Genomic DNA, 57671 nt, shown 5'->3' with positions numbered 1-57671 from the left:
TCTCCTGCCATATTCTGTTATTTTCTCCCTTCCATTCTATCTCTATCATTTTTTCCATTTTTTTCAATTACTTTCTATTTTTATCATTTTTTACCTGAATTATCATTTTACTGATCTTTCAATGCTTTATCCTGGCTTTTCGATTAGCCGGGACTAAATTCCTTTTTTCTCTGCAAACCCTGACAAAAAATTCATTTGGAATAAACTCCTACATTATAATTACTATGAGACAGTCGGCGGGAATATGGTTATTTATAATACTGGGTCTGCTCTTCGGTCCGTTTGCAGATTTGGGGTCTGCGGATGCTGTTACCCCGGACAGTGAGGAAACAGACTTCCGGGAACTCAGGGCTTTTGACCTGCTCTGCAAATGTGAAACCGGACACATAGTCAATACGGTTTCTCTCTCTTCCGGGGGAAGTTATGTTGCAGTCGGGGGTTTCGATCATAATGTTTCTCTTTTTAATCCTGAAGGGAAAAAGCTTTGGAATTATACTACGGGAGATGTTGTTTATACCGTATCGATTTCTTCAGACGGAACTCGTGTAGCTGCAGGGAGCAACGATAACAGGGTATACTTTTTTACTCGGGATGGAAACCTGCTCTGGAATTACGAAACAGGAGGCAGTTTGAATAGTGTTGCGGTCTCTTATGACGGTTCGTATGTGGCAGCAGGCAGTGAGGACGGCAAGCTTTACTTCTTTAACAGGGAAGGCAAGCTTTTATGGGATTTTGATTCCGGGGCTCCAGTTCGGAGTGTAGTCATCTCCAGGGATGGTTCCTATATTGCAACCGGGAGTTCCAATCAGTATATTTACCTTTTTGGCAGTAAAGGAAATAAAATCTGGGAAAAAAAGACAGGCAGTGTAATCAATAGCGTATGCATGACCCCGCATGCTTATTATGTGGCTGCCGGCGGGTCCAATTATAATGTTTATCTACTTGACCGGAAAGGGGAATTTTCCTGGATGCATAATCCTGCTTACTGGATCAGCAGCGTTTCGCTAACAAGCGACGGTTCACACCTGGCAGCAGGAAGTTTTGACGATAGGGTCTACCTGTTTAACAGTACTGGTACGAAACTCTGGGACTACCAGGCAAAAGACGATATATACAGCGTTGTAATTTCGCCCGACGTTTCGTTCATTACAGCCGGAAGCTGGGATGATACGCTTTATGTCCTCGATATGGAAGGAAACGAATTCTGGAACACAAGTTGCGGAGGAAATATTAACTGCGTATCTGTTTCTCTCGATAGCTCGACTCTTGCCGCAGCGAGCGATGACGGAGCAGTATACCTTTTTGAGCGAAATTCCACGGTTTTTGCAAGGCTTTTCGGAGAAAGTTTCCTTTCCAGGGAAAAAATCAGGGAATCCGATCTTGAGAAGGTAGAAGCCGGAATGACGAAAAAAGAAGGAACCGCAACGACCGGGGGCATTGAAAGTGTAGTTGAGATTGCCTCGGCATCCTCAGGCAAAGATTCGGGTGGTATAAATAGTGACGGAGGCCCGGGTGCAGTCAACCTGAACTTTGAAAAGAATTCCTCAAAGCTTTCGGAGCTGCTTAATTTCTTTAAGTTTCCTATAATTCTTTTACTGGCAGTCTTAATAGTAGCAATCTACCTGAAAAACAAAACTTTCAAAAAACGGACTTCGGAGGAAGACTCAGGCGATTTTGAAAACCTTGATGACGAAGGACGCATGTCTGGGAATTAAGAAAAAAATCCGAAGCCTGAAATTTCAGCTCTGGAAGGTTACCCTTCCAGTTCTGTAAATTCAGTTCGGTATATCTAAATAATACAAATTGGGATTATATGATTTTTTAGCCGGTAACTTTCAGTTATAAAGCTGATTACTCTCTCAAGGATCTTAAATCTCTGAACCTCTTAAGGATCCGAGCCTTTTATCGTCTCCATAGCTTTCAGATTTCTTTGCTTGCAGCTTCGGATAAAACCCTTACGTGGAAGTCCGAATCAAGCTCATCAGCAAGCTTTTTACATTTCTCCAGGTCTATTTCGGACACTTCAACTACCGTAACTCTTGTACTTATTCCTGCCTTCCTCGCCTCTCTTATGAAATCAAGTATCGCACCATAAGCATTCCTGTGAATCGGCCGGCAGAGTTTGTTATATTTTTCTTCGGACTCGGCGTTCAGGCTTACGGAAATGGAATCTATTCCAGCGGATTTAAGTTCCGAGATCACATCTCTTCCGGGATTTATCAGGGCTGCCTGTCCATTGGTATCAAGCCTGATCCGGATACTCCGGCTTTTTAGCCAGCGGGTAACTGCAAGTACCACGTCGAGCCTGAGGGTGGGCTCCCCAAGGCCTGTGAATACGATTTCCCGGTATTTCGAAAGGTCCAGTTCCCCCAGGGCTCCGGTGACTTCTTCAGTTGTCGGTTCTCTTGATAGCCTCAGGTCATACCCGTAAACCCCGTCTGCAAAATTGCGGATGCAAAAAATGCAGTCTGCACTGCACCGGTTTGTAAGGTTAAGATAGAGATTTTTATGAGCTTCGTAGTAAATTGTGTCCATGAGACCAAAATTTCTTACATTCCTTATAACCATGACGTATTAATTCATTTGTTGTCCGGGAATTGAAAATAGCCTTATATATACGAATTCCTTATTACTTTACTCCTGCTTTTCGTTTATGACTTGCGTTTTCAAGCAGAAAGTTTATAGGTGATCATGTACTTCTAAGGTTCGATCTGCGGCATTTAGCTAGCAGTATCTTGTTTCAACTCATTTACTCTCCGCATTGAAGTATCTCAGGCTTTAATTTAAGAATCTGAATTTCAATGTTGACAGATATGTGTTAAAAACCTATGATTGATGAAAAATTGCGGTACTCGCAATTTCGAAGGAGAATCTTAAATGGCACAATTAGCTAAATTCGACGTTCCAGAAGAACTTACAAACAAAGCACTTGAAGCTCTGGAGCTTGCCAGAGACACTGGAAAGATTAAGAAAGGCACCAATGAAGCCACAAAAGCAATCGAGAGAGGCAATGCAAAGCTCGTCCTTATCGCAGAAGACATCGAGCCTGCCGAGATCGTTGCTCACATCGGTCCCCTTTCCGAAGAAAAGAAAGCACCTTACATTTTCATCAAGAACCAGAAGGAACTTGGTGCAGCCAGTGGGCTTGGTGTGTCCTGTGCAACCGTCGCAATCATAGATGCAGGAAAAGCAGCTGAAATGGTTCAGGACATTGCTCAGAAGCTTGAAGCTCTTAAATAATCCTGATAACATGAGGTGCTGATTATGGCTGACGAAAGCACAACCGGCGGCTTTGCTGCTGAGGTTATTGACGTTATCGGGAATACGGGTATGCATGGTGAAGCCAGCCAGATCCAGTGCAGGGTTCTGGAAGGCAGGGATAAGGGTCGTGTTATTACAAGAAATTGCGTGGGCCCTGTCCGTATTGGCGACATCCTGATGCTTCTTGAGACATCAAGAGAAGCTAAGAAATTGACCACCAGATAAGAAAGGTGAGATGGATGGAACAGAGGAAATGCTATTTTTGTGGAAAAATGCTGGAGCCCGGAACCGGTAAGCTCTACGTCAAGAAAGACGGCTCTACCTATTACATGCACTCTTCCAAGTGCATGAGCAACTTCAGTCTGGGTAGGCTTCCAAGGCGTACCGAGTGGACCGAGAAAGGCAGAATCCAGCTGAAGAAAGCATAAAGAATAGAGTTGCCAGTTTATTTGTTCGGATTATTAAGGTGTGCATATGGAACAGACATACGTTATGGTAAAACCTGACGGAGTCCAGCGCGGGCTGGTCGGAGAGGTAATTTCCAGAATCGAAAAGCGGGGTTTAAAAATCGTCGCTCTCAGGATGAACGTTATCAGTGAAGCCGCTGCGAAAGAACACTACGCTGAACATTCAGCGAGGCCTTTCTTCTCCGGTCTTGTCGAATTCATCACGTCGGGCCCTTCGGTTTCAATGGTAGTTGCAGGAAAAGATGCAATCAGGGTCATGAGAGCCATAAACGGGGCTACAAACCCTGTGGATGCGGCTCCCGGTACAATCCGTGGGGACTTCGCTCTGGATGTGGGCAGAAATGTAGTTCACGCATCCGACTCCCCGGACGCTGCAGCAAGGGAAATTGCAATTCACTTTAAGGACTCCGAAATCGGGAAATATTCCAGGATCGACGAAGTCTGTCTGTACGAATAAAGCAGGTACAAAGCCGCTTCGTGTTCCTGGAGCCTCTTCAGGGTGCGACTCAAGGCTTTTGTTTATCCGGTACCTGCAATATGGGTCCTTAGGGGAAACCCGGACCCTTCTGGACCTGCAGCGAGTAAGACGCGGGAATGAGAGAGGTTTTGCATATGGCCGACAAGAAAAATTTGAGGACTCCTATAGTCTGCGTGATGGGGCACGTTGACCACGGGAAAACGACTCTGCTTGACAAGATCAGGGGTACTGCAATTGTCAGTGGAGAAGCCGGTGCCATCACCCAGCATATCGGGGCAACTGAAGTCCCAATGGATGTGATTATCAACAAGCTCGGAGACCCAAGGCTTCGAGATCGGTTCATAGTGCCGGGACTGCTCTTTATTGATACTCCTGGACATCATGCCTTTACAACTTTAAGAAGCAGGGGAGGCGCCCTTGCTGACCTTGCAATTGTTGTCGTGGACATAAACGAAGGTTTTAAGCCCCAGACCTACGAAAGCCTGCAGATCTTAAAACGGTTTAAAACTCCTTTTGTTGTTGTTGCCAATAAGATCGACAGGATTGGCGGCTGGGTTTCACAAAAAGACCTTCCTTTTGCAGCGACTTTCAAAAAGCAGTCCGAGGAAGTCCAGGCCCGGCTTGAGACAAAGCTTTACGAGGTAATAGGTGAATTATACAACCAGGGCTTTGCAGCAGAAAGGTACGACAGGGTTACAAACTTCCAGAAGACCCTGGGTGTAGTGCCTGTAAGTGCCGTAACGGGCGAAGGGATTCCTGATGTCCTGATGGTACTTCTCGGCCTTGCCCAGAGATTCCTTGAAGCAAACCTGCAGTATAACGCTACAGTCCCTGGAGTCGGCACCGTGCTTGAGGTCAAGGAAGAAAAAGGTCTGGGTGCAACCCTTGACGTTATTCTCTATGACGGCACTTTGAAAAAGGGCGATACGGTTGTTATCGGAAGCCTGGGAGAACCAATCCAGACAAAGGTACGGGCTCTCTTGAAACCCAGGGAACTTTCTGAAATCCGCTACGAGAGCAAGTTCAAGCAGGTGAATAAGGTAACTGCTGCGGTCGGTGTAAAGATTTCGGCTCCTGGTCTCGAAGGTGCCCTTGCAGGCTCTCCCATAAGGGTTGCTACCGAAGAAACCCTTGATGAGATTGTAACCCAGGTAAAATCCGAGATCGATGAGGTCAGGATTGATACGGGTTCAGTAGGAATAATGATCAAAGCCGACACTCTCGGTTCCCTTGAAGCCCTTGTGCATGAGTTCCAGAAAGACGAGGTTCCTATCAGGAAAGCCGAAGTGGGAGATATCTCACACCGTGATGCTATTGAGGCTTCGACGGTTGAAGACCCGCTTTATTCCGTGCTCATAGGTTTCAGTGTCAAAGTTCACCCTGACGCCAGAGATTTCCTGCAGGAAAGTAATGTGAAGGTATTCACAAGTGATGTTATCTACCGCCTGGTCGAAGATTACCAGAAATATGTAAAAGAGCAGCGGGAACAGGCTGAGAAGAAGATTTTCGAAACGATAATCCGTCCCGGAAAATTCAAAGTCCTTCCGGGCTGTGTATTCCGGCAGAGCAAGCCCGCAGTTGTCGGCGTAAGGGTGCTTGGCGGAGTCGTGCGGACAAATGCCGATGTCATGCTTGAAAACGGAACCGTTATAGGCAAGATCAAGGGATTGCAGTCCGAAGGCGAGAATATTCCGTCGGCAGGGGCAGGCAAAGAAGTTGCAATGGCAATTGAAGGTGCAACCGTAGGCCGGCAGATAAAAGAAGAAGACGTGCTCTACATCAATGTGCCTGAGAGGCATGCCAAAGTTCTTGAGCACGAGATCTATGATTCCCTTTCAACCGATGAAAAGGAAACTCTTGACATTTTCCTTTCCCTGAAAAGGAGAGATAATCCTTTCTGGGCAAAATAACGCTTATAAGTGCAGAAATTATTCAGGCTGCACATAAGGTTCAGGTAAAAATTCAGGAAAATCCGGTTAAAATTTCGGATAGAAAGGCAAAGGAATTATTAAAAAATAAATCTGATATTGGAGGATTTCACATGGCTAGTTTCAAAGTTGTAGTTTCTGACCCAAAGGAAGGGCGTGCTTACCAGGTCGATGTAAAAGACCCTGAGACAAACGCATTAATTGGAAAATCAATAGGCGATGTTGTTGATGGTGCTGTTTTCGGCCTTACCGGATACAAAGTCAAGATCACAGGTGGCTGTGACGGCAGCGGTTTCGTTATGAAACCCGACCTCCCAGGCCCCAGAAGACAGAGAATCCTGCTTGCAGTCGGCGTGGGCTACACCCCCAAGCTTCCCGGACAGCGCAGGAGAAAGATGATGCGCGGCAAAGAAATTGCCCATGACATCGTCCAGATCAATGCAAAAGTCGTTGAATACGGAAGCAAATCCATAAGAGCCCTTCTCGGCCTCGAAGCCGCAGCAGAAGCTCCAGCAGAGGCTCCAGCAGAGTGATTTTTCAAGTTCCGCCCACGGGCGGGCTTTAAAACACTCTTTACTTTATTTTTAGTCCTGGTTCTTTTTGATTTGACTTGCTTTGATAATGTTTTTGCTTATTCGATTTTGTTTTGACTTATTTCATTTGCTATTGCTTTTAGTGTTTTTTTACTTCTTGTTTCCTTCTCTCTCGTCTTTTTCCTACAAGTATATTCCCTATAACGAACCCAATTCCAATGAAAATTCCAGTACGTATTCCATTCATTAAATCATGAGACAGGTACCCTAATAATGTGCCTACAATAAGAGCGATAATGAAATACAAAAATCGTTCTTTCATTAGAGATGTTTCCATGTTCAGTGTCTCCTGACTTTACTTCTGCAAACTCCGCTATTTTTAGCATTTCGCTTCTTTCAAGGTTCAATTATTCAGGGTTTTATTTCTCCCGAATCTACTATTTTAGCACCTTTTGGGATCTTAAATTTAAATTCTGAGTCCGGGATCCCTGTGTTAACCTTAAGGTCGTAGATTTCGGTTCTTACTGTCAGGTTTCCAAGGCTGTCATACAGATCGTACTTAAGAGGCATCCAGGTTTCTTTATCTATCCAGATTTTCATTTCATATTGAGCAGCGTTTTCTTCGGTTTCTTTAGGAACAGCCTTCAGCAGGTAAATTTCTCTGCTGTCAATTTCCTCAAGACCCAGTAAAGAGATATTCGTATCATTAAGGGTAATCCCTATAAGAGTCAGATAGTCACTTTCAGTCGGTTCCGGGGTCTTGGGAAGCTTTGTTTTCATTACCGTGTTTGTATCAGGAGCGTATGTCCACCTGAATTCTCCATCTGAAAGTACAAGCGTCTCTTCCTCTTTTCCGGGTTCCTGTATAAAGTTCTTAATCATATGAGGTTTCTTATATATGGTTTTAAATTCGCTTTCTATGGCCTTTTCCCCGACGTAGTAAGTAGTGTGCATCGTATACGAATAATCTTGAATGCTTTCCTGTTTCTCCAGCATCCGGCTTGCAATATCTTCTGCACTCAGGTCTTTTTCCGTGCAGCCTGAGATAGACAGTGCTACAGTTATGAAAGCCAGAACAAGTATTGGTCTAAGTTCTTTCGTTGTTATCATGTTAGTCTCCTTCAATTGGTAATTTTTTTAACTACGTTGTAAAACTCATAGCTTGGAAACATTGATAATTCTTACATGTCTTTAAAAAATTGGGTTTAAAATATCATCCATAAACCAAGTAATATGAGCACAAATCCACTGATTTTTTTCAGGTATATTCTGTATGAACGAATTTGTTTAGACAGAGTATAACCTCCAATCAGGCCAACCCCAATAAAGGGAGTTAATACTCCGCCGCTAAAAGCAATCAATAGAGCCAGATCATTAACAGTTCCGTTTGTAACAGTCTTATTGAGCAACACAAGGAGCATGGGAGCGGTGCAGGGAACTTTTACAAACGAAAACAATATCCCTAGGAAGAAAACTCCACCTAGAGTACTCGCATATTTCCGGGCAGAATTCTGAAAATAATTATCCAGAACAACAGGCGATTTTAAAATCCCTAGAAGATTTAATCCAATAAGAATTAAAATAATACCTGTTATTAAAGAAAAACTTTCCAAACTTGGAATTGATTTTCTGAATGAGAGCAAACACAAGCCCAATACTAAGTAGGAACCCACGAGCCCTAATCCAAATACCATTGCGCGTACCATGCCGTTTTTCGCGCTGTTGCTTGTTCCTGCAGTAAAGCTTAAAAGAAATCCCAGTATGGCCATCAAGCAGGGTGAAAAACCTGCAAAAAGGCCGAGTGAATAAGCAAATGGCAAATTCAGGTCTGTGTTTATATATCCACTATCCTGTTTGTTTTCCTGTAGATTTTTTATGGAGTTATTTGTGTTTTTTTCCTCTTCCAAAAGGTATTCATTGATTGATTTTTTAATTCTCTCTTCAGCAATCTCTTCTTTAGAAATTTTTGTTTCGTTATTAATTACAATAGCCGGGACTTCAAGAAAACCATATTTATTCCATTGATTAAAACCATCAGCAGTACTAGTTTCAATTCTTGATATTACAACACTGCTATTTTTATATTGAGTATCTATTCGATCAATAATTGGATCAGTTATTGCACAATCGTGGCAACCTTTTTGATGGAAATATTGAACTGAAACAGGCTCCTCAGAGGTTGTTGGGATTAATAAAAAAAGTAAAAGGAGTATACTTAATCTGTGCATTATTTTGTTACCCTTCTTTAAAATTTACAAGTTCACTAATTATATGTGAATCTATTGGAGTTTCCTTATAACATTTTTCAAGCCCTATTTCCTCATATATCTCAGAAAGGTCTGTTTTAATAACTTTATCCACATCGTATTCCGATTTGACTAATACCCCACTGTTTAAATCAACCCAATTCTTACCTGATTCCTTTCCAGCTATTGTAGTATAAACAGTTCCATTAGATGTTTTTGTTACCATATTTAAAGTAAAATTTGAATCAGATTCAATACCAACACATTCAAAACTTCCTGCTCTGACTGATACATTTTTAAAACCGATACATGTATAATTATTTGTACCTAATAATTCATAGCTAGTTAACATTCCCGCTGTAGTAAGGTTATTTGCCCTTTTAAAAGGAATAGTCCATGATTCTCCCTGGTGGATCTGGTTTTCTGGATAAATTATCGTATTTGGTACCTCGGGTTGTATCTCTGGTAGTATTAAATCTTCAGAATTTAATTTTATTATTTCTCCTTGATCAGTCATTGTTTCAATATGGGACTTTTTGATTTTGTTCCCAGGGGTTGTTTCCATCGATATTTTCTTTACAGTAATACTAGTATTGTTAATATCTAAAATATTCATATCAACGTTTATCGGAGTTACCATTTTATTTGGCATTTCAACAGAAGATACAATATCGTGGCAAACACATCACCTTCATCAAAATTATATTTTAAATCGTAACTGTTTGGCTTACTTTCTATATAACCCAATCCAACAAGAGATATTGAAAGAAGTATCAAAATTATTAAAATTATTGTTTTCATTGAAACACCTCACAATTTTCATGAATGAACTCTTTTAGTAATAATAATATACACTATAATACAACCGATGAAAATCAGAAATATATTAATATAGATTCTTCCCCAGAAAAAAACTCCTAAAAAAATTCCGATAATAAAAGCACCCGAACTAGCTATCTTTAATGCACTTGTCATATTTTTCTTAAGTAATGAAAGAGCTAATAAAAATATGCCGAGTCCTATTAGTGTAAAAGGAATATAGTTAAATGACTCTACTATAGAACCCGCCAGGCTAATTCCCATGAGAATCAAAGAAATAAATAGAAGGAGGAAAGGGAGGTAAATCCTTCCCTTGTTATTTATATCTCCATCCATTCAATCACCAGTCAAGTCGATCGCAACACCACTGGTTTCCTAAATTGCAACAACATACAGTACACTGATATAAAGACGCTGTACACACCGACGCTAAGCATAGTATACACGTAGCGTTTATTACTGTGCAAGAAGCAGCGCATGCCCCACATCCGGCTATGCCAGCAGCACAAAGAGTACAATCCCATCCAGTACCTTCAATTATGGCAGTACCGTCGGTTACTGGATCGTATGCGAACATTATCGTTTTCTTTGTTACATTTACCTCTGCACTAGATGATTCGAACCCTATTACAACAACTTGTGTATTGCTCACAGAGCTATCTTCTGTTTTCATTGGTACAGTAAATGCTTCTGGATCTTTCTGTATGAGGCCTTCATCTTTCAACTGACTTTGAAGTTTTTTTACATGGCTATTTTTTAAAGCCATATCAACTACTTTGTCTTTTTCTTCTCCTGTTAATTTTATTGGATCTCCAGAGAGCGAGCTATTCCCACAATCCGTTCCAGCTGGGCATGCCAATGCAGGTGTAACTAGTACCATACCTACGACAAGCATTATCATGAAAAGCCCGCTGATTCTTTGAACTTTTTTATTTAATTCCAATCTATTTCACCTCTTACTTTTATTCAAGAGGCAAGAAGAAAACTTTAAAATGGTTTTAAAGTCATATACTTCATGCCTTCGGGTATGCAGAGTTCAGGATGGATCTCAAACTGTACTGAACCCTGCAGAACATTCTCACTTATTCAGTTTTAAACAATCCTTTATATGTTTTCCGACCTAAACCTCTTAACAATTAAACTATAGTTTTATGATAAATTGTTACAAAAAGAAATAGTATTCAGAAAAATGGCGTGATAGCATCTTTTATTAGAATAATTTGTCAAAAAAGAAAGATAATGGGGTATTATCTCATCCCCTAAGTCAGAATAAAATCGTAAAATTTTTCATATAATCTCTAAAAGCTTTTAGAGAATTCTCTTTCCTGGTTCTGTGAAGGGTTTGCAGTCATAAACTTCAGTAATTTTCATAACTACAAGGGCTTTTGCAGGGAACTTCTCTGATTTAGCTTTAACCATTTTATACATATCCTCGTAATCTTCCCCTTCAGTCTTTATCTCAATATCTCCTTTTATCTGATAGCAGGCTTTAATCTCGGGTCCCCAGACATAGATTGAGCCCCTGGGATTTTCATCAAGGTTTTTACGGGTCTTAAGGAAATAATTGTCTGCTATCCAGATTGTTTCTCCATCTTCCTGTAAAATGCACAGCCCTATTGGTATTACATTCGGTTCTCCGGATTTAGATGCAGTTGCGAACGGGAAAACTTTCATTTTCGCAAAGTCTTCCTTCATTTCATCAGTCAATTTTACCATTTATATACCCCTTATTGAATTGATTTTTACTAATATGGTTGCAATCTGTATATAACTTTCAAGGTATCTTAAATAAAAGAAGTAAGAGCACTTTTTGTCCGGATTTATATATTTATAATAAAATATGCCAGAAACTCAGGAAATAATATTAAAAAATAAATAATCTTTAATAAAGAGCTCAGAGCCCGAAATAAAATAGGAAACAGTCGGAAACCTGTCTGGTCTTAACAGTTAAACACTTTATCCAGGAAATACTGATGAATCCGCAAATCGTCGGTTAATTCCGGATGGAAAGCAAGCGCCAGCACGTTTCCCTGTTCTGCGGCAATAATCAGGTCATCAAGCCTTGAAAGCACGCGTACCCCAGGCCCGCAATTTACAATTCCGGGAGCCCTGATAAACACGCCGGTAAAAGGAGAACCAAGGATCTCAACTTCAAGCTCGGCTTCGAAAGAATCCCTCTGCCTTCCAAAAGCGTTCCTATTGACCTTCGTATCCATAATCCCGAGCAGTTCCTGGCTGGTTTTCTCAACCTGCTCGTCGCCTTCCTTTGCAATAACAATCAAACCTGCGCAGGTCCCGAGAATCGGAACGCCTCTTGCAGCCGCATCCTTAATCTCTTCTGCAATCCCCTCGCGGGCAAGCAGCCTGCAAAGCGTGGTACTCTCCCCGCCGGGAATCACAATCCCGCCGCACTCCGGCACAACACCCTTATGCTTTATAGCAACTACCTCTGCATCCGCCCCTCTTTCCTTAAGGGCTCTCCTCAAAGCATCAACATGCTCAGAAACCGCTCCTTGAATAGCGATTACACCTATCTTCATGAAAAACACCATTTTCCAGAAATAATTCGTTGTTTTTTGATCAAAAAATAAAAAATTGAAGTAATTTATTCTAACAGCCCGCAAGAAAAATCCGTTTTTAAAAATTAAATTCTCAACCGGCGTAACAGTTAATCACGCCGGACAGGGTTTGGGGATAAGATCCTCAAATCCAAAATTTCATTGTTTTTGATCAAACTTTTTCAGAAAAAGTTTGCGATAAAACCTTTTCAAAAAAGGTTTTCGCTCAAGCCTTTTTCCAAAAGGCTTGGTCACCAGCCGCGTTCCTGAAGGGCTTCTTCAACAGGGATCATGCTTGCGCTGATTCCTTTCATTCCGGCGCCCACGCCTTTTGAAATCTCAGCGAGTTTTGCAGGGTTGTCAAAGTTGTTTACGGCTTCAACAACGGCTCTTGCCATCTTCTCAGGATTTTCGGCTTTAAAGATGCCTGAGCCTACGAAAACTCCGTCTGCCCCGAGCCGCATCATGAGTGCTGCATCTGCGGGGGTCGCAACTCCGCCGGCTGCAAAGTTTACTACAGGCAGGCGCTGCATTTTTGAGGTTTCGACTACAAGCTCTATAGGGGCTTCGATGTCCCTGGAAACCATGATTAACTCTTCTTTAGTCTTTCCGGCAAGGGCGCGGATTTCGCCCTGGATCTGCTTCATGTGTTTTACTGCCTGGCTGACGTCTCCGGTTCCGGCTTCGCCTTTTGTCCGGATCATGGCTGCCCCTTCGTTAATTCTCCGGAGAGCTTCCCCGAGGTTTCGGGCTCCGCAGACAAAAGGCACGGTAAACTGCGTTTTGTCTATATGGAAGTAGGGGTCGGCAGGGGTCAGAACTTCAGATTCGTCCACCATGTCAACACCCAGGGCTTCAAGGATTTCGGCTTCGACGAAGTGTCCTATCCTGGCTTTTGCCATTACCGGGATTGTAACCGTATCAATGATCTGCTGGACAATCTCAGGGTCAGCCATACGCGCAACTCCGCCTGCTTTCCTGATATCCGCAGGGACAGCCTGGAGAGCCATAACAGCAACTGCTCCGGCTTCTTCTGCGATCCTGGCTTGCTCTGGAGTTGTAACATCCATGATCACACCCCCTTTCTGCATTCTTGCAAAGCCCCGCTTGATTAGTTCGGTCCCGTGTCTTAATTTTTCAAAGTCCATGAATGTCTTCCTCTCTGTTTTGATATGAGTATAAGCTTTATGCCGTGGGAAACCTTTCCACGGTGAAACGACCCTTGGGTCTTTTCTATTGATTGCAACCGACAGGTTGCGGTTTTTAGTTAGTTACTTCTCAGGTGAATTGTGAATACGCTCAATAGTTAAAAGCATTATTTAAGTTATTCCTTATGAACAGCTACAGAACAAATTAGATTATAATTACTTACAATTTTTTCTTTTTTTTGGAGTATATAAATTTCTTAGCTCTGTACAATTCATCCCCCTTATTTAGAAAATGCATTACAGAGCCTTACCGTAACTCTTTAGCTGGTTTTTAAGTCTATGGCTTAAGGATTATTAACACTATTTCAGTCTTCATATAATATATATGATCCCCTTAAGGTCCTGGGATCTAAAGTTTTCCCGGAATACAGGGCAAACCGAACCCGAAAAGACCTCCCGGTGAATCCCTGAGTAAATCCGATGATTTTTTATTTAATTCTCAAGGCTTAAACCAGGATTTGTTAACTGCAGCATAAAACTGTAATCCGGTCCTTAACGAGTCTTAATAACCTTTATCGTGCTTTTCCAGTGATTTCCTGTTCCATTCCCTTTCCCGGTCGCCTGTCAACTCCTTCCCTCTTCTATAGAGGTTGAGTTTTGTGCAGATCACTACAGACGCCCAGATTGTGGATGCAGGTACGAAAGCTTCTAAAAATTCAATGAGCTTAAAACTTAGATAGGGTGTGGGTTGTATAGTTTCGAACCCGGCAGCGAGAACAAGACTGGAAACTCCGAACATCAGGAGTGCAATAAATATTCTCAAAACTCTCTGTTCCGCACTTCCCGTATCATCAGGGAGGCCTTTTCGTATAATCAGAATATATGCTACATTCGTGCCAAGGAGAAAGCCGGCTGCTTCAGCACTCACGAGAGATAGGGCTGTAAGTGCGGGAGGGATAACAAACATAATGCCGTAAATAATGATATTCTGGCGCCTGAATACAGGTTCAAAGTTTTCTTTCCTGAAAAACTCATCTTTCAGGGGGCTCTTGAGAAAAAGGGTAAAAGCAATCAGGAAAATTAAGCCTACAGTCGCCCCTCCCAGCAGATCTCCCAGGAAATGTCTTCCCAGGTACAGCCTTGAAAATGCTACAAGTAATATCATGACCGGAGCCATGGTTTTAATTATCCTGCTGTTGAAGATCGCGGAACCTCCCCCCCAGAGTGCAGTTGTAAGTGCAACATGCCCGGAAGGGAAACCGAAATGTGAATGTGAGTTCGTTTCTTGAAGGCGGAATGTTTCAAGAACCTCTTTGTCGGGAAGTGCAAATATACCTTCAGGTCCGTTTCCGCTAAAAGGTGAGGTACTCTTTAATCCGCATTCAAGATTAAGCACTCTGTTATCTACAAAATCCGGCCTTGGAAAGGATACTAGTGTTTTAATAATTTCGGTAATCAGCCCTGTCCAGATTAAAAGCTGGAACAAAAGAAAGCCTTTCCGGAAATTTATCCCGAAAGTAATGCTAATTATTACAACAGCTAAAAATGCCGATGATCCCATTGTAGTTATCAGAATCATCAGGGATGTAAGCAATTCGTTTCCAGAGGATTGCAGGTAAAGTATGGGTTCGGTCTGAAACAAGGGTACTGACTCCTGATTAAAGATTTGCCTGCGATATATCCGGCTTTATCAACAGGTTCTGGATATAGCCGAATCAGGAAACCTGTAAAAGCTCATGCCGATCAGGGCTGGATGATTATTTTAATGCCGATCAGGGCTAGATGATTATTTTAAGTTTTCTATATCATGTTCTCCGATTAGCGTATACTAAGTAATGTCCTATAAGTAATGTTTTCTAAGTAGTTTTCTAAGTAGTTTTCTAAGTAATGTTTTTTAAGTAATGTCTTCAAAGTATAGTTACTGCTGTCAGATTACTATTCCATCTCCGCGTATTCCGGGCGTTCCAGCTTAAAATTACTGATCGAAAACTTCTCTTCAGGGCACCTTTCCTCGCATCTTCTGCAGGCGGTACCAAGACATTTTTCAGTATTGATCTTAAAACTCTCGTATTCTCTTGAAAGAGCCTCTTCAGGGCATCCTTTCACGCAGGCATCGCAGCCGCTGCACTGAATGGTAGCGAAAAAATTCCATCTGCACTCCATAATCTCCAGACTCTCTCCAGGTTCGAGGATATCCCTTTCACATCTTCTCTCAATAATGCTTTCCTGCAGTTTCTGGGGAATAGGCTGGATACCTGATCTCTCAAGGTTTGCATTATACTTTTCAAGCGGCATCCCTTCATTCCATAGGGCTATTTCCTGGACATAAATGGCTGCAAAGATGGGGGACGAGGCAAACATGATATGGTTTGCAAGGATTGATGTCTTTATTTCATTGAGGTATGAGAGGTAGTCGGGATCAAAGGCAAGGTCTTTTGCAAGTTCCAGTGAGGTATTTCCGCACTGGACGATTTTTTTCGGCGTTGCAGGTACAATGCCTGTAAAGCGGGCTTTTAGAGGGTCTACATAAGTTCCGCTTGCCCCGCACATGTACATAGTTTCCAGGTCTTCATATTCTATACCTGCCTCATGCATCAGTGTCAGGTGACCTGCTCTCAGGGCTCCGAAGGCTTTTCCGGCTTCTATTACGTCTTCCTCCGTAAATGCGATCTCCTTTCCCAGCAGAATCTTACTGCCTTCAATGCGAGGCGGTTTTATTATGCCGGTTACAAGCCCTGCATACATAAGGGAAATAACCCCCGTGCCTGTAATTCCCTTTGCAGGATATCCTGTGGTTTTGAAAGTCCCGTTGCGCAGGTTGATTCTCGGCCCCTCAACCAGCCTGAGTTCTCCATCAAGGACAAGCGCCTGCCAGCCTCCGGAAAGCCTGAGATCGGCAATAGCTCCGGGGGTTGCCAGCATTCCTTTACTGATCTGCTGTCCTTCGATGACAGGGCCTGCAGCAGCCGACCCTGTGTATATTCTGTCGCCTACCTTCAGGGCCATCTCGGCATTTGTCCCGTAATCCGTAACCATGCACGTTTCGGGAGTATCAAGAAACCCGGACTTTATCATCATGGCAAGAGCATCGGCCCCGATCTCATGCCTCACTGAAGGCGGGATAATCACATCGATGTCTTTACAAAGCCCGATTTCACTTCCTGGGACAATGTGCCCGTCCCTTTCCGGAGGCTTTAAATGTAATTTTTCGAGGGCGTTTTTTCCTGCAAATGCCAGGTCCCTGATCTCTATTCCCTCAAATATCGACAGCTGGATCGGATTTCCACAGATGGCTACGCGCTTAAGATTTTCTGGCTTGAGGTTGTTTATCAGAGAGTTTACGGCTGAGACGAGAATTTCATGGGCTATTCCCTGCCCATAATTGATCGCAAAGTCCATATGGTCAAAGACATTTGCACCCGGAAGCGGGTTTCTGGACAGAATTGCAGTCCTGAGAACCGAAGAATCCGTAAGATTCAGGAGCTGGGCTCGAATCCCGCTGGTCCCGATGTCGATATTTATTGCCTGATCCATATCTTATCCCAGGGTTTCGTGAAAACTTTTGTTCATACTTTCCCGGCTTGCGAAAGCTGTTGTTCATACTTTCCCGGTTTTAGGCTTTCTTATTGTTCCTGTTTTTTTGCGTTTTGTTCTTCCTTCCCGACCTTCATTTACTTACCTTCCAGCCTGTATTTTCCGATTTAAGTATTCTGCAATGAAAAAGAGATAAATGGAAGAAGGAAAATAAAAAGAAGCTGGAAAGTTAAGTAGAATCAGTGAAGTTCCTTGCGGACGTCCTTCCAGTTCTTTCCTTCACAGACCTTCCTTGCGATCTTTACTGCGTCAAGCGGTGTTTTTCCGTATACCGAGTTGCCGAAGGTTTCGACGAAACGCCTGTCTATGGCAGCCCCGCCACAGGCTACGGGAACGTCTTCGGTGTCAAGGACCTCTGCAAGGGCTTTAAGTCCTCCTTTGGTTGTGCTCATGAGGGTTGTTCCGGTAACAAGGTCAGCGTTTGCTGCTTTTACGGCTCTGACAGCTGTTTCCACCGTTATGTCGCTTCCAAGATCGACTACTTCGAAACCGTTTGCCCTGAGGATGGCAGCCACAATGTTCTTGCCTATATCGTGCACATCTCCTTCAATAACGAGAGAGACCACCCTTCCCTGGGAAGGGACTTCGCCTATTCTCTCCTGGCAGAGCTCCACCCCTCCTATAAGGGCTTCATTTGCCAGCAGGATTTCAGGCACATAGCTTTCCCCGATGTCGTAAAGCTCACAAACGGTCTGGATTCCGGGCATAAGGGCATTTAAAACCAGATCCGTCGGATCTTTTCCTTCTCCAAGCAGGGCAGTTGTGAGTTTTACGGTTTCTGCTCTGTCCCCTTCGATCACAGCCTCTGCCACGGCTGCGTATTCGGGATCTTTCGGCCTGTTGTGTTTCTTTATATGGTTGGCAGGAGTCATTTCTTTGCTTCTATCATCAAGATCTACTCCCAGACCTAGCATGATCCCTTCATCAATGAGTCTTTTAAACTTTACAGGCTCTTTTTCTTTCATCTCGAAGATTTTCTGAACTGCAACGTCTATGTGCCTGATCATTCCTTCATCCCACCCAGCACGTTTTCTCTCATATTCCTTCCAATACCTATTCCAATCTGCCTGATAAGGTCTTCCACATCATCATATCTGGGGATTGGGGTCTCCTTGCAGGCCCTGACATATGCTCTGAGGTTTTCCAGGGAGGTTCCGAACGAGAGTCCGCATGAAGTCCCGACAATGTCAGCTCCCTGCAGGATGCATTCCCTGGTTCTATTATAAACCTGTTCGGGAGTGCCATTTGGCATAAGGTCTATGACATCCAGGCTTCCGAGAATAGACATTTCGTTACCTACTACCTGACGGCAGTACCAGACCGGAACGCCATCGAAGGAGAAGCAGTCAATCCCGCTCCGCTTTATGTAGGGCAGGAGTTTACTTGTATTTCCGCAGATGTGCAGGATCTGGGGACAGCTGATCTCCTTTGCTATTCTTTTGTGGGCAGGGAGTACAAATTCTTTGTAAGTCTCCGCAGAAATCAGATCTCCGGAAGCCGAAGGGTCAGCCAGGAAGACAATATGTGCCCCGTAATTAGTCTGCAACTTCCCGTAAGTTATCACGAAATCCGTTGCTGCTTCAATGAAGGCATGGGCTTTCTCAGGATCGGTTTTTGTCCACTTAGCCATGTTTTCGACGCCTGCTATGTGGCTTGCTACCGTAAAAGGAGACGTAAGCAGTGGGATAACAGGAAGCATGCCGTCATAGCGCTGTCTCAGTTCATCAATTGCTCCGAGAACTACCGGAATTCTGCCGGTTTCTTCCAGGTTGTCGGGCCAGGTTATATCGGAGGGATCATTATAAGCAGGGCCGGTTACGGGAGGCCTGTCCGGTTTGTTCCAGTCAAGTTTACACCCGAGAACCTCTGCTTCAAGAGAAATGTCAAACTGGGGGCGCGCAGCCTCGATGCCGCAAACTTCATAGGGGGCGGCTGCAAGGTCTGCCATCATCTTGCTGTCAAAATGGGCTTTTGGCCAGGAAGCGTTGCATACCTGCATCAGTTCGGTTGTGGTTTGAGCGAGGGGGTTTGCAGGGGGTACGTAGTCAACCCTGCCTCCAAGCACTGCTGCCAGAGCTCTTCGGGTTGGAGTCATTTCACTTACCATGCTATATGTCTCCTTTTTATCCTGTCATATTTTATACTTTAAATTATATATAAATAAGTGTTACTTTGCAGTTTTATTATCTAAGAATACGTTTTTTAGAATGTCCCCAAAGGGTAAAAGGGTTACTGGTCTGCTGTCAGGTAAAAGTTTGAAATGTCCTGTTTTTATGTTCCTTTTACAGGTTCCTTTTCCGAGTTCTGGAGAGATGTATGAAAGCTATTCCTCTTTTTGCAATACTTCACCGTTCTTACGCTGACACTTATTAATATGAACATTAGAATATTTAACTGAATATAGTTAGCACAATAAGGAAAAACTTATATATTTCTCAAAATTAAGTAACAAAAATTTTTTATATAAAGACTGCACGCAGAAGCTTCCGGTCTTTCCTTTAAGAAAAAATCAGCCCTTATAATTTATATCCCTTAACATATAATTTCCTATTAATATATATCTGGGAATTATCTTGTTATGTCAGGTATGTCGGGTTCATACAGGGATCCGGTTTCCAGAGCCACCCGGAATTTCTTTCACTTCGGGAAAAGGGCATTCTAATTGCATGATATTTCCCGCGTATATAATTTTGGGGGGTAAATGAATTTCATGAATAAATTAGTCTTACTTTTGCTTGTAGTGAGCCTTCTTGGCGCTTTAGGCAGCACTGCTTCCTCTTATTGTGATTCTGAGGTTCCGGAAGCTGCAGGAACGGTTTGCAATGGAACCGAAAGCAAGTACCTGGCTTCATCGCAGGATAGCTGTACTGATACTGCAAATAATTCAACTCTGGTTGAAGCTGAAACGGTTAATATTACAAGTAATTCCAGGATTTATCCGGCCTATACTGCAGCCCCGGCTGAAGAAGGGAATTATCCGGCTATAGTGCTGATTCACTCATTTAGGGGGTTCGAGCCCGGCTATCAGACTATGGTAAACAGGATGGCTGAAGAGGGATATGTTGTGATCGCTCCTTTCTGGCAGGCATACTCTGACTCTCCTTCCGATACCGAGGTGGAAGCCCTTATCAGAAACAGTACAGCTTACCTTGAAACAAGAGATGATGTCAATTCCGAAAGACTCGGTCTTACAGGCTTTTGTGCAGGGGGCAGATATACCATGCTTTTCCTGCCCCAGATTGAGGAGTTCGAATCCGGGGTAGCCTGGTATGGTTTCCCTTATATGGGCGGATCTGAAATCCAGCCCGACATACCGGCAAGCCTGATAGACCAGCTTGACGCGCCTATGCTTATAATACACGGCACACGGGATCAGTACAGCAATATTACTGATATTTACAGATATGCCGGTGAACTGGACGCGGCTGACAGGTATTTCGAGCTGAAGGTTTACCAGGGCGAGCCTCACGGGTTTATGCTTACAGAGGAGGGGGAACTCTCCGAGAGTTTTGTTGCACAGGACGCTTATGGGGAGATGATAACCTTCTTTGACAGAACATTAAATAATTCGACCATGTGACAACACAAACAATTCCACGCTGTAAAACATCAAATAATCCAACAGGGTAATCTGAGAGGGCACTATCCTCTCGTTAACTAATTTATTTCTTATAGATGGCAGACACTTCCCTTTTTATAAAAAAAATATTTTTATTTTGCCCGGTATCTTGAGAATTTGCTTCCAGTATTAAACTTTTACCTTCCATTATTCTCGAATGTAAATGCAACTTTACAACTCCCGCACACGATTTTTCAAAAAGAAGTAATATATTCTTAATTCTCTATATTCTTAATTATAAAAATCCGCAAAGGAATAAGGGATAATGGTAAACGTAATTTCCCACATGGGAGTGGGTCTTCTTATTGGTCTGGCCTTAAGCCTTAAAGGAGACAAACTGAGAGCGGTAGTCCTATTATCCGTACTTCCTGATCTGGATTATATCCTTTACTCGGCATTTGTCTTTGCCAATATCAACCTGAGCCCTGAGAACAGAAACCAGCTTTTTTACCTGATCGGGCACAGGGAGTTCATGCACTCCATCCTCTTTATCCTGCTTATCACATCTCTTCTCTGGTTCAGGACAAAAAACTGGCTTTTTACGGTTGGAGGGTTTCAGTCCCTTTTCTTCCATTCTTATCTGGATTACGTTACAAGCTGGAAAATGCGTCCCCTCTATCCGTTCAGTACGGATACGTCTATCATGGGAGCCGTTTATTTCTTTGATCCTCTGTTAAACTTGCTTCCTGTCCTGCCTCTCTTCATTGTGATTATTGGAAACTTGAGCCACAGGCGAATAATTAAAGGGAAAATAAAACGTTTTTGCACGTTCATAGCAAACATCGATGATAAGCTCTACGCCTCGCTTATTATTCTATTACTTTTCTGGCTTGCTTTGATGCCGATCTCAAAAGCTTTCCTGATCAATAACATTTCCCTGACCGAAGAAACCGAGATCAGCTACCAGAGCACCTATCCAGAATCCGTTAACAGGTTTCTGACGGCGTACTCTTATAACTCCACTCACTACAAAGTCTTGAAAATAAGTTATCTTTCCGGAATTGAAGAAAGTTCATACGTTGAAAAAGTTTCCGTAGAAGGGAACATCTCTGATTCCGGTGCTTATGTTAAAAGAGCAGAAAACTTATACAGGGCAGGCGTTTCTCAGGAAATCGACTATCCGATCTATAAGGTTTCCGAATCAAACGACACCGTAACGGTTGTCCTAAGTGACGCCAGAAATCCATATCTTGCCGATGTGGCTTATTTTAAATCATTTTACAGGTTTGTATTTGACAGGAGCAGTGTTGAATATGAAGTTTATGCAGGTATGTATGGAGGGCGAGAGGAGAGGTTGGGCAGGAACTGGTTCGGGTGAGCTTTTCAAATATTAGTTCCAATTAATAATTCAACTCTCTTGAATCCGAAAACCCCGGGAAAATCGTAGTTTTGTCTCCTCGGTGTGTCAGGCAGCAAAATAGTTCCTGTTTTGCCTTTCTACCCGAACAGAATTTAATTTATCAATTGTTTTATATAATATTAATTAAATATTCGAGGTGCTTTCTCGATCAAACAGGTTACAAACGACTGCTTGGAATAATCCAGAAGAACTGTTCAGACTAAACCAGAAGAATCGCTCAGGCTAAACCAGAAGAATCGCTCAGGCTAAACCAGATGAATTGCTCAGGCTAAACCATTAGAACAGACTACTAAAATAATGTCAGAGGGGCGTTAGAATCTATTTAATAACGTTAAAAGGACCGTTTAAAAGCTGTAAATAAATGGACATAAATCATGGTAAATACACTTTCCCATCTTGGAGTCGGACTGCTTCTTTCCTACGCTCTCGGCCTTAGAGGAAGGAAGAGACTGGTTTTACTGTTTCTTTCTTTACTTCCAGACCTTGATTACTTTACATATTCGATATTTACGCTCATCAGCGGCAGCGTGAGCCACGAAGCCCGGAACCAGCTATTCTACCTGTTTGGTCACAGGGAGCTCACGCACTCGATCCTTTTTGCTTTCCTTGTCGCATTTCTTATATGGGTTAAAACCAGAGACCGGCGTTTTACGTTCGGGGGGTTTCAGGCTCTTTTCCTCCATATCCTGCTTGACTATACTACAAGTGCAAAAATGCGCCCCTTCTATCCGTTCAGCACAGATGAATCCGCACTCAGAGCCATCTATCCCTTCGACCCCATTTTAAATTTTCTCCCGCTACTGCCGCTTTTCATAGTGGCTGCAGAATTCATTAAAAACAGAAAGCCGCTGAGTGTTAATAGCAGGGGCGAACTAAGTATTAAATATGTCAACAAATGGGTTACTGGAGAAAGGGATAGCTGGAGCACTGGAAACGGAGGCTTGTGGAGTACTAAAGATAAGGATACCTGGAGCAGGAAGCTAAACGGGCTAAACAGGCTTTACGGTTTTGCGAACAGGAACGAGAGAAAGTTATATGCCTCCGTAATCTTAATTCTCCTTGTCTGGACCGCCGTGTTTCCAATTACTAAAATCTTCCTTATCAGGCAGGTCTCCGATTCAGAAGGAACCGAAATCAGCTACAGAAACACATATCCGATCTCGATTGGCAAATTCCTTGCAGCATATTCGCATAGTGACACTCATTACAAACTCCTGGAAGTCAGTTACTGGTCAGGAATTGAAAAGAGCTTTTACGTCGAAAAAGTGTCTGTATCGGGTGATGTCCCCGATGCCCTGGTTTATGCCGAAAGGGCAGGAAAACTTTACAGTACCTCCGTACCCAGGGCAATTGACTATCCTGTGTATTCAGTCTCTGAAGAAAATGGGCTCGTAACCGTAACTTTGAGCGATGCCAGAAATCCGTACGTTGACAAATGGCCCTATTTTGATACGGTTTACAGGTTTGTTTTTGACATGGAGGGCGGAGAATACGAGGTGTATGAGAGCCATTACGGAAGAGCGGAAAAGAAGCTTGATAAAAACTATTTTGAGTAAACGGAACTTCTCGGCTTGAAGGAATTTCCAATTACCTTTTTACTTAAAAGGTAGTTGGAAAATTAAGTGGGAATAAAAATAAAATTTAAAGATAGCTTTAAAAACATAAATTTTAAAGATAACTTTTTAGTTATTTTCTTTTTGATTATTTCTTTTTGATTATTTCTTTTTAATTATTTCTTTTTGATCATTTCCTTTTGATTATTTTCTTTTTGATATTTTCTTTTTGATTATTTTCTCATTTTCGTGAAGTATTTATCGATTTCTTCCCAGTTGACAATATTCCAGAATGCTTCTATGAATTTTGCCTTTTCATTCCGGTAGTCAATATAGTAGGCGTGTTCCCAGGCATCCAGATCCATGATAATCGGATAGTCAGGCACCAGGTTTACGTTATGCTTCTCGATCTGCATAATCATGAGCTTTTCCGTATCTTTACAGTAGGTTAATGCCGCCCAGCCTGAGCCTTCTACGGTTGCTGCGGCCTGAGAGAACTCCTTTTTAAACCTGTCAAAGCCTCCGAATTCCTCTTTAATCACTTCAGCCAGTTCGCCGACAGGCTCTTTGCTTGAGTTGCTCTCAGGGGTCATTCCCCACCAGAAATAGTCGTGAAGGACATGCCCGCCCAGATTAAAAGTGAGAGCTTTTGAACTGGCTTTATAATCAAAGTCGGTCCCGTCTTTCCTTGCCTTGTCCATCATCTCTATAAGTGAATTCGCATTGGTTACGTAAGCCTGATGATGCTTGTCGTGATGGATACGAAGCTGTTCTTCGGAAATGTGAGGTTCAAGGTCTGAATAGCCATATTTCAAATCCGGTAACTTGTATAACCCTTTAGCCATATTATCTTCCCCGATTTCTGATATCTGGTTTTACAAAATTTTCTCGGAACTGCTCCGGAATTTGATCCGTGAGGAACTTAAAAATGGATTCAAGCTTTAAGCTCCGCCTCAAGAAAATTCCATCGCAAATCCCGCTAATCAGTTTTCCCCTTAAAGATACTTACAGAATCCGTCACTTAAAAGTTTCTACTTTAAGCGGTTCTGTTATTGTATCTCTTCAATACATATTAGATCGCCAGATGGCAATTCCAAATGCAGAATATAATTATACGCCGCATCTATTTAAAGGTAAAAGATACAAACTATGAGAGATTTTTTTAAAATTTTCCCAGATTATTCATCACAAAAATCGTGCTTCATTAATATAGAGACAAAAACAAAAATAAAAATAGAGTAAAATAAAAGTAAGAACAAGAGTAAAATAAAAACAAAAGGTCATTCTGGGATAAAATAAATGGTAAACACACTCTCCCACCTGGGACTCGGCTTCCTGATCGCCCTGGCTCTCGGCTTCAAAGGAAAAAAGCGTAATACTCTGGCATTCCTGGCAATACTTCCTGACCTGGATTTCCTCCCATTCGCTATATTCGCCCTCATCGCCGGCAGCGTGAGCCACGAGATGCGAAACCAGCTTTTCTACCTTTTCGGCCACAGAGAATTCATGCACTCAATCCTTTTCATCCTGCTTGTAACACTTCTTATCTGGCTTAAAACAAAAGACCGCCTGTTCACAGCCGCCGGGCTTGCAGCCATTATTTCTCATGTCTACCTCGACTACGCGACAAGCTGGAAGATGCGCCCCTTCTACCCCTTCAGCACCGAGACTTCCACGCTCGGAGCTGTTCATTTCTTCGACCCGCTGGCAAACCTCATTCCCCTGCTGCCCGTTTTTATCTTATTGGTCGGCTATCTGAAAAACCGTGGAAAGTGGAACGGAAAATTTGAGAACTTCTGTACCTTTGTCACGAACAACCGGAGCAAATTCTATACAACCCTTACAGTTGTGCTTGTAATCTGGATTATTGCAGTCCTGCCGGCGGCAAAACTATTTCTTGTGAATTATATTTCCGGCGCGGAAGGCGCAAAAATCAGCTATCAGGACACCTATCCCTCGTCCTTCGGGAAGTTCATTACCGCATATCCCTATAACTCCACCCATTACAAAATTATGGAAGTGAGCTACTGGTCAGGGGTCGAGAGAAGCGATTTTATCGAAAAAATTAACGTGACCGGCGACGTTCCCGATGCGCCCGCCTACGTCGAAAGAGCCGGAAAACTCTACAGTACAACCGTTCCGCAGGAAATCGATTATCCTGTCTACAGCGTTTCGGAAGAAAATGGTTCGGTAACTGTCGTGCTGAGAGACGCAAGAAATCCTTATGTCAAATACTGGGCTTATTTCAAAACGGTTTACAGGTTTGTGTTTGATACGGAGAGCGGGGAATATGTTGCGTATGCGAGCGATAGGCAGGGGGGAAGGGAGGAGAGATTGGAGGAGAACTGGTTTGGATGAAAAATCTTTTGAAATATAACATTCTTTGAATACTTTATTGGGATTTTATTCAAATAAAAAATGTTATTCAAGTTTAATGTCACTTAACTCACAGTTCCAGAACCATGGCAGATCATCTACTGAGAAACCGATAAATTCTTCATCAAGAGAGATAGCTCCTATGTTTTTAGCTTCTTCCCAATATTCTTCCATCGCTTCATAAAATTCTTTAAATATTTGTGGATAATATTTTAAAATTCCAACTAGCACATAATTAATATTGGCACTTTCCCTGAATCTATGATTCCGTTTCAAAGATTGTGAATCAACTCTCTCCCATAAGTGCTGCAAGCATTTATCAATTTGGTAAATTAATAATTTCAATGCTTCTGAAGAAATCTCATCTTTTGGTTTATTGTAACTAAGAAGCTTTGCCAACAGTGGATGGTGAGCATTGTAAACGACATCTCCAAACATATCAGGATCTTCTGGACTAATGTTTGGAGGGTGAACAAAAAGCGGTTCTTTTTCTATTTGGTCACCATGCATTCGGTACGTGAAGTTCGTATTATAACAGAGAGAAAAAGTACCTTCACCTACTTGATCACTGAATGACATAATTACTAATCCAGGAATGGAAGTGATATAAATATCAGAAAAATTTCCTAATATTTTATCTAAGAAGTAATATCTCGGGAAACTACCTTTTTCTTCATCCATTAAAAGAACTGTCTCTTCACCAACAAAGTGTTTAGTCTCTTTTAATATAACTGCGTCAGGTATTTTCTCCTCCCAATCATTGATACCAACAATTGCTAGATTAAATTTGTTCAAATCTTTCATCATTTTGTATATCCTTTGCCCATCATCAGAAATTGTCAATAAAGGCGCATAGTTCAGAAAAAGGTACTCAATAAACTTTCGAACTTCTTTCTTTTTATATACAAAGCCACCACCAATCCGATGTTTATCAGGAAAACTATGAATATTCATTTCCAATAATTTATTAACTATTTCGACATATTCAGTAGTTGTGACTGAATCCCTAAGTGTTATTAAATACTTTTCATATGCCTGCATAATTCCTGATTGGATAATATCAATTAATTTTTCATACCTTTCATCCTTCACTATATCCAATCTGTTTGGTGATAATGACAACTTAGATTGGCCTGAAAGGTTAATTGATGCTTGAATGTTAAAAAATAAATTGTCAGGTAAGAGTTTATCACAAGGGATTGAAAATCCATTTTGTGCAAAAACGCTATATTTTGATTTACCGAAGATGCTATTAGAATTGCCTATAGATCCAAAAATTCGCAATTTTCCTTTAATGCCTTTTATTTCGTCATCGAATACGATTTCGAAATATTCTTTTGTATCCTTTACATCATATATTTTCTCACCGGGTACATAAGGCTTATATGTCTCCGTTTTCTCGCTTGTCTCAATGATTATTGGATATTCTATAAAAGGAGCAATTTCTGAGATTTTCTCAACTAATGATATAGGAGAGAAAGGATGATCAGATTTCAGAGACAGAGTTATTTTAGTTCCAATCTCAAAACGAGAAGAAGATCTTCGAACAAAGTAATCATAGGCAGTAGGAATTTCAACATTTATTGGAGCAGGTGGATTTAATGGATCTAGTGGTTTTCTCCTGCTTTCCAATATAAAACTGGAAGCTACCATAAAAATAGAGAGAATACCTATTCCGAACTCACTGACTGGATCAATTTCTACTCCGCTTGAACGGCACTCTGGACTATTATAATAACTTTTTCCTATTTGCAAAAAATAATTCTCGAAAACATAATCGTCCATTCCAATTCCATTATCTTCAATGATAAGTTCTTGATTTTTCAAAGTAATTTTTATAAATGGTTGGAATTGATTCCCTTCGTTCTTTTCCATTGATTCTCGGTAACGAACAGCATCTACGGAATTCTGCAAAAGTTCACGGAGAGTTAAAGTAGGGTCTCCATATAACCTCTCTCCCATCAAAAGATCAATAACTCGGTGAAAATCAAGTTTGAAATGGAAATCTGAATATATATATTCTCCATTTGACCTAATATTCTCTTTTATGACTGGCTTTAAAAGATCTAGCCTATATTTTTCTGCTAAGTCATCTTTATATCTTGATGTTAAAAGGATACTTTCTTTACGTTCGGTTTCTATCATATCAACAAATTCTCGGAGTGCACGTTCATAAATTGGATGTTCGCATTCTGCTTCTATATTAATTTCTTCCTGAGATATCTTACATCCAATAATTGAAAGATGTTTTTTCCACTCCTTGATACTTGTTTCATCCTTCGGATTAATAAAATCAAGTAAACTTCTTGGTGTACGTTCTGGATCAAGATCTAAAATGTCAGCTAGACGAAGTATGACTGATAAGTATTGCACATTAACATTCTGATCTCCAACCAGAGCATTACGACGCCAGCATTTTGTATCGTAAAGATCTCTCACAGGCAAACCGTGACCATCACAAATTGCTTGCACTAATTTATAATAGGGAATTCCTTTCCATGATATGGGCGTTTCTTTTAGCCCATACTTTTTTTTGGTATACTTGTGAGAGCGGTCTACGTGATTTCTACGGAGAAACTCTGTAAACAGTTTATCCTCAATAAATGTCGCTGTGCGATGATCCCCATCCCTTTTTGCTTCATCAAATTTAAGGCTTAGTTCTTCATTGAAAATGCGAAGTTTAGCAAATTCGGGATTTTTGGTTATTATTTCCTCTCTTTCATCTCTTGAGGCTGTCATGCCTATATCGTGAAGATATGCAGCATAAATGAGTATCGAGAGTTCGATAATATTTAAGTGATTAAGAGTATCTGAGGGTATTATTTTGCCCATTAGTTCGACTACTTTTGCGCTATGATTGGCATTATGCAAAGTGAATTCAGGCATGTTTTCAGGAATTCTTTCTAATAAAGGAGCGATCTCACGAATAACTGAAATTATATTTTTTGAGACCTCGTATTCTTCGAGTAAGTCTTCTTTCTCAAGAAGTTTTTGAAAAAGAATAGTTTTCTTTAATCTTGCAATCGCAGTTTCAGGCATTTATTCGCTCCTTTCTGTTTGCGAATCCTTTAGACGTATGATTTAATTAATTTTTTGTTTTCACTTTTGCATGTAAATTAAATATTTTTATTTCTTTTCGGTCCCCGCCGCCTGCTCCGCAGGCGTGTACCTATCCTGTTTTCTAAGTCACATTTTCTTTAAAACCGACTCATAACTTTTAAATTTTAAAATCCATACCTTCCGGTACCCAATCTCTAAAAAAATCGATTTAAAAAACCCGCCTCGAAAAATAAGTCTCCGCCCGGCTCCCCTCCGGACTGAAACCCCGCCGCCGGAAACCAATCCCCAAAAAATCTTTAATCCGGCAGCAGTTTGAGTGAAGAATTATTTATCTTCACCCGCATGCGTTATTCAGTCTTCTTCAACGTCTTCGGTTTCGGCTTCATCAACGTCTTCGGTCTCTTCGGCTTCTTCGTCGGCGGCTTCGAGGTCTTCAAACTCGTCAGGCTCTTCAACGTCTTCGGCTTCGTCTTCCTGAAGATCGGTTTCGTCACCGGATGAAGCTGTTTCTGCGGCTTGCAGGGCTATGGAGGCTTTGAGTTTCAGTTCCTCTTCGGCTTTTCCGTTCTGGATCCTGGCCATACCAGCGACTTTGTCGCCGGATTTGAGATTAATGATTCTTACACCCTGGGTATTTCTGCCCTGGATTGAGATCTCTCTGGCCGGGATGCGGATAATGATTCCTTCGGCACTGGTGAAGATAAGCTCGTCATCTTCGGCTACGGATCGGACTCTCGAAACCGGGCCGTTCCTTTCGTTGGTGACGATCGTTATCACACCTTTTCCGCCGCGGCGGTGCGCAGGATACTGGGAGTACTCGGTTCTCTTGCCAAAGCCGTTTTCAGTCACGGTCAGGAGGGTTGCGGTCTCGTCAACAAGGTCCACGCTGACAACTTCGTCGTCCGGGCCTTCAAGACTCATACCACGGACACCTCTTGCAGTTCGGCCCATATGGCGGACATCTTCTTCGGGGAAGCGGATGGCCTTGCCCTTTCTGGACACCATGACCACTTCCTTTTTCCCGTCAGTCAGCAGGACTTTTACAAGCTCATCGCCTTCATCAAGGGTAACTGCAATTATCCCGGCTTTCCTCGGGTTCCTGAATTCGGAGAGAGGCGTCTTCTTGATCGTGCCTGCCCTTGTTGCCATAAGCAGGTAATGGTTTTCGTCAAATTCCTTTACCGGGATCATAGCGTTGACCATTTCACCTTCCTGGAGTTCCAGAAGGTTTACTATGGCTTTGCCTCTGGACTGCCTGGAGCCTTCCGGGATTTCATAGACTTTTTGCCAGTAGAGCCTGCCCCTGTTCGTAAAGAACAGGATATAATCATGGGTTGAAGCAATGAAGAGATTTTCCACGAAGTCCTCTTCCTTCATCTCCATGCCAATTATGCCCCTACCTCCACGGCGCTGCATTGTGTAAGTGCTGAGGGGCAGGCGTTTTATGTAGCCTCCGTTCGTAATCGTGACCACAACTTCTTCTTGATGAATCAGGTCTTCTTCCCTGACCTCGGCAGCCGCAGGCACGATTTTTGTCCTGCGGGCATCCCCGTACTTTTCCCTGAGTCCCAGGAGCTCGTTTCTGACAATCTCGAACTTGAGTTCCTCGCTTTCAAGGATTTTCCTGAGTTCGCCGATCTGCTTTATAAGCCCTTCAAGTTCCTCAAGGACCTTCCGGGTCTCAAGCCCTGTCAGGCGCTGCAGGCGCATATCGAGGATGGCTTTTGACTGGGTTTCATCAAGGGCGAAATTTTCCATCAGGCCCTGCTTTGCTTCGTCGGCATTTGCCGAGCTCCTTATCAGGGCAACTACCGCGTCGATATTATCCAGGGCAATCCTCAGCCCTTCAAGGATGTGAGCTCGTTCCTCGCTCTTACGGAGGTCATAAAGTGTACGTTTCTGGATAATCTCAATCCTGTATTCCAGGTAGATTTCTAGAAGCTCCTTCAGGTTCAGCTCTTTTGGCTTTCCGTCAACAAGAGCCAGATTGATTATACCGAAAGTAGTCTCCATCTGCGTGTGCTTGTAGAGCTGGTTTAAAATAACTTTTGGATTCGTGCCCCGAGAAAGCTCGATAACAACCCTGATCCCGTCCCTGTCGGACTCGTCCCTGAGGTCGGAGATTCCAACAATTGTCTTTTCCCGAGCTAACTGGGCGATATTCTCAATCATTCTGGCTTTGTTTACCTGGTAGGGAAGCTCGGTTACGATGATTTGCTGCCTGTCCTTTTTTAACTCCTGAATGTCGGCAACCGCCCGCATCTTTACAGAGCCCCGCCCTGTCAGATATGCCGATTTTGTACCTGCGGTTCCGATAATGTGGGCGCCTGTCGGGAAATCCGGACCTTTGACCACGTTCATGAGCTCGGGAACTTCAGCGGTCGGATTATCGATAAGCAGGAGAGCTCCGTCAATTACCTCCCTTATATTGTGGGGAGCCATGTTTGTTGCCATCCCGACTGCAATACCTGTGGATCCATTAATAAGGAGGTTCGGAAGTTTTGCAGGAAGGACCTCAGGCTCCTCCAGGGACCCGTCGTAATTGGGCCTGAAAGGCACGGTTTCCTTATCGATATCCGCCAGCATCTCCTCAGCGATTCTGTCCATGCGGACTTCAGTGTAACGCATAGCGGCAGCCGAGTCGCCATCTATTGACCCGAAGTTTCCCTGCCCATCAATTAAAGGATATCGAAGGGAGAACTCCTGGACCATACGCACAATACTGTCATAAACTGCAGAGTCTCCGTGCGGGTGGTATTTACCGAGCACGTCTCCTACCACACGGGCGGATTTCTTGTAGGGCTTGTCGTGTGTTATCCCTGCCTCTTTCATGGCAAAAAGGATTCTGCGGTGGACAGGCTTTAAACCGTCCCTGGCGTCGGGAAGAGCTCTTCCGACGATTACGCTCATTGCATAATTTATATACGAGCGTTTCATCTCGTCATCGATAAGGATGGAAGTGACTCCCTCCCTTTCAGGCTCGGGCTCTCCATTCTCCGGCTCCTCAGGTACAGGGTCGGATTGGGTTATTTCGGCATTTCCAGCCGATTCCTCGGGTATGGGGTCGGATGCATTCTCCTGTTCTTCTACTTCCGGTTCTTTATCCGGCTCTTCAGGGATAAGCGTAGTTTGATAAAATTTTTTCATTTCTGATTCAGATTGATTTTCATCTTGCTCGTTTGCCATTTTTAGCCACCTCAGATGTCCAGATCCACGACTTCTTTTGCGTGAGTTTCTATGAAGTTCCGGCGTGGCTCCACTTCATCTCCCATAAGGACACGGAAAATTTTATCCGCCCGGATCGCATCGTCAAGGGTTACCTGTAGAAGGGTTCGGCTCTCAGGATTCATTGTAGTTTCCCAGAGCTGCTCAGGGTTCATTTCTCCGAGACCTTTGTAGCGCTGGATAGCAAGTCCTTTTTCGCCGAGTTCTTTCTGCTTTTCAGACAGTTCTCTGTCTGAGTATACGTAGTATTCTGCCTTTCCTTTCTTTATGCGGTAAAGAGGAGGCTGGGCTATGTACACATAACCGGCATCAATTAAGGGCCGCATGTAACGGAAGAACAGCGTAAGAAGAAGGGTTCTGATATGCGCTCCATCCACATCGGCATCCGTCATGACGATTACCTTGTGATAACGTGCGCTATCCAGGTCAAAGTCCTCACTGACACCTGTGCCTATGGCCGTAATCAAGGAAACGACCTCGTTGTTTTTCAGGATTTTTGCAAGCCTGGCTTTTTCCACATTCAGGATCTTTCCCCTTAGAGGGAGAATTGCCTGAAAACCTCTGTCTCTGCCCTGCTTTGCCGAGCCGCCTGCAGAATCCCCTTCCACAATATAAATCTCGCAGGCTGCCGGGTTCTTATTCGAACAATCCGCAAGTTTTCCGGGAAGTGTACTGACTTCAAGAGCACTCTTTCTCCGGGTCAGTTCTCTCGCTTTTTTTGCAGCTTCCCTGGCTCTCTGGGCAAGGAGGGCTTTTTCAAGGATAACGTTTGCAACCTTTGGATTTTCCTCAAAATATTCTGCAAGCCCATCGGTTACAAGGGAATCCACAATTCCTTTGACATCGCTGTTTCCAAGCTTTGTCTTGGTCTGCCCCTCAAACTGGGGTTCCATGAGCTTGACACTGATGATTGCAGTCAGCCCTTCCCTGACATCGTCGCCTGTAAGCTTTATGTCTTCTTTTGAGAGCTTATTGGCTTTGATGTAATCGTTTGCAACCCGCGTCAGGGCAGTCTTGAAACCTATAATATGGGTTCCGCCCTCGTGAGTATTGATATTGTTTGCGAAAGAGTACACGTTCTCAGCATAGCTGTTTGTGTACTGCATTGCAATTTCGACTATCATGTCGTCCCTCTGCCGCTCGAAATAGATCGGCTTGTCATGGAGGGGTTGCTTTTTCTTGTTAAGGTACTCAACGAATTCTACTATTCCGCCGTTGTAAGTGAAAATCTCGGCCTGTCCTTCGGGAATTCTTAAATCCCTGAGGCTAATGGTAAGACCACGGTTCAGGAAAGCAAGCTCTCTCAACCTGTTTGAAAGGATATCGTAATCGAAATCCAGTGTCTCAAAAATTTTTGCATCCGGCTTAAAGGTTGTTTTTGTGCCTGTAGACTCAGATATTCCGATTTCCTGGACATCAGCTTCAGGCTTTCCACGTATATAGCGCTGGAGATATTTCTTGCCCTCTCTTGACACCTCTACTTCGAGCCATTCCGAAAGTGCATTTACGACCGAAACCCCTACCCCGTGCAGCCCCCCTGAGACTTTGTAGGTGTTCTTGTCGAATTTCCCTCCTGCATGCAGAACCGTCATCACGACTTCAAGGGCTGATTTTTTGTGAAATGGATGGGGATCGATAGGGATGCCTCTCCCATTATCCAGGACTGTCACACTCCCGTCCGGGTTGATCGTGACATCTACCCTGGTACAGAAGCCTGCAAGGGCTTCATCAATACTGTTGTCTACTACCTCATAGACTAGGTGGTGGAGCCCGCGGCTATCCGTGCTCCCTATGTACATGCTGGGACGTTTCCGGACAGCTTCCAGGCCTTCCAGCACCTGGATGCGCGAAGCATCGTAAACCTGTTTATCACTCATCTTGGGTTATTCTCCGTAAAAATCTAATAAAGTTATTTAAACTATACAACATTCTGACCTTTTTTTAAAATTCGCGGGAAAACTTTTGTCAAAATAGGACTTTAGAAATCGTATCAAGTCTGTAAGCCTTCAATTTTTATTGAACAATTTTTATATTTAATCTTTATCTTTTCTACCACGAACCAAATTCAATATGCGCTCATACATTTTAAGCCTTTAGATTCCCTGAAAATTACACAAGATTTCTTACTATCAATCCTCTCAAAACAAGGGGTTTTTAGCATAATTTTGCGCCCGAATATACGCTTTTCATACTAATTTTTTAGTACGTCTGTAGTTTAAATAAATATTTCCTGTTTCGCTCGGAAAAATTCGTCTCTCATAAGGATCAGGACAGGAGTCGCGGCATTTAGACGGATTTACAGCAGACCTCTATATCTCCAGTTACGGATTATTTTAAAACAGTTTGAAAAGCAATTCCCGGATGAAAAGCTAACCCGGATGTATTCCGGGCAGTCACAAAATATTAATCAGGCATCTGCTACACCAAACCCTTAAATTTGCTTGCGGTTTGCTTTAAAGCCAGATCACCATCCAGTAATTTAAAATGTAACTATATAAACTTAATCGGTTTCAGTCCAGACCATATAACAAAACAATAAGTAGAAAAAGACTACAGAAACCGTTGTGCCGCGACCGTTGCGCCGGTCGATCACGCTCCGGTTATACCGGTCTAGATAAAGCATTAGTTTTTGATAAAACTTTTTTTGAAAAAGTTTTCGCTCAAGCCTTTTTGTAAAAGGCTTGCGTTGCGCCGGTCGATCACGCCGATAGTGACGTTTTCGATAAAGCATTAGTTTTTGATAAAACTTTTTTTGAAAAAGTTTTCGCTCAAGCCTTTTTGTAAAAGGCTTGTGATCAAACTTTTTTTGAAAAAGTTTGCGATTGAGCCGGAGCCTTTACTCAAACTGAAAGTTGCAGCTTACGCCTTCCGGATCAAAACAGAGATTACAGGATACGCATCTTGCCTTTTTAACCTGCCCTGATTTGAATTTCATTACAATGTCAGGTTCGCTGATAAACACCCTGCTCATTGAGACCAGGTCTGCAAACCCGTTTTCAAGCAGGTAACTGATGACCTGAAGCGATCTTATGCCTCCTACAAGAATAACCGGGATATTCACAGCGTCTTTTATTGTTTTGGAGCAGTCCCTGAAATATGCTTCTTTGGCTGGAGCATTGATTGCGGTCCTTATAGTTACCCCACCGGTCTCACCTATTCCTCCGCTGACCTCAATTGCACAGACTCCGGCTTTCTCCAGAAGCTTTGCAATTTCTACAGCCTGGAAAATATCAAGTCCTATTTCAGCTTTTTTTGAACAGCCAGGCTGGAAACCATCGGTCGAATTCAGTTTGACCAGCACGGGAAAAGAATTTTCGGTCTCTTCTTTTATGCGCCTGACAATTTCCATGACTATTCTTGCCCGGTTTTCCACCGAGCCTCCCCAGCGGTCGGTCCTTCTGTTGGTATAGGGAGATATGAAATTACTTAAGAGGAAGCCATGGGCACAGTGTAGCTGCACCCCGTCGAAACCTGCTTTTTTTGCCCTGACAGCCGCTTTTGTAAAAGCCTCGATCACTTCCAGAATTTCTTTTTCGGTCATTTCCCTCGGCACAACTGCCGAATGCCCGTCTTTTACTGCCGAAGGAGCTATGGGGACAGGGTATTCCTCCGAAACGCTTGCCTGCCGCCCTCCATGCACGATCTGGAGCACTATTTTGCTTCCGTACCTGTGCACCCTTTCGGTTATCTTCCTGTAGGGTTCAATAAAACGATCATCGTAGATGCCCTGCTGGAGACTATCACTCTGCCCGCCCGGAAGCACATAGGAATAGCCGGTTATTATAAGCCCGACTTCGTTTTTTGCAAGCTCTTCATAAAGGTCTCCGAGCCTTGAGGTTGGCGTCCCGTCTTCTTCAGCAAGGAATTCGTGCGTTGCGGACCTTACAAAGCGGTTCTGGAGCTTCAGGTTACAGATAGTGATAGGGTCAAAAATCATGAGAAAAAATAGGATAAGGGAGGGTAAATAATTATCCCGAATCTTAAAGGAAAGAGAACTTTGCGTTCAGGGGCAAAGTTTCTCCAAATGTGAAAGAAAAAAAAGAAAAATTTACTCAGGAAACATCAATTCCAAATGTAATAGGGATTTCTGGATCATCGTTAACGTATATGTATAGTGTTTCTGAAGAGCTAACATCAGCGGCGTAATCAGCCTGTACTCTCTGTTCAAAGGTAAATTTATTATCCAGAAGGATTTCATACCTGTATTGTCCCAATTCGGCGTTTATTTTCGGTGAAGAGATCGTATCTCCGGGATTAATTGTATAGCTCTCTTTGAACACGGACCTATTATTAAAATCAAAAATCTCAATAGACATTAGATGATTTCTGGAATCACTGTTTATTAGGAAAAAGTGTAGAGGATCAATTCCCATCTTTTCCAGTCTTTCCCTTTGTTTTTCCCAATCCTGCACAAATATAATGTGAACTACTTTCCCGTTGTACCTTTCATCGGTATGTACAATATTGTATGTAACGTTCCAAGGTTCTCCCGGCTCAACTGATCCGCCTAAATACTCTCCTTCTACGTATAAATCAGATCTACCCTCTTTACTCCCGGTGATACGTCCTGTGTAAAAATATGCATTTTCACCTTCGAGTCTGGATTTTTCTTGAATTTCAATATTAAAACATTCACCCATTACTTTAATTGTCACGTTGCCCTTATCTGCAGCTTTCCTGAGTTTATCAATATCTATGGTTACTGTTTCAAAACCATCCCAGTCTTTCGATAGCTCAAAAAAACTGCTGTTGTTAATTTCTATTTTTTGAATAATCTCTTTGTCATCCTGTGTACTCTCGTTACTGGAACCAGAATAAGCAGAAAAAACCACAATTCCCAGCAAAATTGACATTACAGCGGCTAGAATTTTGAAACGCATAACATCACCTCAAAAATTAAAGAGTTGAATATCTGTGTCCAGTGTCGTATATCAAGTTATATAGTGTAATTTAGAAGGCAAGAAAAATTGGAAATAATATAAAGTAACAAACAGCGCTGATTTGAGCGCTATTCCGCCAAAAAAGCCTTTTTGAAATTTATATTCCCAGTTTGGAGAATTACAACAGCCTGTTTACCTCCGGTAATTACTTCTTCAGGCTTCTGAGTACATTCTGCAGGAAACCCTTCTTTTCATAATACTGCTGGTGATACTCCTCAGCCATATAGAACTCCGAAACCGGCACAATCTCGGTCACTATGGGATTTTTGAAAGCCCCTGATTTTTCAAGCTTTTCTTTTAAAGCCAGGGCAGCAGCCTTTTGCTCATCGTTATGGTAAAAAATGACTGAGCGGTATTGTTTTCCGATATCGGGACCCTGCCTGTCTTTTGTCGTAGGGTCATGGATTTTCCAGAAGACATCAAGCAAAGTCTCGTAAGAGACCACTTTCGGATCGAAAATAACCCGAACTGCTTCGGCGTGACCGGTATCCAGCGTACAGACCTGTTCGTAGGTAGGGCGTTCAAAGTGCCCGCCGCTGAAACCGACTGCGGTTGTAACTACCCCTTTAACCTGCCGGAAAGCCATTTCAATGCCCCAGAAGCAGCCGGCAGCAAAGGTTGCTTTTTCCAGGCCGCCTCCGGGATTCTCGAAGAAATCAGGATTCATTTCAGCTGTTCGATTTTCTTCCACTCTCTTCCCCTCCTTAAAAAAATTACTTTTTGCTGTATTTTCCCATTAATTCCCCTTCGGCAATAATATGCCCGATCATTTCATTTTCAAGATCTTTTCGTCCTGCTCCTGCTTTAAGCTCGAGCTGCCTGTCCAGAGCATATACCCGGAAGAAATACCTGTGTGTGCCCGAGGGTGGACATGGTCCGCCATATCCTATTTTCTTGAAATCATTTATTCCCTCGACCCCTGGTATGCTGTCTTCTTCTATTTTTGCTACAGGCTCTATGTTCCAGACAACCCAGTGCGTAAAAGTTTTCATGGGAGCGTCAGGGTCGTCTACTATGAGCACCAGACTTTCGGCTTCTTCAGGAATGCCTTCAAACTCAAGAGGCGGATTTATATTCGTCCCGTCACAGGTGTACTTTCTCGGAATACTGCCGTTAGCTACAAATGCGCTGCTAAAAAGCTTTATATTTTGAATATTCATGTTTTCATCCCCTTTGCCGGCTTCGGGAGATTCGTTATTTACAGGTGTCTCTGTTCTCTCTTTTTGAACACATCCCGAAATCAAAAGCATTCCTGCAAGCAAGACTACAAGAACAACTGCACCGGTCTATCTGTTCATATATGGCACCAGCTCCTGACAGCAGGAAAACTGCTTAACACTGTAATATTAAAGCTAAAGAGATATAACCTTAAGGCTCGGGTACAGGGCATGCGCTAAATTGATCTCAAAGCATTGAACCCTATTAAAGCGTATTTTGAGGTTTGACTTAAAATTTAACTCAGGCGTGTTTGGAACCCCCGGCTGGAGATCCGGCAGACATAGACAGGCATCCTCAGCTAACATATTGCCTGCCGGAAGGAAATATCCGAAGAAAAAACCATACAGCCATCTGAGGAAGCCTTAAACTGAATCCCGATAAAAACAGGAATCAGTCTTCCACTTCAAGCGCCTGAATTATATCATTCACCGTAGCCTCTCCCCTGGCTACACGCTGGACAAGCGGATAGATAAACGCACAATCATCCATTGCAGCCCAGCGTCTTTCCCCTACCCGTCTTACGACTTCATTCATAACTTTGCCACATTCAACGCAGTATTTATCTTCACTTTCTGCTCCACAAGCTTCACAGTTCATTGAAAATTCCCCCATAATCTATGGGGAAGTCGAAAATAAATAAATTATGGTGATATGTGAGTAGATTTCCACGATCCTGGAGAAAGGAGAAGTAAAAGCAAAAAAATTCGAAAGCTGAACGCGATAAGTTACTCTAAATTCTCTTAAAATAGCTGGAAAATTGTCAGGACCTGTTAACTTTATATATGAGGGCTTTTATTTTGCATTTTGCAAATACTTAAATAAGTATTTTATTTTTAGAATTTTTACTTTGAGAAACAAAAAGTTTCTAAATTTAGGGAGCAGGAATCAGTTTCCTGAACCTGTTAACCTGAATTCACCTGTCCTAAAAAGCTTTCCGGAGAGCTGTCAGGAAAGATTGGCAAGAATTTCTTCGATTTCCTCGACCTCTGAACCTTTTATGGTAATTTCGTCTCTGCCGCGTACCCCTAACCCGAGTTCTACTGCCCTTCGGATCTGGGGCTGATCCCAGACTGAATGCTCCTGGATTTTCGGAACCGTGCCAAGGGTTTTTAACAGGGCAAGCCCGACAGTATCGTTTGCAATAACATCCTGACTTGCCATTACAATTCCGGGCTCTTTCAGGGTTCCCAGATCAGGGCCCCCCGTCACAAAACATTTCGTAGCGTCCGAGATATAAAAGTCCGGCCTGTAAACAAGATTTGATTCGGCAATCATATTCCCGAAAAGCACATCCCTGTGCTTACCATGAGGAAGCTGCCTCCTATCCCGGTCTGCGGTTATGCTGATCTGGGATTTCAAGCCCATGGTAAATGTTGCAGTCCAGTGAGTCTTGATAACAGGAAGCGCAATCATGTAATCTACCGAAGCCAGAAACTCGGGAACGTAAAACCCTTCCGGCCAGGAGAAAGCGCCATCAGTTTCAGATGCGAACGCCTCATATGGTCAAAGGTAAGGATTTCGTCCGCTCCTTCGGCCTCAGCCGCCTGCCAGAGCCCAAGCTTTCTGAGCACCATTTCAGTATCCAGCGTGGTCATTGACTTTTCGGCAACAATGATTTTTTCCGGATTGCATTTTCTTGCTTCCCGTATAGCGCCCTTCAGGATCTCGGGATTTGTCGAGCCCGGAGGCAGGTCTGCGGTATTTGCATTCGGACGGATCAGTACAGTTGATCCTTCCTTAATTCCAAGCCCTCCTGCGAGTTCAACTGCCGCTCTTACGGATTCCAGGGTATCTTTATTTCTTGAAAGCCCAACAACTGCCATACTCAAAACTCCCGCATAATAATATGCAGCCCGATATATAAAAGTCAGAGATATTGCCAGCTTTCAGGAAAGTAAAAGGGTCCGAAACCTGTCGCTCCGGAGTATACTTCCTGTAAATAAGCCCGTAACAACGGCTGAGCGGGCATGGCAGGGGGATTACTGGTTAAGTTTACATTCGCACATTTCTATAAGCGCCCCTTCCCCGATCCTTGAGCCGCGTGCAATAAGCATATCTCCAGCCTGGACAACCGTATTGCCTTTTGGAGCATAGACCCAGCGGTCGGCTCTCTTGATTGCCATTACATGCAGCCCGGTTTCAGTCTCAAGCTTCAGCTCAAAGAATGTCTTTCCAACTATAGGGGAACATTTCTCGACCTGGAGCCTTGTAATAACCTCTTCGGAATTCCTCACTGCGAGGGTGATAATGGGGTGAAGTTCTATATCTCTGAGCACGGTATCCGCAATTCCGTACGCTGCATCGGAGATACCTTCAGAGGCGCTTGCAAGATGCAGAATTCCCCTTAACAGGTTTACATCCTCAACGTGCTTTGCGGTCTCAAGTACCCAGTGCTGAAGTTCGTACTTCATTGAGTCCATCTCGGATTCAAGGGCACTGACCTCATATGCAATATCCTCGTTGTCAAAAAGGATAGCCGAATATGCAAGCCCTACCGACAGCTCGGACATATTCTTCATATCCACGATGATATCTACGGCATGTTCAAGGTCTTTTAAAAGCTTATTGTGCTCGATTTCCCTTGGGATGAATTTTCGTGTCGTGGCCATCTCGAAGAAAAGGGGGACTCCTTCGTCATGCCCTCTGGCAATCAAAACATCGCCCTGGCGCAGGCGGGTTTCTTTGTCAGGGTCATAAATCCAGTCTTCGTTTCTCCTGATAGCAATAACCCACATACCTGTCTCCAGGTCGAGTTCAAGATCACCAAGCGTACGTCCTGCCATCGCGGATTCAGTAGCGATTGTTGCCCTGACTACGGTTTCTTCCGCTTCCCTGAGAGCAACTTTCAGCTCCATAGGAATGCCCATATTCATAAGCACTATTTTGGCGATATCCCCTGCGGCATTTGCAATATTTTCCGAACACGCAGCAACCTGTAAAACTCCAAGGAGCCCTTCGGCCTCGTCAACCCTGCGTGTGCTTAACATCGCTGCCATCTTCATGTGGTAATCGAGGGTATCCATCTTATCTTCAAGATTGAGTACCTCTTCTGCAATATCCTCATCATCATAGATCATTGCAGTATATGCAAGATCTACCATGAGTTCGGAAGTGTCCTTCATCTCAGTCAAAAGATCCTTAAGATTCTTTGGACTGTATCTGAATTCTTTAGGGAACATGGTCTCTATATCAACTCTACCTTATGTTGGTGTGTATGAGTATATACTTCATAGTAATTATTAATTTTTGAATTATTAAGGCCTTTAAGAGCCTGGCTGGAATATAATAAAATTGAATAATAGTATGACTGACTTTTAATTAAAACATTGTTTATAAAATGTTCAACAGGTGAAGGGCTATGAGAATTCCCGCAACCCCGACCAGATCTCCAAGGCTTGCTATAAAAGGGATAACCGTATCATCCGGGTCGATCCCGAACCGGTGGGAAGCAAAGGCAATAGCTACAGTTGCGGAATAGACAACAGAAAGCTCTATGATAACGGCTATCAGGCTTATTTGCAGAAGGGTAAGGAAAGGCATCTTGAAGCCAAAGAAGCTGCTTGCCAGAAAGACCAGTATGGTGACCGAAATCGACGAAATAAACCCTACAATTGAGGCTGCAATAACGCTGTTGCGTACAACCGGGTTACTCCTGAGATTATCTCCGAGCCCCATGTGGAAAGCCGACGAGAGCCTTGCTCCAAGCATGCTGCCGGTATCTCCCCCAATCTTGATAAGGGAAGGAATAAGAATCAGTATCGCTGGCATGGATATAAGGCTTTCCTCTCTTGAATTCAGGATCTGCCCTACAAGAATTGCCATTATGCATGTGATGAAAAGTACCGGAAGCCCGCGCTGAATGATGCCGTTGACCGTATAATAGGGAGTCTGATGCCTTCCTTTCGTCACAGCATCACCACCAGCTTTGCCGAGAAGAAAAGCATGAGCATGGAGACGATATCCCCGAGGGTTGCAATCGATGGCGTGACAACATTATCAGGATCAAAACCGAACCTGAACGTTCCTATAGCCAGCAGAACTGCAACAAAAGATAGAATTACCCCGGACGTAAACGCTGAGATTACGCAGATAAGGATCAGCGTGAAGGCACCGGCACTTTCGAAGCCCAGAGCGAGGGTTACGAAATGTCCGAGAAACCCGAGTATTACAGCGACAATAACACTCAGGATAAGGGAACCGGAGATATTATTCATGAGTTCGGGATTATGCCTGTCGAGATCCGTAATCAGTCCCAGGTGAATTGCACTGCCAAGCCTTGAACCGAGGGTAGACGAAATATTTCCCCTGAGCCCGAGCACACCGGGATAAATCACAAGCAGCCCCGGGATCATCTCAAGTTCGGCTGTCATCCCCGAAAAGATTATCCCTGCAATAACTCCTCCCACAGTGGCAAGAAGTTCAAAAGGTAATGCCTCACGTACTATTGATGAAACACTCGCGTACTCGCTCAGGTATTTATCAATATACTGGGACTCGAAAATATCCTCGTCCCTGTGCGACTCTGAGGGCATGCGCTTGTATTATACACTGATAATATTAAAATAATCCCTAACCTTAGAAAAGGGGAGCTTTATAAAAATTATTACTCAGAGAGAATTTTGGAACTTTGCTATAAATGAGCTAAAGATGGGGGAAACTCAACCAGTTCGATCAGTTTTTCGGATTCCCGGAAAAAAGATAAATAACTTGCAGCTGTTACCTGATAATAGGTACCCATAGTAATAGGAGTCACAATGATAATAGTGAAAATGAATAAGGAAACACATCAATTCTGCATAACTAAAATATAATAAGTAGGTACAATTATAAAAATTTACCTCTAATTTTAGACACTTTGGCGTTTTTAATCTCACTGTATGATATTTGATAAGAAAATACAAGTTCTTACATGATCTCATAAAGTTTAGGTTAAATATGAAACCATTTTAGAGGAACTGCACACAGTGCATCTACATATTTAGCTAATCCCAAAAGTCAGAGTTATGTCTCAGAGTTGAAATTTGGAACAGTAAATAGATTTGATGATACAGAAAATAGCTTCCAAATTCTTATTAATGTCGAATAATAACAACTTTTGGGGTAAGCTCGATGAGTGTATGGCTGAAGCTACCTGTACTGCAGCTGAGGTTGCCGAGAAAGTCGGATGCAATCCAATATTTGCAAAAAATAGATTACTACAATTAGCTGACCGTGGTAAATTATGTAAGAAATTAAAAGGTAGGACCTGGGGATTCAGGTCTTTAGAGAAGGAAAAGTAAAAGTTTATTGGCCCAGTCATAGGCTTAAAGCGAGAAGTCCCTTTCCTCGCCATCAGGCAGGGAGAGGTAGTTCACATAGATCCAAATCTATCTTTTTTTTAAATTTCAAATTTATATAATTTGTTTTTTAATAAAAAATAAATAAAAATTATTATAAGATATCCACCTGCTATATTGAAAAAGTATGGAAAAGTAATCTTAAATAAAAAAGTTACTATTGTTATAAAAAGCCACAGAATAAAGCCTATTAATGCGCTTTTCATACCGATAATATCACGATTTTTTTCAATTCTGCTCATATTCTTACTACACAATAAATAATGTCCAAAAATCAGAAAGAATAAAATAAGACCTGCTGCAAGCCATTGATCTATTTGACCCCAGTATTGAGCCTTGATTATCTTGCTGCTATTTATAACGATCACTTCTGAAAACAATAACATTTTTATTTTATCTATAAGTACGAGCCAAAAATAAAATAATACAATTCCAAATAAAACTCCGACTACTTCCTGAGTTTTATTTGGAATTGAGGTCACATATTTCATCCAATAAAACCTCTCAATAATTCAATTTGAGTCTTATGGAGTTTGGATAACTTGGAAGGTACTTTCAAACTCCATAAACTTCTTTTTGTTAACCCCTTATAAATTTTATGTCCAAGTTCTCTACCAATGCAATTTTCAAATAAATTTCGAGTCTAAATTACTTCCCAACATTTTTACAGTTAAATGATTTAGCCATAAGTTATTTATTCGAGTATATGCCCCGGCTGATATTCAAAAACATATATAAAAAAAGTGTTATTCAATTTTAGTGTATATACTCCTCTGTTTAGGAAATTGAATATCATAGTAATTGTAAAAATGACTGAATAGCCATTATATACCCACGAATGGTATTAGGAGCAAGGTTCTTGCTTTCCAAATGCTCTATGAAGTCTGGTACATAATCAGAAACAGACCTTTCACGCATTAGCAAACCTTCTTTGATTTCTTTTTCAGCTTCAATGGTGAGTTGATCACGATCTTTATCTGCAAATTCACAAAATGCTTTAATAGCATGCGAGTAATTTCTTTTCGTGTTATCTGACTTTGCAACTGCTCCAAGCCATTTATCAGACAAGCTTTTCAAAATAATACCTCTATTTTCACATACATTCTAGCTCATTAATAATATAATAAAATTTAAGGTTGTGTTGCCATAATCGGTATAACAATGATAAACGTGCTGCCTGGTTATGAAAAGGCGGCATACAGGGAAATGAAGAATATCGAAGGGATCAAGGACGTTTATCATGTCTTTGGGGAATATGATTTTGTAATAATTATAGATGTTGAAGATCTGAATGACCTCAATGACGTGGTAGATAGAATCAGACAAAGCGAAACCGTAAAAGCCACCAAAACAATTGTCGGGGCAGAACTTTAAACTGAAAAGTCGAAATCAACAATGTGCTATCATGATACAAAACAGAATGTCCTTATGTTTTCTAGCAGGCGCGGATTTTATATCTTAACCCTTTTGAAACACGGAAATCGTTAGAAGTTTCCTGATTAGAGATTTATATTAAACCTGTTTGAATAATAAATGTAATAATGAAAATTTTTCTGATTTTAAGCTCTTTTGTTGTGTTATAAAGATATTTTTTTATATTGTAAACTATTTTCCTGTATTATAAAATTAATTTTCAGGCTGCAAGCTATTTCTTATGTTTTAAAGGACATTCAAAGGAAATTATAAAAAAATAATGACTAAAATTTGCCACTTAAAAAGCAGAGATTCTTACTTTAGTATTTGTAAAATAGTATAAAGTTACATTGATTTTTCAACCTGAGGTAAAATTTCATGGAATTCACCATTGCAGAAGAACTTGCAAAAAACCAAAAATCAATAAGTGTCGCAGAGTTTTTTGAAAAAAACAGGCAGATTCTGGGTTTTGACTCGGCGCCTCGAAGCCTTATAACGACCGTAAAGGAAGCTGTTGACAATGCCCTTGATGCCTGTGAAGAAGCAGGTATTTTGCCTGACATTCTTGTCCAGGTCGAAAGAACCGGACAGGATTATGTGACTGTAATTATAGAAGATAACGGGCCAGGAATTGTGAAGGAGCAAATTCCGAAGGTTTTCGCAAAGCTTCTCTATGGTTCAAGGTTTCATGCCCTCAAGCAGAGCCGCGGACAGCAGGGAATAGGGATTTCCGCAGCCGTACTTTATGCCCAGATGACTGCAGGCAGGCATACGAAAATCATGTCCAAGACCGGTTCCAGTACTCCTGCACACTATTACGAGCTTATGATCAATACCAGCACGAATGAGCCTGATATCCTGAAAGACGAGATAAAGGACTGGTTCCGCCCGCATGGGACCCAGATCGAGCTGGAAATGAAGGCTGCCTACGTAAAAGGAAGAAGGCAGTCCATTTACGAGTACCTCAAAGCCACTGCAATTGTGAACCCCCATGCAAGAATTACCCTTATAGAACCTGACGGCAATGAAGAGGTCTTTGAAAGAGCCACGGATAAGATGCCTGAGCCAGCCGAAGAAATCCTGCCCCATCCTGAAGGCATAGAGCTTGGCACTCTTATGAAAATGCTCCACTACACCGAACGCCAGAAGCTTGCCCCGTTTCTCCGATACTCTTTCTGCAAAATAGGCCTGTTAACTGCCGAGGAAATCTGCAAAGCGGCAGGGCTTGATCCCGAAATCGACCCGAAAACCCTGGGACGCCATGAAGCTAGAAAATTAATCGAGGCTTTTGAAAAGGTAAAGATCATGGCTCCTCCGACAGATTGCCTTTCCCCGATTGGGGAAGAGCTGATATACAGAGGGCTTGAAAAAGAAACGAATGTGGATTTTATTGCCACGAGCACGCGAAAACCCGCAGTATATTCCGGAAATCCCTTTGTAGTGGAAGTCGGGTTCGCCTACGGGGGAAACCTTTCGAAAGAAGACAAGATCAGCATAATGCGTTTTGCTAACCGTGTGCCTCTGCTTTACCAGCAGGGAGGCTGTGTGACCACACATGCAGTAGAAGACATCAAATGGAAGCAGTACGGCTTAAACCAGCCTGGAGGGGGAATTCCTGCAGGTCCGGCTATCCTGCTTATTCATGTCGCATCTATTAACGTGCCCTTTACCTCGGAATCAAAGGATGCAATTGCAGATATTCCCGTAATCAAAGATGAGATTGACCTTGCAATCAAGGAGGTTGCAAGAAAACTCAAGCACTATCTTAGCAAACAGAACAACCTCAAGAAGCGCCGGGAGAAAGAGATAATCATTACAAAGGTGCTCCCGAAGATGGCGTCAAAGGTAGCAAATATTCTGGAAAAAGATGTCCCTGATATCAATCCTGTTGTTGCAAAGATTATGGGAAACCTGCTCGTACATAGGAAAGTGAAGAGGAACGAAGACGGGTCCGCAGATATCGTAATTAAGGTTAAGAATTTCGGAACCTCTTCATACGCTTTCAGAGTTCATGAAATGCTGCCCTGGACAATCAGCAGGGCAAAGCCCGAACCAAAGGTTGTGACTCTGGGCAATGATTACGATTATGTGTGGGATATCTCTGCATCAGTGGGGGCTTCAAAGGTGCTGAGCTACAGGATAGAAACTGTAACCGACAAAGAACTCGGAAAACTTCCCGACCTGATCGTGGAAGGGCTTGAAGAAGAGCTTGTAACCGGGGCAAAAGCCTTTAAGGGGGCATAAAATGGCAAGGGAAACAAATAGCAAAACCATTCAGGCAGATGCCATTGCAAAGGAAAAGCTGCTTGAGCTTGCAGAAAGGATATATAACCAGTTTGAGAATGAGATTGTCCCAAGCGTCAGCCTTCCAAGCCGGACGAAAGCAAATATAGAATATTCCGATGAGAGTGATGTCTGGGTCTACGGCGACAGGGAAAGCGAAAGGAGCGCAAAAACCGTAAAAGGGGCGTTCCAGCTCCTGAAAACTACTTATGCGACAGATTTCCTTATAAACGAGCACCTCGCCCATAACCGCGGATCAACGCTTCGAGAACTCTACTATATCTCAGAAGGCTGGGAAGCTGCAAAGTTCAAAGAACAGGCTGAGAGCGACCGCCTGATCGAAGACCTCGAACTCCTTACCACTCTACAGAGGGAATTTTTCCATATGCGCCCTGAGGAGGATGGGGCTACCATGTTCGGGCCTGTTGAAATTACAGAGCAGACAAAAAGAGGAGAGCGGAACATTCACTGCCAGAAGGACGTGGGCGAAGGCGGATACCAGATTCCTTTCAATGTGGAAAACATTGAATTCAAAGCCCATGATGCAAGCATGATTATTGCCATAGAAACCGGTGGTATGTACGCACGTCTGATGGAAAACGGGTTTGATGAAGCTTACAACGCGATTCTTGTCCACCTCAAAGGCCAGCCTGCAAGGTCAACCCGCCGCATCATCAAGCGTATGAATGAAGAGTTGGATCTTCCTGTAGCCGTCTTTACGGACGGCGATCCCTGGTCCTACAGGATTTATGCCTCGGTTGCCTACGGGGCTATAAAAAGTGCCCACCTCTCGGAATTCATGGCAACGCCTGCAGCCAGATTTCTTGGCCTCCAGCCCTCGGACATAGTCGAATATGAACTCTCGACCGACAAGCTCACGGAGCAGGACATAAACGCGCTGAGGAGCGAACTTTCCGACCCGCGTTTCGAATCCGATTACTGGAAAGAACAAATCCAGCTCCAGCTCGATATAGGCAAAAAAGCCGAACAACAGGCTTTCGCAGGCAAAGGCCTCGATTTCGTGACCGAGGTTTATCTCCCTGACCGACTAGGAGAAATGGGTATGATTTAAAAACCCGAATCCCGGTCAAGTTTCGTCCCGCCCGAATTGCGCCTCGGGAGTACACAGCCCCTTTCACAAACTTTTACAAAAAATCCTTGCCCGCAAGCCTTTTCAAAAAAGGCTTGAGCGAAAACCTTTAGAGAAAGGGTTTTATCGCAAACTTTTTCAAAAAAGTTTGATCAAAAACGCATGCTTTATCGAAACTGGTATAACCGGAGCGTGATCGACCGGCGAAACGCAAACTTTTTCAAAAAAAGTTTGATCAAAAACTCATGCTTTAGCTAGACCGATGTAACCGGGGCGGGCTCAAGCGACGCCACGCTTGCGGGTCAACGGTTGAGGCGAACTTTAACGCATATTTTTTATAATAGATCGGTGCAAAAGAGATAAGCCTTCAAGGCTATCAACAGGATTCTGGTTTATATTTTTCTGCCGGGTCCGCTAACCCAGAAAATTTGTGAGGAAATCGAATAATGTCAGAAGAGAACCGTGTCGGTAGTAAGATACGCCAGCTTAGAGAAGCCAAGGAAATGACCGTTGAAGAACTGGCTGAAGCCAGTCAGAGCAGCGAGGAATTAATCCAGCAGCTAGAAAACGGAGCCCTTGTTCCGTCCTTAACACCTCTTTTAAAGATTGCCCGAGCTTTAGGCGTCCGCCTCGGTACTTTTCTGGATGATATGCCCCAGAGCGGACCTGTAGTTGTCAGGGCAGGGCGGTCCGAGAATGTAGTCCGTTTTTCGGGAAAGACCGAGAGACCGAAAAAGAGTGCTCTTGAATTTTACTCTCTTGCCTCGGACAAAGCAGACCGCCACATGGAGCCTTTTATTATTGATATCCACCTTTCCCCCGAAGAAAGTCACCAGCTCTCTTCTCACGAAGGAGAGGAGTTCATCTATGTCCTGTCAGGAGAAATCGAAATTTTCTACGGAAAGGACGTTCAGAGGCTGAATGCAGGAGACAGCATCTACTACGACTCCATTGTCCCGCACGATGTTCACGCAACAGGAGAGGGAGACGCAAGAATTCTGGCTGTAGTCTATGCTCCCCTTTAAAGTCGCAGTCAGGTAGAAAAAAGAGCAAGAACCTAACATAAAATAACGAAAAGTTCTTAATTTGAAAAAATCCGATACAAGTATTATCAGAGTTAAGGGAATCCGAAATGTTCAGTACAGTTGTTAGTCCGCGTTTTGGGGATATAGATGGGCTTGGGCATGTAAATAATACCGTACTCCCGGTCTGGTTCGAAATTGGAAGAAACTCCGTATTCCGGCTTTTTTCACCGGATCTTGATCTCAGCCCTGATGTATGGCACCTGATTCTGGTCAGGACGGAATTTGATTTTCTGCACCAGATGTATTTCAGGTCTGATGTGGAGATCAGGACTTTTATTGTAAGGATCGGAAACAGTTCCTTTACGGTCGGGCATGAAGCCTGGCAGGAAGGAGAGCTTAAAGTCAGGGGCCAGGCAGTGCTTGTATATTACGATTTCAAGTTCCAGAAGGCAATTCCCCTTCCGGATTCTATCCGGGATATTCTAAAAGCGCATATGCTCCCTGCAATGGACACCGCTGATATGGATACGGATTCTCCCTGCTCCATCTGAATATACCTGTCTCCCGCAAACGGGCTTTGAGGTTTAATGCCTTGGCTCGTAAGCCAACGGTTTCTAAAAAATAGATAATGCAAGTGAGAGGCTGAAACTATGGATCTTATAGAAGACTCCCTCGGTCAGTACTTTGAAAAACAGGTGGCTGTAGATCCTGACCACGAGTTTATCATTTACCCGGATAGGAACCTCCGTTTTACTTATGGGCAATTCAACGAACGGATCAATAACCTTGCAAAAGGGCTGCTCGCCATAGGAATAAAAAAGGGAGACCATGTAGGAATCTGGGCAAAAAACGTTCCTGACTGGCTTACCTTTATGTTTGCCACGGCAAAGATCGGGGCAGTGCTTGTTACTGTAAATACGGCTTACAAAAGCCATGAGGTCGAGTACGTATTAAAGCAGTCCGATATGAAAGCCCTGGCTCTTATCGATAGCTTCAGGGATGTTGATTATCTTGAAATAATCAATGGACTGGTTCCCGAGCTCAAGAGTTCTGAGAGAGGGCGGTTGAAAAGCAAAAATTTTCCCCATCTCAAGAGCGTAATTTACGTAGGGCAGGAAAAGCACAGGGGCATGTATAATACTAATGAGCTCATGTTGCTTGGCAGTCACCATCCCGATGATGAGCTCAGGGAAATCCTGGCGAGTGTGAACGGGGATGATGTCGTTAATATGCAGTATACCTCAGGGACTACGGGTTTCCCGAAAGGAGTTATGCTTACCAGTAAAAACATTCTGAATAACGGGCTCTCCATAGGCGACCGCCAGAAATTCACCCATGAAGACCGTCTTTGCCTGCCTGTACCTCTCTTCCACTGTTTCGGGATCGTACTCGGAGTTATGGCGATTCTGACGCACAGGGCAACGCTTGTTATGCTCGAAGTTTTTGATCCCCTGCTTGTGCTTGCAGCAGTCCAGAAGGAAAAGTGTACGGCTCTTTACGGCGTGCCTACAATGTTTATTGCCGAGTACACGCACCCGATGTTCGATATGTTTGACCTTTCCTCTCTGAGAACCGGGATTATGGCTGGTTCTACCTGCCCCATAGAAGCCATGAAAAAAGTTGTAAAAGATATGCACTGTTATCAGATTACAAGTGTTTACGGGCTTACGGAAGCTTCTCCCGGCATGACCCAGACCACAGTTGATGATCCTCTCGAACTCAGGGTAGAAACTGTAGGGAAGAATTTCCCCGGAGTTGACGTCAGGGTGGTGGATCCGGATACCAATGAGCCGGTGCCTCCGAATAACGTTGGAGAAATCTGCTGTCGCGGATACAATGTTATGAAGGGCTATTATAAGATGCCCGAGGAAACAAATAAAGTAATTGATGAAGGCGGCTGGCTGCACAGCGGGGATCTTGGGACCTGTGACGAGAGCGGTTATTACAGGATCACTGGCAGGATTAAGGATATGATCATCCGGGGAGGCGAAAATGTCTACCCACGGGAGATTGAGGAATTCCTTCATGCCATGCCCGGAGTTAAAGATGCCCAGGTTGTTGGAATCCCTGACAAAAAGTATGGAGAAATCGTAGGGGCTTTTGTAATTCTCGAAAAGGGCGCAGATCTTATCGAGGCTGATATAAGGGATTATGCCATAGGCAAAATTGCCCGCTATAAGGTTCCTAAGCATGTCTTCATCGTGGACGAATATCCCCTGACCGCAAGTGGTAAGATTCAAAAGTACAAGCTCAGGGATCTGGCTGTGGAGCTTCTTAAAAAACAGGATGAAAACAACAGTTGATTAAAACACAGTTGATTAAAACACAGTTGATTAAAACACAGTTGATTAAAACACAGTTGATTAAAACACAGTTTTATGGACACCAATCGATTAATAATCTAATCAACTGAATAATATTATCGGCCTTCCGGGCCGATTCCTCTTCTCCTTAAATTTTAATTCGTTAATTCTTTTGCTTTAAAATTTGAAGCCATTGAAAAATTAGATGTCATCATATTTTATGGATTGATTATATTTTTGAAGTATATTGTAAATTGTTCCCCTATTCAAAACTTTATGATTATACAAAAACGATAGGCAATTGAATATTTGACGTAATTTATTATATATACAATTTCAGCATTAGAAGGATGTAGTTGTAAGAGAAGCGTAATAGTGTATTCTTGTGCATAGCGTATGGGGAGTTTTTTGTAGGGGTTTCATCTGATTGAGAGCTCAGGGATCATATTAGGAGCTCTCAATCAATCACCACAACCAATCACAACCAATTGGGTATCAACACTATTTCTCTTACGACTGTAAGAAGAATATATGGGAGTATTCTTCAAAGGGGGTTTCACCGATTGAGAGCCCAGGGGTCATCAAACAGGGCTCTCAATCAATTACAATCTTTAACTTTCAGACATTACTTCTTTTTTAATTAGGATCCTTAACTTTCAGATATTACTTCTTTTTTAATTAGGATCCTTAACTTTCAGATATTACTTCTTTTTTAATTAGGATCCTTAACTTTCAGATATTACTTCTTTTTTAATTAGGATCCTTAACTTTCAGATATTACTTCTTTTTTAATTAGGATCCTTAACTTTCAGATATTACTTCTTTTTTAATTACAATCTTTAACTTTTAGATAATACTTTTTTAGTCAGGCTTTTTACTAATATACGAACGTTTTTATTTATGAAACTTTTGCCTTATTTTTGGAACTTTGACTTTATGAGACTAACGCATTACTTATACATTTTAGTTAGATTTATTGACTACAGATAAGTTGAATGAACAATCTGACTTTTCTCCCTGTCAGAATTCAGCTTTTGAGTTTTCCCCAACCTGACCTTTACTAAATATTTCAAACAATCAATACTGTGCTATCCTATTTAAGTCCTTTGATGAGTCACTTTTGCTGGTATATTTTGTTGGTATAGATGCTAACAAAAGTTAACTTATTCTTTAATAATAGCGCTTTTATGTCTTAAATTTTTTGCACTGACATCCCAAAACCTGAGAGGTAAAGAGTTCTTAATTTCTTTAAATAGCTGTGTGTTATTATTACTACGATGCTGTACAATGCCGCATTGCCTGAAACCGATTCATCCCAGGCGCCGGAATATTAAACCCGTCCGGCTGGTAACGTTGCGCACGGAGCTGTATTATGTCCAGTCGGGTAAAGGATACTTTGCAGTTCAATTAACAAAATTTGTCATTTTCACAGGAATACGGTTAATAGACACCGCGCTTCAAAAAATAGGGAATGGTCTATTTGTGCGGTTTGCTTACGGAATTAGGGGAATTTCTATATAAATGAGGCAAAATCCAGAATTCGGATAAGATTTTCAGAGGGTAGAGCCGGGAGCTTAATTCCTTCAGGTTTCATCAGGAAATTATATAAGTCCTGTCAGTACCACACCAATTCCCGTGAGAGCCACACAGCCTACAGCTGCAAAGTCTATCTTATTCCAGACGAGCCTGTCCTTTTCCACACTATGCCTGCTCCTGTATCCCCTCATATCCATTGTCAGGCCGAGCACCTGTGTCCTTCCCAGGGAATTCGCCACAAGGGGCACAAGAAGCGGCTTTACGCTCCTTACCTTTCCGCCGAGTCCTTTACCGGGGTTATAGCCTCTTGCAAGCTGGGCTTCATGTATACGCTGGCCTTCGACTTGCAGGCTTGGGATAAAACGAAGGGCGATCACGAACATAAGTACATAGTCCACAGGAATATGGATTGCCAGAAGGGCTTTCATAAGTTCGCTGGGCCTTGTAGTGACTACAAGAAGCTGGAAGGAAAAAAGCATTGCAAAGAAGCGGAGGGAAAGTACCACCCCGAAATCCAGAGCTCCGGTTGTGACAGGAAAGCTCCCGCTTGCTGTAAAGACTCCGGGCGGGATAAGATAGCCCAGGGTTGCTCCGCTTTTCATGGTAAGAACAGTTAGCAGGATCAGGCTTACACTTAAGAAAACCAGGAGTTTGAGCTGCCTGAGAAGCTCTTGCTGGAGCCCGGCTTTGAGAGATGCCAGCAATATTCCCAGTACCATCAGGGCGAGAACCATGGAATTCGTTGTAAAAACGCTCAGAATTATAACTCCTGCGACAGCCGCGATTTTGGAAATCGGGTTCATGCTGTGTAAGAAGCTGTCTCCATTGATATACTGCATAATTTCTTTCATGCACAAGTGCCTCCAACCTGCTCTATGCTTATCTGTTCTCTACCTGCATATTCCCGGTTACCGGTATCTTCGACGATTTTTCCGGCTTCCATGCGAATAATCCTCTCAGCATGGTCCTTTACGATCTGCAGGTTATGGGTTACCATGACTATCGTATGCCCTTCCTGCTGGAGTTTTCGTACTAGCTGCATCATACTGTCCGACTCTCTGGCATCAAGGCCTGTTGTAGGTTCATCAAGCACGATTAATTCGGGCTTCATTGCAATCACGCAGGCAACAGCCAGCCTCTGCCTTTCACCCCTGCTAAGGTGGCGGGGAAAAACTCTGAGTTTTTTACTCAGGTTTACAAGTTCAAGGGAATCGGAGATTGCTTTTTCAGCCTCAGAGCCGTTTATGCTAATGTTATTTAATCCGAAAGCGATTTCTGCCTCGATAGTATCCTCAAACAGCATATTGTCCGGGTTCTGGAAGACCAGGCCGGTGTGTTTTACAAGCTCGCTAACAGGAGTTACGGATGTATCCAGACCTTTTATAATTACATCCCCTGAGTCAGGTCTTAAGAGGCCGTTAAAGTGCTTTACGAGCGTAGTCTTGCCTGAGCCGTTCTCCCCCAGTAAGGCTACAAGCTCCCCCGAGTAAATCTCCAGGTTTATGTTGTCAAGTGCCAGGACTTCTCCGTACCGCTGTGTTAAATTTCTCACGGAAATGACGGGCTGTTTTTCTTTTCCCTTCTTATAAGAGACGGAAAAAGCCGGTCTGGCAGGTTCGGTGATTCCAGCCTTGGAATCAGGTGAAAATGCTGTAAAGTCAGCCGGGCTTTTTATAGCTTTTATTTTGCCCTGTTCAAGTAGCACAACTCTATCCCCGATTTCGAGGAAATCTTCTATGTTGTGATCTATGATTACTATAGTCTTTCCGGCTTCCTTCAGCCGTTTAAGGATTGAAAAGATTCTTCTTACGGCTTTTGTATCCAGTTCGGCTGTGGCTTCATCAAGGATAAGAACTTCGGTGTCGAGGGCAAGAGTTGCTGCAAGGGCGACTTTTTGCTTCTGCCCACCAGATAGGGTATGCGGAGCCCGATTTCTCAGGTGTCTGACCTCGCAGAATTCCATTACCTCTTTCAGTCTGCGCATCAGTTCTTTTCTGGAATAACCCCGGTTTTCGAGTCCGGAACGGATTTCCTCTTCAACACTCGTGAAGATTAGCTGCGACTCCGCGTCATCAAAAACCATCCCTATATGCCGGCTAAGTTCTTTCATGCCGTCAAATTCTACGATTTTCCGGTTCTTAAAAATAATTTCTCCTTCGATCCTGCCTCCGATTTCATGGTGCAGAACACCTGCCATTGCAAGGGCAAGCGTGGTTTTTCCGGCTGCGCTGTGCCCGGTAACCAGCAGCAGTTCTCCCTGCTTTACTTCAAGGTTGATTTTTTCCAGGACAGAACTCTCAGCTGTGCCGTAAGTATATGAAAAATCTTTAAGTTCTATCATGCTTTCCCCCTGGCAAGCACTTTCGAGGCAGGCATGTAGAGTATCTGGACAATAACGGCATTTGCTATTGCGGTTAATACCACTATAGGGATAACGGCAGCTGCAAAAGCTCCAATGGTGGCGAATTTGTCCTGAATTGCAGGGGCAACCAGAAGCATTGCAACGAGTACAAAGGTTGATCCGCTGACAAGGGTGCCTATTAGGGTTGAGGGGGCCGGGGAAAGTGAAAAGTTATTCCTCAGGGCTTTGTACGTTACCAGGCATGCAACCGCACCCACAGGTTCACTGATCAGGTTTGCAGGTGGAAATATGGAGTGACTGAGTAGCGCACACACTATGCCTGCAACAACTCCGATACCTATGACTTCCGTGAATGTGGGTATTACAAGTATAATGGCAAGGCAATAAAAAGCTATTACGAGATTCGATACGATAGGACCCGGAATTACGAGAGATAAGTAGCGTACTATTGCACCTACTGCAAGCAAGATTCCAACAATGGCAATATCCTGAGATTTCATTAAGACCCACATCCTGTAAGCGTTTTTGAGCAAATTTTCCTGTACTCATTTACTGTAATTATAAGTTCAACAATTCTATTCCACAACATAGTACAATAGAGCATAATAATGTACATTAATATATATACTTTATGCTTCAGTTGTTTATTTTATGTTTTTCCCCTATCTCAGCCGGTAAGGCTGAAGAATGGAAGGGACAGCAGGAGAAAGTTTTTGACAGGAAAACTAATCTGGGGTAAGGACGTAGGAATAATATGGATTGTTGCGGGGTCTGGTATATCGTTTGTAAATGAAAATGAGCTTGATGAAGTCAGGACTATTGAAGAAGGGTTCAAAAAAGCGTATAGTGAAGACCTGAAAGGAACAATAGAGGCTGTTAATAAACTCAGGGATTTTGCTTTTCAGCTGATTCACCTGGAAGCCGATGCTGAAAACGAGCTGGATCTGAAGGCACTCATCATCTCGATAGGGGATATAGCCAGGGTCGCTTCTGAAACGAAAATGGAGCAGGCATGCATAGTTTCATGCCGCGCTCTTGGGGATATAACGCTTGAAGCTGCCGGTCAGAAACGGGAACCGCTTGCTATAAAGGCTTTATCCGTTATCGGAAACCTTGCCCTGGAGTTTGCGGGAAGAAGACTGGATGCAGCAGCGAAAGGTGCAGCTGAATCGCTTGGGGATTGCGGGAAGAACGCTTCAAAAATGGAAATGGAAACGCTGATAAGTCTTTCCGAAATTTACCTTATGCAGGTAGTCCTCAAATCAATGGAAAAAGGTCTTCCTTTTGCTGGAATCGCTGCTACAGGTTTTCTCGGGGAGGTTGGAGTTGCTTCCGCCAAACAGGCAATCGAAACCAGTACACTGGAAGCTGCAGTCATTCTTGAAGATCTGGGTAATGCTGCTATAAGAGAGAATAGCGAGTCTCACGCAAAAGCCGTAATTGAGGCACTTGAAAACCTGGGCGCGGCAGTCTCTCAGCGCGAAATGAAAAATGTAATTGTTCAGATTGCGTGGTCTCTGGAGATTTTACGCGTGCTTACTCTGGAACAGGGTTTGAAAGGAGCCTGTTTTGCCGCAAAGGCTGCGCTCGAATCCGTCAGCACGACAGGCCTGCTCGATGAAGCGCAGAACCTGGAAAGAATCCGGGAAATAAAAGAGTTCCATTCTCTTATCCTGAAAAAACGTTAAGAAGAGATAGTTTAGTTTCAGAAAACCGGGCTAACGGCAGCAGGGTTTCATGGTCTTTATTTATGAAAGAATCTCTTAAAAGGATTATAATAGAAAAAATAGTAGAAAAAAACTCTTGATAGGAAATTACTATATAAAAAATCGTTATAGAAGAGATTAGATCTAAGAAATTGTATATGGTGCTCCGGCCGGGATTCGAACCCGAGTCTTCGGCTCGAAAGGCCGGAATGATTGGCCGGACTACACTACCGG

Annotated in this window: 53 protein-coding genes; 19 read left to right on the top strand and 34 right to left on the bottom strand. The window is 42.9% G+C overall.

The features are described 5' to 3' along the window. Positions 1–290: 290 nt before the first annotated feature. The gene (locus EQO05_RS09010) at positions 291–1715 is read left to right on the top strand and encodes a WD40 repeat domain-containing protein (protein ID WP_240664519.1); all 1425 of its coding nucleotides are present in this window, start codon (positions 291–293) and stop codon (positions 1713–1715) included. Between the two features lie 205 nt (positions 1716–1920). Here the strand turns inward: EQO05_RS09010 and EQO05_RS09005 are convergent, their stop codons facing one another. Continuing rightward, positions 1921–2568 (bottom strand): TatD family nuclease-associated radical SAM protein, encoded by a 648-nt coding sequence (locus EQO05_RS09005; protein ID WP_128505756.1) that lies wholly within the window; start codon positions 2566–2568, stop codon positions 1921–1923. Between the two features lie 309 nt (positions 2569–2877). Here EQO05_RS09005 and rpl7ae point away from each other — a divergent pair, with 309 nt between their 5' ends. The 6 genes from rpl7ae to EQO05_RS08975 all read left to right on the top strand — a co-directional run bounded on the left by rpl7ae (position 2878) and on the right by EQO05_RS08975 (position 6667). Then, the gene (rpl7ae, locus tag EQO05_RS09000) at positions 2878–3240 is read left to right on the top strand and encodes a 50S ribosomal protein L7Ae (RefSeq protein WP_128505754.1); all 363 of its coding nucleotides are present in this window, start codon (positions 2878–2880) and stop codon (positions 3238–3240) included. Positions 3241–3264: 24 nt separating this feature from the next. Further along, on the top strand, positions 3265–3486 hold the full coding sequence (locus EQO05_RS08995; RefSeq protein ID WP_048140916.1) for a 30S ribosomal protein S28e: 222 nt from the start codon (positions 3265–3267) through the stop codon (positions 3484–3486). A gap of 14 nt (positions 3487–3500) precedes the next feature. Then, entirely contained in the window at positions 3501–3689 is a 189-nt protein-coding gene (locus tag EQO05_RS08990; RefSeq protein WP_128505752.1) for a 50S ribosomal protein L24e, read from the top strand. Between the two features lie 46 nt (positions 3690–3735). After that, on the top strand, positions 3736–4185 hold the full coding sequence (ndk, locus tag EQO05_RS08985) for a nucleoside-diphosphate kinase (protein ID WP_128505751.1): 450 nt from the start codon (positions 3736–3738) through the stop codon (positions 4183–4185). Between the two features lie 155 nt (positions 4186–4340). After that, positions 4341–6116, top strand: a complete 1776-nt coding sequence (gene infB / locus EQO05_RS08980) for a translation initiation factor IF-2 (RefSeq protein ID WP_128505749.1) — start codon at positions 4341–4343, stop codon at positions 6114–6116. A 131-nt stretch (positions 6117–6247) separates the two neighbouring features. After that, complete coding sequence (locus EQO05_RS08975; protein ID WP_128505747.1) at positions 6248–6667, top strand: 30S ribosomal protein S6e; 420 nt, start codon at positions 6248–6250, stop codon at positions 6665–6667. Positions 6668–7078: 411 nt separating this feature from the next. Here EQO05_RS08975 and EQO05_RS08970 read toward each other — a convergent pair whose 3' ends face one another. The 13 genes from EQO05_RS08970 to EQO05_RS08915 all read right to left on the bottom strand — a co-directional run bounded on the left by EQO05_RS08970 (position 7079) and on the right by EQO05_RS08915 (position 19139). After that, positions 7079–7777: an outer membrane lipoprotein carrier protein LolA gene (locus EQO05_RS08970; RefSeq protein WP_128505745.1), complete on the bottom strand. Its 699-nt coding sequence runs from the start codon at positions 7775–7777 to the stop codon at positions 7079–7081. A 95-nt stretch (positions 7778–7872) separates the two neighbouring features. Next, positions 7873–8895 carry a cytochrome c biogenesis CcdA family protein gene (locus tag EQO05_RS08965; RefSeq protein ID WP_128505743.1) on the bottom strand — a complete coding sequence of 341 codons (1023 nt, stop codon included), beginning with the start codon at positions 8893–8895 and terminating at the stop codon, positions 7873–7875. A gap of 7 nt (positions 8896–8902) precedes the next feature. Further along, positions 8903–9565: a hypothetical protein gene (locus EQO05_RS08960; RefSeq protein ID WP_164888518.1), complete on the bottom strand. Its 663-nt coding sequence runs from the start codon at positions 9563–9565 to the stop codon at positions 8903–8905. Next, positions 9547–9714, bottom strand: coding sequence for a hypothetical protein (locus tag EQO05_RS15535; protein WP_164888517.1), 168 nt, complete (start codon positions 9712–9714; stop codon positions 9547–9549). The genes EQO05_RS08960 and EQO05_RS15535 overlap by 19 nt, the downstream gene beginning before the upstream one ends. Before the next feature lie 18 nt (positions 9715–9732). After that, a complete protein-coding gene (locus EQO05_RS08955; RefSeq protein ID WP_128505739.1) occupies positions 9733–10068 on the bottom strand; it encodes a hypothetical protein in 336 nt (111 codons plus the stop codon). A 4-nt stretch (positions 10069–10072) separates the two neighbouring features. Beyond that, positions 10073–10675, bottom strand: a complete 603-nt coding sequence (locus EQO05_RS08950; protein WP_128505738.1) for a hypothetical protein — start codon at positions 10673–10675, stop codon at positions 10073–10075. 365 nt (positions 10676–11040) lie between these two features. Then, a complete protein-coding gene (locus tag EQO05_RS08945; protein ID WP_128505736.1) occupies positions 11041–11448 on the bottom strand; it encodes a pyridoxamine 5'-phosphate oxidase family protein in 408 nt (135 codons plus the stop codon). 224 nt (positions 11449–11672) lie between these two features. After that, a complete protein-coding gene (gene pdxT / locus EQO05_RS08940) occupies positions 11673–12272 on the bottom strand; it encodes a pyridoxal 5'-phosphate synthase glutaminase subunit PdxT (RefSeq protein WP_128505735.1) in 600 nt (199 codons plus the stop codon). A 269-nt stretch (positions 12273–12541) separates the two neighbouring features. After that, positions 12542–13438 carry a pyridoxal 5'-phosphate synthase lyase subunit PdxS gene (pdxS, locus tag EQO05_RS08935; protein ID WP_128505733.1) on the bottom strand — a complete coding sequence of 299 codons (897 nt, stop codon included), beginning with the start codon at positions 13436–13438 and terminating at the stop codon, positions 12542–12544. A 562-nt stretch (positions 13439–14000) separates the two neighbouring features. Next, entirely contained in the window at positions 14001–15080 is a 1080-nt protein-coding gene (locus tag EQO05_RS08930; RefSeq protein ID WP_128505731.1) for a phosphatase PAP2 family protein, read from the bottom strand. 293 nt (positions 15081–15373) lie between these two features. After that, positions 15374–16972 (bottom strand): methylamine methyltransferase corrinoid protein reductive activase, encoded by a 1599-nt coding sequence (locus EQO05_RS08925; RefSeq protein ID WP_128505729.1) that lies wholly within the window; start codon positions 16970–16972, stop codon positions 15374–15376. 239 nt (positions 16973–17211) lie between these two features. Continuing rightward, entirely contained in the window at positions 17212–18039 is an 828-nt protein-coding gene (locus EQO05_RS08920) for a corrinoid protein (protein ID WP_128505727.1), read from the bottom strand. Next, the gene (locus EQO05_RS08915) at positions 18036–19139 is read right to left on the bottom strand and encodes an MtaA/CmuA family methyltransferase (protein ID WP_128505725.1); all 1104 of its coding nucleotides are present in this window, start codon (positions 19137–19139) and stop codon (positions 18036–18038) included. Before EQO05_RS08915 ends, EQO05_RS08920 begins: the two co-directional genes overlap by 4 nt. A gap of 603 nt (positions 19140–19742) precedes the next feature. On the opposite strand from EQO05_RS08915, the gene EQO05_RS08910 reads away from it, so the two are divergent. The 3 genes from EQO05_RS08910 (at position 19743) to EQO05_RS08900 (ending at position 23567) form a co-directional block, all read left to right on the top strand. Beyond that, positions 19743–20612: a dienelactone hydrolase family protein gene (locus EQO05_RS08910; RefSeq protein WP_240664517.1), complete on the top strand. Its 870-nt coding sequence runs from the start codon at positions 19743–19745 to the stop codon at positions 20610–20612. Between the two features lie 304 nt (positions 20613–20916). Continuing rightward, positions 20917–21969: a metal-dependent hydrolase gene (locus tag EQO05_RS08905; protein WP_128505722.1), complete on the top strand. Its 1053-nt coding sequence runs from the start codon at positions 20917–20919 to the stop codon at positions 21967–21969. A 416-nt stretch (positions 21970–22385) separates the two neighbouring features. Then, positions 22386–23567, top strand: coding sequence for a metal-dependent hydrolase (locus EQO05_RS08900; RefSeq protein WP_128505720.1), 1182 nt, complete (start codon positions 22386–22388; stop codon positions 23565–23567). Positions 23568–23797: 230 nt separating this feature from the next. Here the strand turns inward: EQO05_RS08900 and EQO05_RS08895 are convergent, their stop codons facing one another. After that, positions 23798–24409, bottom strand: a complete 612-nt coding sequence (locus EQO05_RS08895) for a superoxide dismutase (RefSeq protein ID WP_128505718.1) — start codon at positions 24407–24409, stop codon at positions 23798–23800. A gap of 454 nt (positions 24410–24863) precedes the next feature. Here EQO05_RS08895 and EQO05_RS08890 point away from each other — a divergent pair, with 454 nt between their 5' ends. Then, positions 24864–25922, top strand: a complete 1059-nt coding sequence (locus EQO05_RS08890) for a metal-dependent hydrolase (protein ID WP_128505716.1) — start codon at positions 24864–24866, stop codon at positions 25920–25922. A gap of 63 nt (positions 25923–25985) precedes the next feature. Here EQO05_RS08890 and EQO05_RS08885 read toward each other — a convergent pair whose 3' ends face one another. From EQO05_RS08885 to EQO05_RS08830, 13 genes are all read right to left on the bottom strand, one after another. Then, on the bottom strand, positions 25986–28979 hold the full coding sequence (locus EQO05_RS08885) for an ATP-binding protein (RefSeq protein ID WP_128505714.1): 2994 nt from the start codon (positions 28977–28979) through the stop codon (positions 25986–25988). A gap of 372 nt (positions 28980–29351) precedes the next feature. Next, entirely contained in the window at positions 29352–32186 is a 2835-nt protein-coding gene (gene gyrA / locus EQO05_RS08880) for a DNA gyrase subunit A (RefSeq protein ID WP_128505713.1), read from the bottom strand. A gap of 11 nt (positions 32187–32197) precedes the next feature. Then, positions 32198–34102, bottom strand: a complete 1905-nt coding sequence (gyrB, locus tag EQO05_RS08875) for a DNA topoisomerase (ATP-hydrolyzing) subunit B (RefSeq protein ID WP_128505711.1) — start codon at positions 34100–34102, stop codon at positions 32198–32200. A 959-nt stretch (positions 34103–35061) separates the two neighbouring features. Continuing rightward, positions 35062–36162 carry an NADH:flavin oxidoreductase gene (locus EQO05_RS08870; RefSeq protein ID WP_128505709.1) on the bottom strand — a complete coding sequence of 367 codons (1101 nt, stop codon included), beginning with the start codon at positions 36160–36162 and terminating at the stop codon, positions 35062–35064. 115 nt (positions 36163–36277) lie between these two features. Next, entirely contained in the window at positions 36278–37105 is an 828-nt protein-coding gene (locus EQO05_RS08865; RefSeq protein ID WP_128505707.1) for a hypothetical protein, read from the bottom strand. Positions 37106–37310: 205 nt separating this feature from the next. Beyond that, a complete protein-coding gene (msrA, locus tag EQO05_RS08860; protein WP_205793759.1) occupies positions 37311–37832 on the bottom strand; it encodes a peptide-methionine (S)-S-oxide reductase MsrA in 522 nt (173 codons plus the stop codon). A gap of 46 nt (positions 37833–37878) precedes the next feature. Then, positions 37879–38415, bottom strand: a complete 537-nt coding sequence (locus EQO05_RS08855; protein ID WP_164888516.1) for a YbhB/YbcL family Raf kinase inhibitor-like protein — start codon at positions 38413–38415, stop codon at positions 37879–37881. A gap of 358 nt (positions 38416–38773) precedes the next feature. Further along, entirely contained in the window at positions 38774–38980 is a 207-nt protein-coding gene (locus EQO05_RS08850; RefSeq protein ID WP_128505705.1) for a hypothetical protein, read from the bottom strand. Between the two features lie 348 nt (positions 38981–39328). After that, positions 39329–39796: a DUF362 domain-containing protein gene (locus EQO05_RS16120; protein WP_255420845.1), complete on the bottom strand. Its 468-nt coding sequence runs from the start codon at positions 39794–39796 to the stop codon at positions 39329–39331. Between the two features lie 5 nt (positions 39797–39801). Then, on the bottom strand, positions 39802–40206 hold the full coding sequence (locus EQO05_RS16115) for a DUF362 domain-containing protein (protein ID WP_255420844.1): 405 nt from the start codon (positions 40204–40206) through the stop codon (positions 39802–39804). 156 nt (positions 40207–40362) lie between these two features. Further along, positions 40363–41562 carry a potassium channel family protein gene (locus EQO05_RS08840; protein WP_128505703.1) on the bottom strand — a complete coding sequence of 400 codons (1200 nt, stop codon included), beginning with the start codon at positions 41560–41562 and terminating at the stop codon, positions 40363–40365. A 151-nt stretch (positions 41563–41713) separates the two neighbouring features. Then, positions 41714–42292, bottom strand: a complete 579-nt coding sequence (locus tag EQO05_RS08835) for a magnesium transporter (protein WP_240664513.1) — start codon at positions 42290–42292, stop codon at positions 41714–41716. Then, the gene (locus tag EQO05_RS08830) at positions 42289–42915 is read right to left on the bottom strand and encodes a magnesium transporter (RefSeq protein ID WP_128505701.1); all 627 of its coding nucleotides are present in this window, start codon (positions 42913–42915) and stop codon (positions 42289–42291) included. The genes EQO05_RS08835 and EQO05_RS08830 overlap by 4 nt, the downstream gene beginning before the upstream one ends. A gap of 585 nt (positions 42916–43500) precedes the next feature. On the opposite strand from EQO05_RS08830, the gene EQO05_RS15530 reads away from it, so the two are divergent. Then, positions 43501–43662, top strand: a complete 162-nt coding sequence (locus EQO05_RS15530) for a hypothetical protein (RefSeq protein ID WP_164888515.1) — start codon at positions 43501–43503, stop codon at positions 43660–43662. A 98-nt stretch (positions 43663–43760) separates the two neighbouring features. Here the strand turns inward: EQO05_RS15530 and EQO05_RS08825 are convergent, their stop codons facing one another. Next, on the bottom strand, positions 43761–44210 hold the full coding sequence (locus EQO05_RS08825) for a hypothetical protein (RefSeq protein ID WP_128505700.1): 450 nt from the start codon (positions 44208–44210) through the stop codon (positions 43761–43763). 301 nt (positions 44211–44511) lie between these two features. After that, positions 44512–44796 (bottom strand): site-specific integrase, encoded by a 285-nt coding sequence (locus EQO05_RS08820; RefSeq protein WP_164888514.1) that lies wholly within the window; start codon positions 44794–44796, stop codon positions 44512–44514. Between the two features lie 84 nt (positions 44797–44880). Between EQO05_RS08820 and EQO05_RS08815 the strand changes: the two genes are divergently transcribed. The 6 genes from EQO05_RS08815 to EQO05_RS08790 all read left to right on the top strand — a co-directional run bounded on the left by EQO05_RS08815 (position 44881) and on the right by EQO05_RS08790 (position 51833). Beyond that, the gene (locus EQO05_RS08815; RefSeq protein WP_128505696.1) at positions 44881–45093 is read left to right on the top strand and encodes an Lrp/AsnC ligand binding domain-containing protein; all 213 of its coding nucleotides are present in this window, start codon (positions 44881–44883) and stop codon (positions 45091–45093) included. A 417-nt stretch (positions 45094–45510) separates the two neighbouring features. Beyond that, entirely contained in the window at positions 45511–47376 is a 1866-nt protein-coding gene (locus tag EQO05_RS08810; protein WP_128505695.1) for a DNA topoisomerase VI subunit B, read from the top strand. A gap of 1 nt (position 47377) precedes the next feature. Next, entirely contained in the window at positions 47378–48487 is a 1110-nt protein-coding gene (locus EQO05_RS08805; RefSeq protein WP_128505693.1) for a DNA topoisomerase IV subunit A, read from the top strand. A 464-nt stretch (positions 48488–48951) separates the two neighbouring features. Then, the gene (locus EQO05_RS08800) at positions 48952–49530 is read left to right on the top strand and encodes a helix-turn-helix domain-containing protein (protein ID WP_128505691.1); all 579 of its coding nucleotides are present in this window, start codon (positions 48952–48954) and stop codon (positions 49528–49530) included. 107 nt (positions 49531–49637) lie between these two features. After that, positions 49638–50081 (top strand): thioesterase family protein, encoded by a 444-nt coding sequence (locus EQO05_RS08795; protein ID WP_128505689.1) that lies wholly within the window; start codon positions 49638–49640, stop codon positions 50079–50081. A 99-nt stretch (positions 50082–50180) separates the two neighbouring features. Next, positions 50181–51833: an AMP-binding protein gene (locus EQO05_RS08790; protein ID WP_128505687.1), complete on the top strand. Its 1653-nt coding sequence runs from the start codon at positions 50181–50183 to the stop codon at positions 51831–51833. Here the strand turns inward: EQO05_RS08790 and EQO05_RS16225 are convergent. The 4 genes from EQO05_RS16225 to EQO05_RS15770 form a co-directional block, all read right to left on the bottom strand. Then, positions 51805–51879, bottom strand: coding sequence for a hypothetical protein (locus EQO05_RS16225; RefSeq protein WP_370273669.1), 75 nt, complete (start codon positions 51877–51879; stop codon positions 51805–51807). The two genes, EQO05_RS08790 and EQO05_RS16225, sit on opposite strands and share 29 nt — an antisense overlap. A gap of 1555 nt (positions 51880–53434) precedes the next feature. Then, a complete protein-coding gene (locus EQO05_RS08780) occupies positions 53435–54220 on the bottom strand; it encodes an energy-coupling factor transporter transmembrane protein EcfT (protein WP_128505685.1) in 786 nt (261 codons plus the stop codon). After that, complete coding sequence (locus EQO05_RS08775; protein ID WP_205793757.1) at positions 54217–55710, bottom strand: ABC transporter ATP-binding protein; 1494 nt, start codon at positions 55708–55710, stop codon at positions 54217–54219. Before EQO05_RS08775 ends, EQO05_RS08780 begins: the two co-directional genes overlap by 4 nt. Beyond that, positions 55707–56231 carry a tryptophan transporter gene (locus EQO05_RS15770; protein ID WP_205793755.1) on the bottom strand — a complete coding sequence of 175 codons (525 nt, stop codon included), beginning with the start codon at positions 56229–56231 and terminating at the stop codon, positions 55707–55709. Before EQO05_RS15770 ends, EQO05_RS08775 begins: the two co-directional genes overlap by 4 nt. 213 nt (positions 56232–56444) lie before the next feature. Here EQO05_RS15770 and EQO05_RS08770 point away from each other — a divergent pair, with 213 nt between their 5' ends. After that, a complete protein-coding gene (locus EQO05_RS08770) occupies positions 56445–57419 on the top strand; it encodes a hypothetical protein (protein ID WP_240664511.1) in 975 nt (324 codons plus the stop codon). Positions 57420–57671: the final 252 nt, after the last annotated feature.

Source organism: Methanosarcina sp. MSH10X1 (assembly GCF_004099695.1).
GTDB lineage: Archaea > Halobacteriota > Methanosarcinia > Methanosarcinales > Methanosarcinaceae > Methanosarcina.
The sequence above is the reverse complement of the archived record's forward strand: the minus strand, read 5'-3'. Positions and strand labels throughout refer to the sequence as shown.

Coding starts and splice junctions, on each gene's coding strand:
- EQO05_RS09005 (WP_128505756.1), bottom strand. CDS start 2,568: ATGGTTATAAGGAATGTAAGAAATTTTGGTCTCATGGACACAATTTAC.
- rpl7ae (WP_128505754.1), top strand. CDS start 2,878: ATGGCACAATTAGCTAAATTCGACGTTCCAGAAGAACTTACAAACAAA.
- EQO05_RS08995 (WP_048140916.1), top strand. CDS start 3,265: ATGGCTGACGAAAGCACAACCGGCGGCTTTGCTGCTGAGGTTATTGAC.
- EQO05_RS08990 (WP_128505752.1), top strand. CDS start 3,501: ATGGAACAGAGGAAATGCTATTTTTGTGGAAAAATGCTGGAGCCCGGA.
- ndk (WP_128505751.1), top strand. CDS start 3,736: ATGGAACAGACATACGTTATGGTAAAACCTGACGGAGTCCAGCGCGGG.
- infB (WP_128505749.1), top strand. CDS start 4,341: ATGGCCGACAAGAAAAATTTGAGGACTCCTATAGTCTGCGTGATGGGG.
- EQO05_RS08975 (WP_128505747.1), top strand. CDS start 6,248: ATGGCTAGTTTCAAAGTTGTAGTTTCTGACCCAAAGGAAGGGCGTGCT.
- EQO05_RS08970 (WP_128505745.1), bottom strand. CDS start 7,777: ATGATAACAACGAAAGAACTTAGACCAATACTTGTTCTGGCTTTCATA.
- EQO05_RS08965 (WP_128505743.1), bottom strand. CDS start 8,895: ATGCACAGATTAAGTATACTCCTTTTACTTTTTTTATTAATCCCAACA.
- EQO05_RS08960 (WP_164888518.1), bottom strand. CDS start 9,565: ATGCCAAATAAAATGGTAACTCCGATAAACGTTGATATGAATATTTTA.
- EQO05_RS15535 (WP_164888517.1), bottom strand. CDS start 9,714: ATGAAAACAATAATTTTAATAATTTTGATACTTCTTTCAATATCTCTT.
- EQO05_RS08955 (WP_128505739.1), bottom strand. CDS start 10,068: ATGGATGGAGATATAAATAACAAGGGAAGGATTTACCTCCCTTTCCTC.
- EQO05_RS08945 (WP_128505736.1), bottom strand. CDS start 11,448: ATGGTAAAATTGACTGATGAAATGAAGGAAGACTTTGCGAAAATGAAA.
- pdxT (WP_128505735.1), bottom strand. CDS start 12,272: ATGAAGATAGGTGTAATCGCTATTCAAGGAGCGGTTTCTGAGCATGTT.
- pdxS (WP_128505733.1), bottom strand. CDS start 13,438: ATGGACTTTGAAAAATTAAGACACGGGACCGAACTAATCAAGCGGGGC.
- EQO05_RS08925 (WP_128505729.1), bottom strand. CDS start 16,972: ATGGATCAGGCAATAAATATCGACATCGGGACCAGCGGGATTCGAGCC.
- EQO05_RS08920 (WP_128505727.1), bottom strand. CDS start 18,039: ATGATCAGGCACATAGACGTTGCAGTTCAGAAAATCTTCGAGATGAAA.
- EQO05_RS08915 (WP_128505725.1), bottom strand. CDS start 19,139: ATGGTAAGTGAAATGACTCCAACCCGAAGAGCTCTGGCAGCAGTGCTT.
- EQO05_RS08910 (WP_240664517.1), top strand. CDS start 19,743: ATGAATAAATTAGTCTTACTTTTGCTTGTAGTGAGCCTTCTTGGCGCT.
- EQO05_RS08905 (WP_128505722.1), top strand. CDS start 20,917: ATGGTAAACGTAATTTCCCACATGGGAGTGGGTCTTCTTATTGGTCTG.
- EQO05_RS08900 (WP_128505720.1), top strand. CDS start 22,386: ATGGTAAATACACTTTCCCATCTTGGAGTCGGACTGCTTCTTTCCTAC.
- EQO05_RS08895 (WP_128505718.1), bottom strand. CDS start 24,409: ATGGCTAAAGGGTTATACAAGTTACCGGATTTGAAATATGGCTATTCA.
- EQO05_RS08890 (WP_128505716.1), top strand. CDS start 24,864: ATGGTAAACACACTCTCCCACCTGGGACTCGGCTTCCTGATCGCCCTG.
- EQO05_RS08885 (WP_128505714.1), bottom strand. CDS start 28,979: ATGCCTGAAACTGCGATTGCAAGATTAAAGAAAACTATTCTTTTTCAA.
- gyrA (WP_128505713.1), bottom strand. CDS start 32,186: ATGGCAAACGAGCAAGATGAAAATCAATCTGAATCAGAAATGAAAAAA.
- gyrB (WP_128505711.1), bottom strand. CDS start 34,102: ATGAGTGATAAACAGGTTTACGATGCTTCGCGCATCCAGGTGCTGGAA.
- EQO05_RS08870 (WP_128505709.1), bottom strand. CDS start 36,162: ATGATTTTTGACCCTATCACTATCTGTAACCTGAAGCTCCAGAACCGC.
- EQO05_RS08865 (WP_128505707.1), bottom strand. CDS start 37,105: ATGCGTTTCAAAATTCTAGCCGCTGTAATGTCAATTTTGCTGGGAATT.
- msrA (WP_205793759.1), bottom strand. CDS start 37,832: ATGAATCCTGATTTCTTCGAGAATCCCGGAGGCGGCCTGGAAAAAGCA.
- EQO05_RS08855 (WP_164888516.1), bottom strand. CDS start 38,415: ATGCTTTTGATTTCGGGATGTGTTCAAAAAGAGAGAACAGAGACACCT.
- EQO05_RS08850 (WP_128505705.1), bottom strand. CDS start 38,980: ATGAACTGTGAAGCTTGTGGAGCAGAAAGTGAAGATAAATACTGCGTT.
- EQO05_RS16120 (WP_255420845.1), bottom strand. CDS start 39,796: ATGATTGCGCTTCCTGTTATCAAGACTCACTGGACTGCAACATTTACC.
- EQO05_RS16115 (WP_255420844.1), bottom strand. CDS start 40,206: ATGGCAGTTGTTGGGCTTTCAAGAAATAAAGATACCCTGGAATCCGTA.
- EQO05_RS08840 (WP_128505703.1), bottom strand. CDS start 41,562: ATGTTCCCTAAAGAATTCAGATACAGTCCAAAGAATCTTAAGGATCTT.
- EQO05_RS08830 (WP_128505701.1), bottom strand. CDS start 42,915: ATGCCCTCAGAGTCGCACAGGGACGAGGATATTTTCGAGTCCCAGTAT.
- EQO05_RS15530 (WP_164888515.1), top strand. CDS start 43,501: ATGGCTGAAGCTACCTGTACTGCAGCTGAGGTTGCCGAGAAAGTCGGA.
- EQO05_RS08825 (WP_128505700.1), bottom strand. CDS start 44,210: ATGAAATATGTGACCTCAATTCCAAATAAAACTCAGGAAGTAGTCGGA.
- EQO05_RS08815 (WP_128505696.1), top strand. CDS start 44,881: ATGATAAACGTGCTGCCTGGTTATGAAAAGGCGGCATACAGGGAAATG.
- EQO05_RS08810 (WP_128505695.1), top strand. CDS start 45,511: ATGGAATTCACCATTGCAGAAGAACTTGCAAAAAACCAAAAATCAATA.
- EQO05_RS08805 (WP_128505693.1), top strand. CDS start 47,378: ATGGCAAGGGAAACAAATAGCAAAACCATTCAGGCAGATGCCATTGCA.
- EQO05_RS08800 (WP_128505691.1), top strand. CDS start 48,952: ATGTCAGAAGAGAACCGTGTCGGTAGTAAGATACGCCAGCTTAGAGAA.
- EQO05_RS08795 (WP_128505689.1), top strand. CDS start 49,638: ATGTTCAGTACAGTTGTTAGTCCGCGTTTTGGGGATATAGATGGGCTT.
- EQO05_RS08790 (WP_128505687.1), top strand. CDS start 50,181: ATGGATCTTATAGAAGACTCCCTCGGTCAGTACTTTGAAAAACAGGTG.
- EQO05_RS08780 (WP_128505685.1), bottom strand. CDS start 54,220: ATGAAAGAAATTATGCAGTATATCAATGGAGACAGCTTCTTACACAGC.
- EQO05_RS08775 (WP_205793757.1), bottom strand. CDS start 55,710: ATGATAGAACTTAAAGATTTTTCATATACTTACGGCACAGCTGAGAGT.
- EQO05_RS15770 (WP_205793755.1), bottom strand. CDS start 56,231: ATGAAATCTCAGGATATTGCCATTGTTGGAATCTTGCTTGCAGTAGGT.